The sequence below is a fragment of the Streptomyces sp. NBC_00390 genome, assembly GCF_036057275.1.
GTDB lineage: Bacteria > Actinomycetota > Actinomycetes > Streptomycetales > Streptomycetaceae > Streptomyces.
This window is the reverse complement of sequence record NZ_CP107945.1, coordinates 7434491-7492161: the sequence shown is the minus strand read 5'-3', so window position 1 is coordinate 7492161 and position 57671 is coordinate 7434491. Positions and strand designations below refer to the sequence as shown.

General features: G+C 70.9%; 48 protein-coding genes and 3 pseudogenes (2 of these 51 running past the window's edge). 24 read left to right on the top strand and 27 right to left on the bottom strand.

The annotated features are described in order from the left end of the window. The 7 genes in view from OHS70_RS33315 to OHS70_RS33285 are tightly spaced (at most 41 nt apart) and all read right to left on the bottom strand, a layout consistent with a single transcriptional unit that may run on beyond the window. Positions 1-760, bottom strand: the 5' portion of a protein-coding gene (locus OHS70_RS33315; RefSeq protein ID WP_328403682.1) for an SDR family oxidoreductase. 23 nt of this gene lie to the left of the window's left edge; the window shows 760 of its 783 coding nt (coding positions 1-760); its start codon is at positions 758-760; its stop codon lies off the left edge, out of view. Positions 761-784: 24 nt separating this feature from the next. Next, the gene (locus OHS70_RS33310; RefSeq protein ID WP_328403680.1) at positions 785-1546 is read right to left on the bottom strand and encodes an SDR family oxidoreductase; all 762 of its coding nucleotides are present in this window, start codon (positions 1544-1546) and stop codon (positions 785-787) included. Beyond that, positions 1539-2060, bottom strand: coding sequence for a cupin domain-containing protein (locus OHS70_RS33305; RefSeq protein WP_328403678.1), 522 nt, complete (start codon positions 2058-2060; stop codon positions 1539-1541). Before OHS70_RS33305 ends, OHS70_RS33310 begins: the two co-directional genes overlap by 8 nt. A 26-nt stretch (positions 2061-2086) precedes the next feature. Next, positions 2087-2869 carry an alpha/beta fold hydrolase gene (locus OHS70_RS33300; RefSeq protein ID WP_328403676.1) on the bottom strand — a complete coding sequence of 261 codons (783 nt, stop codon included), beginning with the start codon at positions 2867-2869 and terminating at the stop codon, positions 2087-2089. After that, positions 2866-3663: an aspartate dehydrogenase domain-containing protein gene (locus OHS70_RS33295; protein ID WP_328403674.1), complete on the bottom strand. Its 798-nt coding sequence runs from the start codon at positions 3661-3663 to the stop codon at positions 2866-2868. Before OHS70_RS33295 ends, OHS70_RS33300 begins: the two co-directional genes overlap by 4 nt. After that, positions 3660-4598, bottom strand: a complete 939-nt coding sequence (locus OHS70_RS33290; RefSeq protein WP_328403672.1) for a VOC family protein — start codon at positions 4596-4598, stop codon at positions 3660-3662. Before OHS70_RS33290 ends, OHS70_RS33295 begins: the two co-directional genes overlap by 4 nt. A 41-nt stretch (positions 4599-4639) precedes the next feature. Beyond that, positions 4640-6124, bottom strand: coding sequence for an aldehyde dehydrogenase (locus OHS70_RS33285; protein WP_328403670.1), 1485 nt, complete (start codon positions 6122-6124; stop codon positions 4640-4642). Between the two features lie 238 nt (positions 6125-6362). Here OHS70_RS33285 and OHS70_RS33280 point away from each other — a divergent pair, with 238 nt between their 5' ends. Continuing rightward, complete coding sequence (locus OHS70_RS33280) at positions 6363-7727, top strand: MFS transporter (protein WP_328403668.1); 1365 nt, start codon at positions 6363-6365, stop codon at positions 7725-7727. Positions 7728-7799: 72 nt separating this feature from the next. On the opposite strand, the gene OHS70_RS33275 is transcribed toward OHS70_RS33280, so the two are convergent. Together OHS70_RS33275 and OHS70_RS33270 are read right to left on the bottom strand one after the other, a co-directional pair. Then, the gene (locus OHS70_RS33275) at positions 7800-9092 is read right to left on the bottom strand and encodes a TetR/AcrR family transcriptional regulator (protein WP_328403666.1); all 1293 of its coding nucleotides are present in this window, start codon (positions 9090-9092) and stop codon (positions 7800-7802) included. Between the two features lie 48 nt (positions 9093-9140). After that, complete coding sequence (locus OHS70_RS33270) at positions 9141-10316, bottom strand: XdhC family protein (protein ID WP_328403664.1); 1176 nt, start codon at positions 10314-10316, stop codon at positions 9141-9143. A 75-nt stretch (positions 10317-10391) separates the two neighbouring features. Here OHS70_RS33270 and OHS70_RS33265 point away from each other — a divergent pair, with 75 nt between their 5' ends. From OHS70_RS33265 to OHS70_RS33245, 5 genes and pseudogenes are all read left to right on the top strand, one after another. Beyond that, a complete protein-coding gene (locus OHS70_RS33265; protein ID WP_328403662.1) occupies positions 10392-10724 on the top strand; it encodes a hypothetical protein in 333 nt (110 codons plus the stop codon). Then, positions 10721-11284: a (2Fe-2S)-binding protein gene (locus OHS70_RS33260; protein WP_328403660.1), complete on the top strand. Its 564-nt coding sequence runs from the start codon at positions 10721-10723 to the stop codon at positions 11282-11284. The genes OHS70_RS33265 and OHS70_RS33260 overlap by 4 nt, the downstream gene beginning before the upstream one ends. Before the next feature lie 5 nt (positions 11285-11289). Beyond that, positions 11290-12432: pseudogene (locus OHS70_RS33255) on the top strand (xanthine dehydrogenase family protein molybdopterin-binding subunit); the annotation flags it as partial. Positions 12433-12532: 100 nt separating this feature from the next. Further along, positions 12533-13681, top strand: coding sequence for a xanthine dehydrogenase family protein molybdopterin-binding subunit (locus OHS70_RS33250; protein ID WP_328403658.1), 1149 nt, complete (start codon positions 12533-12535; stop codon positions 13679-13681). 15 nt (positions 13682-13696) lie between these two features. After that, entirely contained in the window at positions 13697-14326 is a 630-nt protein-coding gene (locus tag OHS70_RS33245) for an SRPBCC family protein (RefSeq protein WP_328403656.1), read from the top strand. Between the two features lie 74 nt (positions 14327-14400). Here OHS70_RS33245 and OHS70_RS33240 read toward each other — a convergent pair whose 3' ends face one another. Next, positions 14401-15198 (bottom strand): HAD-IIA family hydrolase, encoded by a 798-nt coding sequence (locus OHS70_RS33240; protein ID WP_328403654.1) that lies wholly within the window; start codon positions 15196-15198, stop codon positions 14401-14403. A 142-nt stretch (positions 15199-15340) separates the two neighbouring features. On the opposite strand from OHS70_RS33240, the gene OHS70_RS33235 reads away from it, so the two are divergent. Beyond that, positions 15341-15712 carry a hypothetical protein gene (locus OHS70_RS33235; RefSeq protein ID WP_328403652.1) on the top strand — a complete coding sequence of 124 codons (372 nt, stop codon included), beginning with the start codon at positions 15341-15343 and terminating at the stop codon, positions 15710-15712. 168 nt (positions 15713-15880) lie between these two features. Continuing rightward, entirely contained in the window at positions 15881-16000 is a 120-nt protein-coding gene (locus OHS70_RS39175; protein WP_443062688.1) for an anti-sigma factor domain-containing protein, read from the top strand. A 24-nt stretch (positions 16001-16024) separates the two neighbouring features. Here the strand turns inward: OHS70_RS39175 and OHS70_RS33230 are convergent, their stop codons facing one another. Continuing rightward, positions 16025-17458 (bottom strand): amidase, encoded by a 1434-nt coding sequence (locus OHS70_RS33230; protein WP_328403650.1) that lies wholly within the window; start codon positions 17456-17458, stop codon positions 16025-16027. Between the two features lie 269 nt (positions 17459-17727). Here OHS70_RS33230 and OHS70_RS33225 point away from each other — a divergent pair, with 269 nt between their 5' ends. After that, positions 17728-19467 (top strand): S8 family peptidase, encoded by a 1740-nt coding sequence (locus tag OHS70_RS33225; protein ID WP_328406084.1) that lies wholly within the window; start codon positions 17728-17730, stop codon positions 19465-19467. Positions 19468-19529: 62 nt separating this feature from the next. On the opposite strand, the gene OHS70_RS33220 is transcribed toward OHS70_RS33225, so the two are convergent. The 6 genes from OHS70_RS33220 to OHS70_RS33195 form a co-directional block, all read right to left on the bottom strand. Further along, a complete protein-coding gene (locus OHS70_RS33220; RefSeq protein WP_328403648.1) occupies positions 19530-20651 on the bottom strand; it encodes a hypothetical protein in 1122 nt (373 codons plus the stop codon). A gap of 98 nt (positions 20652-20749) precedes the next feature. Continuing rightward, the gene (locus OHS70_RS33215) at positions 20750-21934 is read right to left on the bottom strand and encodes a vWA domain-containing protein (RefSeq protein ID WP_328403646.1); all 1185 of its coding nucleotides are present in this window, start codon (positions 21932-21934) and stop codon (positions 20750-20752) included. A gap of 8 nt (positions 21935-21942) precedes the next feature. Then, positions 21943-23139, bottom strand: coding sequence for an AAA family ATPase (locus tag OHS70_RS33210; RefSeq protein ID WP_328403644.1), 1197 nt, complete (start codon positions 23137-23139; stop codon positions 21943-21945). Continuing rightward, positions 23136-24893: an ankyrin repeat domain-containing protein gene (locus OHS70_RS33205; protein ID WP_328403642.1), complete on the bottom strand. Its 1758-nt coding sequence runs from the start codon at positions 24891-24893 to the stop codon at positions 23136-23138. The genes OHS70_RS33210 and OHS70_RS33205 overlap by 4 nt, the downstream gene beginning before the upstream one ends. Continuing rightward, complete coding sequence (locus tag OHS70_RS33200; RefSeq protein WP_328403640.1) at positions 24890-26023, bottom strand: gala protein; 1134 nt, start codon at positions 26021-26023, stop codon at positions 24890-24892. Before OHS70_RS33200 ends, OHS70_RS33205 begins: the two co-directional genes overlap by 4 nt. A gap of 221 nt (positions 26024-26244) precedes the next feature. After that, positions 26245-26496, bottom strand: coding sequence for a hypothetical protein (locus OHS70_RS33195; protein WP_328403638.1), 252 nt, complete (start codon positions 26494-26496; stop codon positions 26245-26247). 311 nt (positions 26497-26807) lie between these two features. On the opposite strand from OHS70_RS33195, the gene OHS70_RS33190 reads away from it, so the two are divergent. Both OHS70_RS33190 and OHS70_RS33185 read left to right on the top strand, forming a co-directional pair. Further along, entirely contained in the window at positions 26808-27206 is a 399-nt protein-coding gene (locus tag OHS70_RS33190; protein ID WP_328403636.1) for a J-domain-containing protein, read from the top strand. A gap of 253 nt (positions 27207-27459) precedes the next feature. Then, positions 27460-28380, top strand: a complete 921-nt coding sequence (locus tag OHS70_RS33185; RefSeq protein WP_328403634.1) for a glutamate ABC transporter substrate-binding protein — start codon at positions 27460-27462, stop codon at positions 28378-28380. A 229-nt stretch (positions 28381-28609) separates the two neighbouring features. On the opposite strand, the gene OHS70_RS33180 is transcribed toward OHS70_RS33185, so the two are convergent. Next, on the bottom strand, positions 28610-30829 hold the full coding sequence (locus tag OHS70_RS33180; RefSeq protein WP_328403632.1) for an NADP-dependent isocitrate dehydrogenase: 2220 nt from the start codon (positions 30827-30829) through the stop codon (positions 28610-28612). Positions 30830-31065: 236 nt separating this feature from the next. Between OHS70_RS33180 and OHS70_RS33175 the strand changes: the two genes are divergently transcribed. Continuing rightward, positions 31066-31578, top strand: coding sequence for a hypothetical protein (locus OHS70_RS33175; protein WP_328403630.1), 513 nt, complete (start codon positions 31066-31068; stop codon positions 31576-31578). Positions 31579-31808: 230 nt separating this feature from the next. After that, positions 31809-32384, top strand: a complete 576-nt coding sequence (locus tag OHS70_RS33170; protein ID WP_328403628.1) for an AMIN-like domain-containing (lipo)protein — start codon at positions 31809-31811, stop codon at positions 32382-32384. Positions 32385-32699: 315 nt separating this feature from the next. Here the strand turns inward: OHS70_RS33170 and rox are convergent, their stop codons facing one another. After that, a complete protein-coding gene (gene rox, locus OHS70_RS33165; RefSeq protein ID WP_328403626.1) occupies positions 32700-34127 on the bottom strand; it encodes a rifampin monooxygenase in 1428 nt (475 codons plus the stop codon). Positions 34128-34670: 543 nt separating this feature from the next. Continuing rightward, positions 34671-35558, bottom strand: a complete 888-nt coding sequence (locus OHS70_RS33160; protein ID WP_328403624.1) for an alpha/beta fold hydrolase — start codon at positions 35556-35558, stop codon at positions 34671-34673. A gap of 133 nt (positions 35559-35691) precedes the next feature. Here OHS70_RS33160 and OHS70_RS33155 point away from each other — a divergent pair, with 133 nt between their 5' ends. From OHS70_RS33155 to OHS70_RS33140, 4 genes are all read left to right on the top strand, one after another. Then, complete coding sequence (locus OHS70_RS33155) at positions 35692-35988, top strand: hypothetical protein (protein ID WP_328403622.1); 297 nt, start codon at positions 35692-35694, stop codon at positions 35986-35988. 235 nt (positions 35989-36223) lie between these two features. Then, entirely contained in the window at positions 36224-36895 is a 672-nt protein-coding gene (locus OHS70_RS33150; RefSeq protein WP_328403620.1) for a hypothetical protein, read from the top strand. A gap of 18 nt (positions 36896-36913) precedes the next feature. Further along, positions 36914-37537 (top strand): DUF6529 family protein, encoded by a 624-nt coding sequence (locus OHS70_RS33145; protein WP_328403618.1) that lies wholly within the window; start codon positions 36914-36916, stop codon positions 37535-37537. Next, a complete protein-coding gene (locus tag OHS70_RS33140; RefSeq protein WP_328403616.1) occupies positions 37534-37998 on the top strand; it encodes a Rieske (2Fe-2S) protein in 465 nt (154 codons plus the stop codon). Before OHS70_RS33145 ends, OHS70_RS33140 begins: the two co-directional genes overlap by 4 nt. Before the next feature lie 22 nt (positions 37999-38020). Here OHS70_RS33140 and OHS70_RS33135 read toward each other — a convergent pair. From OHS70_RS33135 to OHS70_RS33125, 3 genes and pseudogenes are all read right to left on the bottom strand, one after another. Beyond that, positions 38021-38149: pseudogene (locus tag OHS70_RS33135) on the bottom strand (IS5/IS1182 family transposase); the annotation flags it as partial. Continuing rightward, on the bottom strand, positions 38139-42713 hold the full coding sequence (locus tag OHS70_RS33130; protein WP_328403614.1) for a HEAT repeat domain-containing protein: 4575 nt from the start codon (positions 42711-42713) through the stop codon (positions 38139-38141). The pseudogene OHS70_RS33135 and the gene OHS70_RS33130, both read right to left, overlap by 11 nt. Before the next feature lie 88 nt (positions 42714-42801). Beyond that, a pseudogene (locus OHS70_RS33125) lies at positions 42802-42933 on the bottom strand (IS5/IS1182 family transposase); the annotation flags it as partial. Between the two features lie 144 nt (positions 42934-43077). On the opposite strand from OHS70_RS33125, the gene bla reads away from it, so the two are divergent. From bla to OHS70_RS33110, 3 genes are all read left to right on the top strand, one after another. Next, a complete protein-coding gene (gene bla / locus OHS70_RS33120; RefSeq protein ID WP_443062772.1) occupies positions 43078-43971 on the top strand; it encodes a class A beta-lactamase in 894 nt (297 codons plus the stop codon). A 281-nt stretch (positions 43972-44252) separates the two neighbouring features. Further along, the gene (locus OHS70_RS33115) at positions 44253-46316 is read left to right on the top strand and encodes a discoidin domain-containing protein (protein ID WP_443062687.1); all 2064 of its coding nucleotides are present in this window, start codon (positions 44253-44255) and stop codon (positions 46314-46316) included. Positions 46317-46446: 130 nt separating this feature from the next. Further along, the gene (locus tag OHS70_RS33110; protein ID WP_328403612.1) at positions 46447-47046 is read left to right on the top strand and encodes a TetR/AcrR family transcriptional regulator; all 600 of its coding nucleotides are present in this window, start codon (positions 46447-46449) and stop codon (positions 47044-47046) included. Between the two features lie 72 nt (positions 47047-47118). Here OHS70_RS33110 and OHS70_RS33105 read toward each other — a convergent pair whose 3' ends face one another. Further along, complete coding sequence (locus OHS70_RS33105) at positions 47119-48141, bottom strand: asparaginase (protein ID WP_328403610.1); 1023 nt, start codon at positions 48139-48141, stop codon at positions 47119-47121. A 206-nt stretch (positions 48142-48347) separates the two neighbouring features. On the opposite strand from OHS70_RS33105, the gene OHS70_RS33100 reads away from it, so the two are divergent. Further along, positions 48348-48818 carry an Lrp/AsnC family transcriptional regulator gene (locus OHS70_RS33100; protein WP_328403608.1) on the top strand — a complete coding sequence of 157 codons (471 nt, stop codon included), beginning with the start codon at positions 48348-48350 and terminating at the stop codon, positions 48816-48818. Here the strand turns inward: OHS70_RS33100 and OHS70_RS33095 are convergent. The 3 genes from OHS70_RS33095 to OHS70_RS33085 all read right to left on the bottom strand — a co-directional run bounded on the left by OHS70_RS33095 (position 48796) and on the right by OHS70_RS33085 (position 50109). Further along, positions 48796-49254, bottom strand: a complete 459-nt coding sequence (locus OHS70_RS33095) for a hypothetical protein (protein WP_328403606.1) — start codon at positions 49252-49254, stop codon at positions 48796-48798. The two genes, OHS70_RS33100 and OHS70_RS33095, sit on opposite strands and share 23 nt — an antisense overlap. Before the next feature lie 66 nt (positions 49255-49320). Continuing rightward, positions 49321-49878: a hypothetical protein gene (locus OHS70_RS33090; protein ID WP_328403604.1), complete on the bottom strand. Its 558-nt coding sequence runs from the start codon at positions 49876-49878 to the stop codon at positions 49321-49323. Between the two features lie 69 nt (positions 49879-49947). Continuing rightward, entirely contained in the window at positions 49948-50109 is a 162-nt protein-coding gene (locus OHS70_RS33085) for a DUF5670 family protein (RefSeq protein WP_328403602.1), read from the bottom strand. A 1249-nt stretch (positions 50110-51358) separates the two neighbouring features. Between OHS70_RS33085 and OHS70_RS33075 the strand changes: the two genes are divergently transcribed. The 3 genes in view from OHS70_RS33075 to OHS70_RS33065 are tightly spaced (at most 23 nt apart) and all read left to right on the top strand, a layout consistent with a single transcriptional unit that may run on beyond the window. Further along, on the top strand, positions 51359-53953 hold the full coding sequence (locus tag OHS70_RS33075; protein ID WP_328406078.1) for a Pls/PosA family non-ribosomal peptide synthetase: 2595 nt from the start codon (positions 51359-51361) through the stop codon (positions 53951-53953). Next, positions 53925-57176, top strand: coding sequence for a non-ribosomal peptide synthetase (locus tag OHS70_RS33070; protein WP_328403600.1), 3252 nt, complete (start codon positions 53925-53927; stop codon positions 57174-57176). Before OHS70_RS33075 ends, OHS70_RS33070 begins: the two co-directional genes overlap by 29 nt. Before the next feature lie 23 nt (positions 57177-57199). Then, on the top strand, positions 57200-57671 hold the 5' portion of the coding sequence (locus OHS70_RS33065; RefSeq protein WP_328406076.1) for a TauD/TfdA family dioxygenase. Its footprint extends 527 nt past the window's final position; 472 of the gene's 999 nt are visible here — the first part of the coding sequence; the start codon lies at positions 57200-57202; its stop codon lies beyond the right edge, outside the window.

Genomic DNA, 57671 nt, shown 5'->3' with positions numbered 1-57671 from the left:
CGCCGCACACGTCGATGGCCGTGCCGGTGATGTACGAGGCGCGGGGCGAGAGCAGCGACAGAATCGCGTACGCGACCTCCTCGGCCCGCCCGAGGCGGCCGAGCGCGATGCCGCGGTCGGCGGCGAGCTCCGCCTGCCACTCCTCGTAGGTCGTTCCGGAGCCGGCGGCCGCGTGACGGCGGGTCCACTGGCCGGTGTCGATCATCCCGAGACACACGGAGTTGACCCGGATGCCCTCGGGGGCGAGCTCTGCCGACAGGGACTTGGAGAGGTTGAGGATGCCGGCGCGGGCGGCGCCGGTCGTGATGAGGCGGGTCTCTGGCTGCTTGGCGAGCACGGCGTTGACGTTGACGACGCTTGCCGCGTCCGAGGCCTTGAGATGGGGACGGGCCGCGTGCAGCGGATTGAGCACACCGCAGAACTTGAGCTCCAGCTCGTCGCGCCAGTCCTCGGCCGTGGTCTCGTCGAGGCGCTTCATCCGGGACTGGCCGGCGTTGTTGACCAGCCCGTCGATGCCGCCGAACTCGGCGGCCACGCGGTCGGTGAAGCCGCGCACGGCGTGCGCGTCGCGTACGTCGCACACTCCCGTCAGCAGCCGGTCGCTGTCGATGACCGCAGCCGCTTTCGCGAGCCGGTCGGCGTCCCTGCCGCAGGCCGCGACGCGGGCGCCTTCGTCGATCAGGGCGCGGACCGTGGCCAGGCCGACGCCCGAGCTGCCGCCGGTGACCACGATGGTGCGGTCGGCGAGGCCCAGATCCATGGCAGTTGTCTCCTGTCGATCAGGTCAGTGCATGGTGAAGCCGCCGTTGACGGCGATCACCTGTCCGGTCAGATAGCGGGACTCCTCGCCGAGCAGGAAGGCGACGGTGCCGGTGAGGTCGTCGGGCTGCTGGGGGCGGGAGATGGCCCGGTTCATGCGGTAGAGGTCGTGGCGCTCGGCGGGCACGGTCGAGGTCGCCTCGCATTCGGTGAGGCCGGGCGCGACCGCGTTGACTGTGATGCCCTTGTCGCCGAGCTCCCGGGCCAGGGCCCGGGTCAGCGCGATCACCGCGCCCTTGGAAGCGACGTAGTGGGCGAGCCGGGGTGAGCCGTACAGGGCCGCGTCCGACGCTAGGTTGACGATGCGGCCGCCCGCGCCGTGAGCGAGGAGCTGCGGAAGCAGGGCCTTGGACACCAGCCAGGGGCTGCGGGCGTTGACCGCCATCAGCCGGTCCCACACCTTGACGTCGATGTCCTGGAACTCCTTGCCGCCCACGCCGTTGGCGAGGGCCGCGTTGTTGACCAGGCCGTGCAGAGGACCGAACTGCTCCGTGAAGGCGGCGAGTTCGTCCACCGAGGCCGGGTCGGCGACATCGCAGCGCACGAAGTGGGCTGCGATGCCCTCCGCGCGCAGCTGCCGCTCGGCGTCCTTGCCCCGCTGCTGCTCCAGCTCGGCGACGACGACGCGGAAACCGTCCGTGCCGGCCCGGCGGGCCATGGCCAGTCCCAGGCCACGGCCCGCCCCGGTGACGACGACCGTACGGACGTCCCCGCGTGGGTCAGTCACGGGTGACGCCGTGCATCGGCGAGTGCTCGGGGTACGTCGGCACCTGCGGCTTCTGCGTGCCGATGACGACGCAGAACAGGGCGTCGGTGTCGCCCTCGTTCTTCAGGGAACGGGCCACACCCGCCGGGACGACGATCATGTCGCGGTAGCCGAGGGTGCGGTACTCCACCTCGTCCGCGCCGCGGTGGATGCCGACCCGGACCCGGCCCTCGAGGACGAAGAAGGCCTCCTCCACGTCGTGGTGGGTGTGCTCGGGGCCCTCGGCGCCGGGCGGCAGCAGCATGTTGGAGAAGGTGAAGCCGCCGGACGGGATGATCCGGTTGTCACCCTCGTGGTTGCCGGTGGCACCGGAGCCGACGTAGCGGATCTGGGCACGGCGGTACTGGCCGCCGGCCTTGGACTGGAAGGCGAGTGTGTTCCAGTCGGGCTCGCGGGAGTCCTTGGTCGCGATCAGCGAGTCGGTGTATGCCGCGAGGTCGCCGCCGTTGTCGTACGCGGTGGTGGTGAGAGGCATGGTGAGCTCCTGTCCGGGAGGGGTGTTCATTCGGGGATGCGGTCCGCGATGCGGAGGTGGGAGAGCACCCAGGCGTTGAAGTGCGCGGGCTGCTCCTGGTTGGCCAGGTGACCGGCGTCCTTGACGATCACGTAGGCGGTCCGTTGAATGGCGCCGGCGATGGCCTGGGAGGCTTCGGTGCCGGTGATCCGGTCCTGGTCGCCGCACAGGACGAGGGTGGGAGCCGTGATCCGGGCCAGTTCGCCGCGCAGGTCGGCGGCGGCCATCGACTCGGCGGCGTAGGCGTAGCCGGGCAGGCGGACGGAGTCCGCCATGGTGTCGGTCACCCGCCGTACCAGGTCCTCGGATGCGCCTGCGGACACCAGGCGGGGTGCGCGCAGTTCGGCGAACGCCCGGGGACCGGCCTCGGCCAGCTCGGTGGCCCGGGCCCGCATGGCCGCCGCCTTCGCCGGGTCCGTGCCCGAGCCCGGGCTGGAGTCGGCCACGATCAGCGAGGCGACCAGCCCGGGATGGCGGACGGCGAGCCGCAGGGCGATCACCCCGCCCCAGGACACGCCCAGGGCATGGGCGCTCCCCCCGCGCTCGCGGATCAGCGCGGCGGCGGCGTCGGCGAAGTCGTCGAGCGTCAACGGGTCGGCCGGGTCGGCCGACTTGGCGTACCCCGGGGCGTCCCAGGCGACGACGCGTGCGTGGCGTCCCAGCTCGGCGAGCTGCGGCGCGAACGCGGCCGACGAGGAGCCGATCCCGTGCAGGCACAGCAGCAGCGGTCCCTGGTCCCCCGACTCCTCGATGTGCAGGCCGGCCGTCACAGGATCTGTCCCGTCCGCCCGGCCAGTGCCGCGAGACTGCGCAGCACCGCGTACGGCACGACCTGGCTGGTGGCCGGGTTGCCGGCGTCCGGCAGATGCGCGACGTCGAAGCGGTATGTCCCGTGGGCTCCCGACGCCTCGACGACATGCCGCGTGTGGTGGGCGCCGGGGTCGGCGACGACCCGGACCCGCACAGCGTCCAGGTCGCCGACGGCCAGGGCGACCGAGGCCGCGACGTTCGTCGATTTGGGGAACTTCACGGGAACGTCGCGCGCGCTGCCGGACATGACCTCGACCGGACCGGTCGCCGAGCGCATACGGGTCAGCAACTCCTCGTCCATCCAGGGCTGTTCGAGGGTGGCGGGCAGCTTGGTGGTGGTCAGCCGCACGTTGTGGAGCGGACCGAGGGAGCGTACGGCCTGAAGAAGGTCGAGGCCGCCGACGGCACCGCCGGTGAAGTACACCCGTCCCGGTCCGGCCGCGAGCAGCCGCTTGGCGAGGTCCTCGTCCGTCAGCGCGCCGGTCGAGGCGATCAGCAGATCGGTCCCGGCGGCGAGGACGCGCTCGCCCCACTCGCGGACGACGCCCTGCCCCGCCGCCTCGACGACAAGGTCGCAGCGCTCGAGGGCTTCGCCGAAGGTGACCTGCGGCGCGGGCGCGCTGTCACCGATCGGCCGGTTGTCGACGATGCACACCAACTCGGCGCCGGGCACGGACTGTTCGGCCAGCGCCGTGCCGACGACCCGGCCGATGGCGCCCCAGCCGACGACTCCGACCTTGCGGATGCGGGTCATGCCGGGACCTCCTGGGAAAGGGCGGCCGTGGAGAGCGGCCCAGGGTCGGGCGACCCGGCCATGTGGCAGCGGATCTCCTTGGAAGGTGCGCCCGCCGTGCCCCACAGGTCGGACAGTTCGGGGGTACGCCGCCACACCTTGGCGATCCAGCGGTCCTCGACCACCTGCGCGACCTCGGAGGTGTACTCGCAGACCAGGCCGGTCGGGTCGGTGAAGTAGGAGAAGGTGTTGTCGCCGGGTCCGTGCCGGCCCGGGCCCCACTGGGGGCTGACGCCGTGGTGCCGCAGCCGGCCGAGCCCTCGCATGAAGTGGTCGACCGAACTCATCTCGTACGCCACATGGTTGAGGGACGCCCACTCGGCCTGGTTGAAGGCGATGCAGTGGTGGTCGGCGTTGCAGCGCAGGAACGCCATCTGGTGCTCCGACCAGTCGGAGACGCGCAGACCCAGCACGTCGCAGTAGAAGGCGACGGAGGCGTCGATGTCGGTGGTGTTGAGCACGGCGTGGGTGACACCGACCGGCACGGCCTCGTCCCGGTCGCGCGGGGTGACGGCCCAGGTCTCGGCGGACAGCTCGATCAGCCGGCCCTCGTGGTCGGTGAAGCGCAGGCCGTAGCCGCCGCCGACCTGGTCGAGGCGGCCGGGTCCGGCTACGGGCGTGATGCCGCGGGCCAGCAGCCGGCGGGCCGCCTCGTCCACCTCGGCTGGGGTGGCGACGGCGAAGCTGATGCGGCCGAGACCGATGCGGTGCGAGCGGGTCAGCTGGAGCGCGTGGTGCTCCTCGCCGGTGCCGCGGAGCCAGACGGCGTCGTGCTGGGACTCCACGACCGCGAGGCCCCAGGCCTCGGCGTAGAAGTCGGCGGCCTCGCCGAAGGCCGGGGTGAGGAGCTCGACCGAGCGCAGGGCGCGCAGCCGGGCAATGGGGGGATGGGACATGACCGTCTCCAGAGGTACGAGGGGGATGGAGGAACGTCCGGCTATCCGGCCCAGGGCAGGGGCGTGCCGGAGGTGCTCCAGTACAGGGACTTCTGCCGCTGGTAGGCGCGGATCGCGTCCCGGCCCTTCTCGGTGCCGAGGCCGCTGTCCTTCATCCCGCTGAAGGGGGTGGAGATGCTGAACTGCTTGTAGGTGTTGATCCAGACCGTGCCCGCCTCGATGCGCCGCGCCAGCCGCCACGCGGCCCGGTGGTCGCGGGTCCAGATGCCGCAGGCCAGGCCGTACACGGAGTCGTTGGCCTGACGGACCAGGTCGTCCTCGTCGTCGTAGGGCAGTGCGATCAGCACCGGGCCGAAGATCTCTTCCTGGCACACCCGGGCGGTGTTGGGCAGCCCGTCGATGACCGTCGGGAGGTAGTACGCGCCGTGTGCGTACTCCTCTCCCTCGGGTGCGCCGCCGCCGCACAGCACCCGCCCGCCCTCCTCGCGGGCGAGGTCGACATAGGCGGCGACGGTGTCCCGGTGCCGGTGGTGGACGAGGGGACCGACCTGGGTGCCGGGGGCGGTGCCGGGACCGACGCGGAGCCCCCGCACCCGCTCGACCAGTTCGCCGACGAACTCGTCGTAGATCCCGCGTGCCACGAACAGCCGCGACCCGGCGATGCAGGACTGGCCGCTGGAGGAGAAGATCCCGTACATCACGCCCGCCAGGGCCTGCGGAACGTCGGCGTCGGCGCGGACGATCGTCGGGGACTTGCCGCCCAGTTCGAGGGAGGCGGGGATCAGCTTGGCGGCGGCGACGGCGGCGATGGACCTGCCGGTGTCCGTACCACCGGTGAATCCGATCCGGCGGACCAGCGGGTGGGTGACGACGGCGTCGCCGACCAGCCGTCCGCTGCCGGGCAGGACGGACAGCAGCGCCGTGGGCAGGCCGAACTCGGCCAGTGCCCGGGTGATCAACTGCCCCAGGGCGAGGGAGACCAGCGGGGTCCAGGCGGCCGGCTTGAGCAGGATCGCGTTCCCGGCCGCGAGCGCGGGGGCGATCTTCTGTGCGTCGCTGGCGACCGGCGAGTTCCACGGGTTGACGGCCGCGACGACGCCGATCGGCTCGTGCACACTCATCGTGACGTAGTCGCCGCGCGAAGGAGTGATCGTCTCCTCCGCCGTCTCGAGGGCCGCCGCGGTGTAGCGGAAGGTGGCGGCGGCGCTCAGCGCGAGCGCCTTGGTCTCGGCGAGGGTCTTGCCGGTGTCGGCGGTCTGCACGGCCGACAGCTCGTCCGCCGCCTCCTCTACGAGCTCCGCAATGCGGTGGAGCAGCTGGGCGCGCCGGTGGGGCAGCAGGTCCCGCCAGGCCGGGTCGGCCGCTGCCTGCGCTGCCGCGCGGGCGGCCTCGTCGACCTCCTCGACCGATGCGGTGTGGACGGTGGCGAGCACCCGGCCGGTGGCCGGGTCCACGGTCTCGACGGGGGCGCCCGCGCCGCGCCGCCACTGGCCCGCGATCAGGATGTCGGTGGTGAAGCGAGGCATGGCAGAACCTCCAGGCGGGGTGGTGTCTCTGAGCACTAGAAATCTAAGCGCTAAGACATCTCTCACGCAAGACCCTGCATGAGAGGATTCACCGGCAGTCCAGGCTGCATGTGATCAAGAGAGCCCGCCCCGCACCCCGGAGGCACCGATCCGAGATGTCTTTGCCATTAACCATTGACCGCTTAGATAACTGCTCCTACTGTCTCCGCAACTTCTCTGTTCGCGGAAGGAACCACTCATGACGACTGTGGCCGGCCGGCCCGCCGTGGCATCCATAGCCGCACGGCTCGAACGACTGCCTCACTCCCGCTGGCACGTCAAGGTCCGCTTCCTCATCGGCGCGGTCACTTTCTTCGAGGCGTTCGACCAACTGCTCGCCGCCTCCGCACTCCCCGTTCTGATGAAGGAATGGCATCTGACGACCGGTCAGGCCACCTTCGCCGTGACCGCGGGTTCGATCGGCATGCTCGTCGGCGCACTGGTCGCCGGCTGGCTGGGCGACCGGATCGGCCGGGTGCGGACCGTCGCGCTGGGGGTCGCCGTCACCGCGCTCGCGAGCCTCGCCGTCGCCTTCTCCACCGGCATCGAGATGTTCGCGCTCTTCCGCTTCGTACAGGGTCTGGGCATCGGCGGCGTCGTGCCGGTCGCCGCCACGTACATCAACGAGATCGCACGCTCGGACCGCCGCGGCCGCTTCGTGCTGCTCTACGAGATGATCTTCCCGGCCGGTCTGGCCGCGGCAACACTGGTCGCCGTATGGGTGGTTCCCAACCTGGGCTGGCGGGCGATGTTCGTGATCGGCGCGCTGCCCGTCCTGATCGCGGCCGCGCTCCCCAAGCACGTCGTCGAGTCCCCGCGCTGGCTGATGGCGCGCGGCCGGACCGAGGAGGCCGAGCGGGTGATCGCGCAGATCGAGGCGGAGGTCGTCCGTTCCTCGGCCGCGCCGCTGCCGGAGGCCGCCACCGGCACGGCCGAGGAGAGCTCCCAGGGAGGTCTGCGGGAGCTGTTCAGGGGCAGGTACCTGCGGCGTACCGCGGTGGTGTCGGGTCTGTGGTTCGTCGCGTACTACGTCAACCACGGCATCTCGACCTGGCTGCCGTCCCTCTACACCAAGAACTTCGGTCTCGACCTGACGACCGCTCTCACCTACACCCTGCTCAGCAATGTCACCGGACTGCTCGGCACGTTCATCGTCGCGCTCGTGATCGACCGGGTGGGCCGCCGCCCCGCGCTGGTGGCCGCGCTCGGCGGATCCGCACTCGCGCTCGGCACGCTCGCCCTGACCGGAGCCGTCTCCGGCGGCCAGGTGGCGATCTTCGCCTCTTGCACGACGTTCTTCGTCTACGCGATCAACGCCGGGCTCTACCTCTACTCCCCCGAGCTGTATCCGACGCGGAACCGGGCGAAGGGCGCCGCGTTCGGCGGACTGTGGAACCGCCTCGGTGTCATCCTCGGACCGATCACGGTCGGCGCGATCCTCGGGGCGGGCGGCAGCCTCACCCTGGTCTTCGCCCAGCTCGCTTGCGTGGCGGTGGTGGGCGCGGTCATCGCGCTGTTCGCCGTGGAGACGAAGGGCAAGACGCTGGAGGAGCTCAACTCCTGAGCTGCCACCGGCATCCGGCGCGCGCCGCGCGGGTTCCCCGTTCCGCCGCACAGGCGGAACGGGGAACCCGTTTCACTTCTGCGGTCCGGAGGGCTTCGGCGACCGGCCCAGTGCGTCGAGCAGCCCGGCGAGCTGCCGCCGCTCGGTGATGCCGAGCCCGGCGAGCATCTCCCGTTCGCCCGCCTCACGGGCCGCTGCCATCCGGCCGGCCAGGTCGAGGCCCGCCGGGGTGAGGCGCAGATGAACGATCCGCCGGTCCCGGCCGTCGCGCTCCCGCTCGATCAGACCTGATTCCACCAGACGGTCCGCCTGCATCGTGAGACCGCCCTGGCTCACCTGGCCGGCAGCCGCGACCTCGCCCATGGTGCGGCGATACGGAGCGCCCGCCCGGCGGAGCGCGTTGAGCACGTCGAAGGCGGCCGGGCTGATGCCGTACTGCTTCGCAATACGGCCGATCAGCGACTGGTGGTGCTGGAAGCAGCTGCTCAGCCCGTCGAAGACGGCGCCGACAGGCACGGAAGGGGCGGGCACAGGCTCGGTCGCGGACGCACCGGCGGGCTCCGGCGCAGGCCCGGCGGCGGACGCGGGCCTCTCGGCGCCGGAGCCGGCGCCGAACGCGTACGGTTCGGCGTCCGCCCCACTGCGGGATCCGGCCTGCGTCATGGGGACAACGGCTTCGGCGGTCCCGGGCCGGCCTGCCGACCACACACGCCTGCCCGTCATGGCGGTCACGAGGGCATCGGCGAGCGCCGGTTCCAGCGCCGCCTTGGGTACGGAGCGAGCCGGCTCGTGGGCGAACATGTACCGCTCCATGATCACGCCGAACAGGATGCTGCGGACCATGGCGGCCCGGACCTCGGCCTCGGGTGAGTCACCCAGGAGGCGGCGGAGGGGCTCGCCCACCTGCTGGTCCAGGATCGTGCGGAACAGCGCGGCGCTGGGCGCGTGATCGAGTGCCGAGCGGATCAGCGCGGGCCACGGATCATGGGCGGGCAGCCGCTCCCAGCGCTCAAGATACGCGTGGGCGAGGGCCTGCGGGAGCCGTGCCAGGTCGTTCCCGGCGGCTTCCAGCACGTCCGCGGCCAGACCGGTACGGCCGGCGACCGCCTCGTGGAACAGCCCGTCCTTGGTACCGAAGTACGCCATGACCAGGCCGGGGGTCACGCCCGCCTCGGCGGCGATGGCCCGGATGCCGGCCCCCGCGTAGCCCTGCGCGGCGAACAGCCGCCGGGCGGCGTCCAGTACGGCCCGGCGGTTGCCCTCGGGGTCGTGGGCGCGGCCACGACGTGACCGTGAGTCCGTGGCGGCCCCGTCTGCCGGGGCTCTCCCGGCACCTGAGCCAGGTGTCTTGCGTTCGGAATCCACATGGCTCACATTAAACGAGTGTTCAGAAAAACAGTCGTTCAAAAACGCTCACGCACCGTGGACAGGCCCGAGACGGTCGGTGAGCGGCAGGCCGCTGCCGCCACGGCGGGCCGCGATGATCTCCGCGGCGATGGACACCGCGGTCTCCTCCGGCCCCAGCCCGCCGAGATCCAGGCCGATCGGCGAGCGCAGCCTGGTCAGTTCGGCCTCGGTGAGTCCCGCTTCCGCAAGTCGCGCGAGCCGGTCCTCGTGCGTACGCCTGCTGCCCATGGCCCCCACGTATCCTGCCGGGCTGCGCAGGGCCAGTTCCAGCAGCGGTACGTCGAACTTGGCGTCATGGGTGAGCACACAGACCGCCGTGGTCGGGCCGATCAGGTCCAGGTGGGCGGCGAACCACCGGTGCGGCCGGTCGACGACGACCTCATGGGCGTCGGGGAAGCGCTCACGGGTGGCGAACGCGGGTCGGGCGTCGCACAGGGTCACGCGATGACCGAGCAGGGCTCCGACCCGGGTCAGCGGGCGGGCGAACTCGGCCGCGCCGAACACCAGCAGCCGTGGCGGGTCCGCGAACGACTGCACCAGAATCTCGCAGTCGGGGGCACAGCCGCCGCGGGCCGCGTGGGCATCGCCCCCGCGGTCCACGAGCGCCGCGTCACCGCCGTCCACGTGCGTATCGCCCCCGCCGTACAGGGCTCCAGTCCGCACCGTCCCGCTCGCACCCCTGGCCAGCATGGCGTGCGCGGCCCGCGCGGCGGCACGGTCCAGCCCCGCCTCCCCGAGCGTCCCGGTCACCCCATCGGCGCCGACCGCGATGCTCGCTCCCACCCCGGAGCCCGCCCCTGCCACGACCGTCACCAGCGCAACCGGCACACCCGCCGCGAGATCGGCGGACACCCGGCCGAGGGGGGCCTCGGGACCCATCGCGCGAACGAAGACCTCGATCGTTCCGCCGCAGGTCAGCCCGACCGCGAACGCGTCGCCGTCGCCGACGCCGTACTCCTCGCGGACCGGACCGGATCCTGCCAGCACATCCTCCGCGACTGCGCACACGGCCGCTTCGACACAGCCGCCGGACACACTGCCGACCACCTTGCCGTCGTCCGAGACGAGCATCGAGGCGCCGGCCGGGTGCGGGGCGGAGCCCCAGGTCCGAACGACGGTCGCCATCGCGAACGCGGTCGCCGACCGCTGCCATGCTGCGGCCTGGTCCAGCACGTATCTCATGTCACCCACCTCGAATCCGCGTCACCCTCTTGCCAAGAATAAACTTCAGCATAAATCATTTCAGGTGTTAGATAGATGTCGTACCGAAGGGAACTGACCCGCCGGCACGGCGACTTCGCCACCATCGGTGTCGCGCTCGTACTCGACCGTGCGCCCGGCACCAGCACGGTCCGCGGCGCCCGGGTGGTCTTCTGCGGGGCAGGCCCGGTCCCCGTGCGGCTGCGCGCCGCCGAGGACGCGCTGCTCGGCACGGACGCGGGCGAGCCCGCGGTCCGCGCCGCGGCCGAGACCGTCCTCACCCGGCTCACCCCCACCGACGACATCCACGCCACCGCCGTCCACCGGCGTGAAGCCGCCGCCCATCTTCTCGTCCGTGCCTGTACCTCCGCCTGGGAGCGCTGTTCATGACCACCTCAGTCCCCTCCTCCGCTTCTCCCGCTCCAGCGGTCCGCCCCACGGCCGTTCGCACGCCTCCACTGGCCGAACCTTCCGGCTGGCACGAGATACGGCTCACCGTGAACGGCGACCGGATCGCCTGCCAGGTGGAGTCCCGGCTGCTGCTCAGCGACTTCCTGCGGGACCGCCTGGGTCTCACCGGCACCCATGTCGGCTGCGAGCACGGCGTGTGCGGCGCGTGCACGGTCCTGCTGGACGGCGCACCGGTGCGCTCCTGCCTGACTCTCGCCGCCCAGTGCGAGGGCGCCGACATCCGCACCGTCGAGAGCCTTGCCCCCGGCGACGCCCCCCTTACTGCGGTGCAGCGCGCCTTCCACGAGTGCCACGGCATGCAGTGCGGCTTCTGCACACCGGGCTTCGTCATGACGACGACCGCTCTGACCGAGCAGGCCGGACGGCCGGCCGGACCGGAGGTCGCCGACGCCCTCAGCGGCCATCTGTGCCGCTGCACCGGCTACCGCAACATCCGCCGTGCCGTGTGCCAGGCACTCGACGAGCGTTTCGGGGCGTGAGCCACATGTCCCACGACGAGCCCCCCGGCTATGTCGGCCGGTCCGTCCCGCGCGTCGAGGACGAGCGGCTGCTGCGCGGCAACGGCCGTTACGTGGACGACATAGCCCTTCCCGGCTGCGTCGAGGCCGCGTTCCTGCGCAGCCCGCAGGCCCACGCGCGCATCGAGTCGGTGGACGTCGGTGCCGCCCTCGACGCCCCCGGCGTGGTCGCCGTCTGGACAGGCGCCGATGTGGCAGGGCTGGCACCCATGCTCAACAAGGAGGAGCTGCGCACCCCGCCCGGTCTCGCCGCGCTTCTGGACCCTCTGGTCCGGATGACGCCCATGCCCCTGCTCGCCGCCGACAAGGTCAGATACGTCGGCCAGCCCGTCGCCGTCGTGTTCGCCGAGAACCGCTACCTCGCCGAGGACGCCCTCGAACTCATCGACGTCCGCTACTCCGCGCTGCCCGTCACCGTGAACCCGGAACAGGCCCTTTCCCCCGAAGCGGCCCTGGTCCACGAGGAGTTCGGTGACAACGTCGCGGTCGCGGTGGCCACCAGGGTCGGCGATCCGGACGAGGCGTTCGCCACCGCGCATGCCGTGGTGAGCGAGGAGTTCCAGGCACACCGCTATGTCGCGTCGCCGATCGAGACCCGCGCGATCTCGGCCCAAGTCGACCCGTACAGCGGCAGGTTGACCGTCTGGTCCGGTACGCAGACCCCGCACCGGCTGCGCGAGGCGATCGCCCACACGCTCGGCCTGGACGCCGGGACGGTGCGCGTCATCGCCACCGATGTGGGCGGCGGCTTCGGCCAGAAGGGCATCCTGTACGTCGAGGAGCTGCTGGTCCCGTACGCGGCGCGGGTGCTCGGGCGTCCCGTGCTGTGGCGCGAGGACCGGGGCGAGAACCTCACCGCCTCCTCGCACGCCCGTGAGCAGATCCATCGCATCGAGCTCGCCGCGGACGCCGATGGCCGCCTCCTCGGTGTGCGCGACCGGATCATCGTCAACTTCGGCGCGTACAACATGACCGGTCTGGTCGTGCCGTACAACTCGCTGTGTCATCTGCTGGGCCCTTACCGGGTACCGAACGCCGACATCGACGTCGTCGGCGTGCTGACCAACACCACGTTCGCGACTCCGTACCGCGGTGCGGGGCGCCCCGAGGCGGTGTTCGCGATGGAGCGGGCGATGGACCGGCTCGCCGACCGGCTCGCCATGGAACCCCGCGGAGCTACGGGCACGCAACGTGGTGCGGCCCTAGGAGATGCCGTACCGGACGGGCCTGGTGGACCGCTCGGGCAAACCGCAGTCGTACGACTCCGGCGACTTTCCCGAACTGCTCCGCCGGGCCGCCGCCAAGGTGAACGTGCCCGAAGTCCGCGCCCGCCAGCGCGACGGCGCGCGGAACGGCAGGCGTGTGGGTGTCGGGTTCGCCATGTACATCGAGGCGACCGGCCTCGGCCCGTTCGAGACCGCCCGCATCGACATAGCGCCCGACGGCCGCGTCCGACTCGCCATCGGTACGCCGTCTCAGGGCCAAGGCCACCGGACCTCCATGGCGCAGATCGCCGCGGACGCGATCGGAGTGCCGCTCGACATCATCGACGTGGTCGGCGGGGACACCGACGCGACCCCGTTCGGTGTCGGCACCATCGCGAGCCGGGCCCTGGTCAACGCGGGGAACGCCACGCACCGCGCCGGCCGGCTCGTGCGCGAGAAGGCCGTCGACGCCGCCGCCCGCCGGCTCGGCGTGCCGGCGGACAGCCTCGATCTGCACGACGGAGTCATCGCTCCCAGGACGGCCGACGGCCCGTCGCTCACGCTCGCCCAGCTGGCAGGGCAGGCCCCACTGCCGGGAACTCCCGAGCCGACCGACGGCCGGCACGGCACCGAGCTCAGCGAGACGGTCCACTTCCGGCCGCCGGGCTTCGCGGTCGCGAGCGGCGCCCATGCGGCCGTGCTCGAGGTCGACGAGCACACGGGAGAGATCGAGATCCTGCAGTACGCGGTCGTCCACGACGCGGGCGTCATCGTCAACCCGCTGATCGCCGAGGGGCAGGTCACCGGAGGCGTCGCCCAGGGCATCGCCGGAGCGCTGTACGAGGAGATGGTCTACGGCCCCGACGGCCAGCCTCGCACCGCCACCTACATGGACTACCTGGTGCCGACCTCGTCGGAGATCCCGGACCTTGACATGGACGAGCTGTTCACCCCGAGTCCCATGAACGACCTCGGCGTCAAAGGACTCGGCGAAGGCGGCGCGATCGCCCCGCAGGCCGTGCTCGCGGGCGCCCTCGAGGACGCGCTGCGCCCGCTCGGCGTGGTCGTCCGACGCGGCCCTCTCTCGCCGAGCCGGGTGCGCGACCTGATCCGTACGGCTGCCCGGGACCAAGAGCCCGGCTCGCACCCCTGACGATTGGACATCCCCATGCAACTCGACCACTCCTTCACCGTCCCGGCCACGCCCGACGATGCCTGGAAACTCTTCCTCGACCTCCGCCGCGTCGCCCCTTGCATGCCGGGCGCGCTCCTCAACATGCTGGACGGCGACCGGTTCACCGGCCGGATCAAGGTCAAGATCGGTGCGGTGCAGATGAGTTACCGCGGCGAGGGCACCGTGACCCGGGACGAGCCCGGCCGCACCCTCGTCCTCGACCTCAGCGGGAGCGAGGCCAGGGGCGCCGGCACGGCAGCGGCCCGGGTCGTCGCCGCTGTCACGGCCGATCCTGCGGACCCGGCCGGTACCCGCGTCCGGGTGCTCACCGAGCTCGACATCACAGGCAGGCCGGCGCAGTTCGGGCGCGGCATCATGGCGGAGGTCGGCGACCGGATCGTCCGGCAGTTCGCCTCCGGACTGGAGGAGTTGCTGCGCAGTCCGGCGGACGCGTACACCGGCTCAGGCACGCCCCGATCCGGCATCCCGGCGGCGGCCGAACCGGAGGCGGCGGACCTGGGAGCCGCTGTGCTGCCGGTCCTTCTGCGGAAGACGGCCGTCCCCGCAGCCGCCGTGATCGTCGCCGTACTTCTGGTCCGCGCGCTGCGCCGGCGCTCACGCTGACGGCACGCCGGACGGCCGCCTCCCGGACCGTGTGGAGGGTCCGGGAGGCCGCCGCGGAGCGAAGCGGCGCCGGGTCAGCGGCCCAGGCGCTGGAGGAGACCGGGCAGATAGGCGAAGGAGTCCAGTACATGGTCCGGTTCGCCGGGTGCGGCCCGATGGGCCTCGGGCAGGTACTTGCCGGTCCTGACGAGGACGCCGGTGATGCCGTGGCGCTGGGCGCCGAGCACATCGGACTCGATGTCGTCCCCGATCATCAGCGCCTGCGAGGCGCCGGCCCCGAGATGGGCGAGGGCCGTGGCGAAGAACGGTTCCGCGGGCTTGCCGATCACTTCCGCCTCGACGCGCGCCGCTCGCTCGAGGCCCGCCAGGAAGGCGCCCGTGTCGAGCTGCAGACCCGTTGCCGTACGCCAGTACAGGTTGCGGTGCATGGCGACGAGGCGGGCCCCGCGCTGGATGTGGGCGAAGGCCGAGTTGAGGGCCGCGTAGTCGAACTCCGGTCCGGCGCCGCCGACGAGGATCACATCCGGCACCGCGGCCGGGTCGTCGAGATCCACCAGGGTGACGCCGGCGAGGTCCTCCTGGATGTCCCCACTGTTCAGCAGCGCGCACCGGGCCCCCGGACAGTGCTCGGCGAGGTAGGTGGCCGCCACTACGGGAGCGGTGAAGATGTCGCCCTCGGTGACGGGGAACCCGGCGTCGGCCAGGGCTGCCGCGATGGACGCCCTCGTGCGCGAGGTGGTGTTGGTCAGCAGCGCGAGGGGGATGTCCGCCTCACGCAGGCGCTCCATGGCTTCGACGGCACCCGGCAGTGGTTTCCAGGACACCGTGAGCACACCGTCGATATCGATCAGGACAGCGGCGACCCGTTGCATGGGGTGACCGTACCCGGGGATCCAGGCCGGACCAAGTAGCCAGATTTGCACTTTTTCTCCCCTGGCAACCATCCGGATCGGCGCCGGCTGCGAATCGCTTGTGTCATACCGCCCACACAGGAATTTGGAGGAGGTGGGGAACATGACAGCTCCCGTCCGGATCAAGCGCCTGGTCGCCGGCTTCGCCGCGACCGGACTGCTGGCCGGTGGTGCCGCTCTCGGCGCCGCCGCTCCCGCTGCCGCCGCCCCGGCGCCCACGGCCGCGACCGTCTCGAGCGTCCTCGACAGCCGGTGCACCTGGGAGAAGGGCCACTGGGAAAAGAGGTGGCACATGGCCTTCAAGGCACACCACAAGGTCTGGCACAAGGGTTACTTCGAGCGGCCCGGCGACTGGCACCAGGGTTTCGTGATCCACGAGGGCCGGCACCACACGGGCCACCCGTTCTGGGAGAAGACCCACGGGCACTTCGAGATGAAGTGGGTCAAGGGCCACTGGGACTGCAACAGCCGCTGACCCCTGACCGGCCGGCTTCCCCCCGGCCGGACGGTGAGGGCCCTGCGACGCGGGACCTCACCCCTGTTTCCTCCGCCGTTCTTCACGATCAAGCCCCCACGACCAAGCCCTCCGCGACCACGTCCTCTGCGTCCGGCCGCCCTGCCGGCCGGCACCGGCGAGCAGCAGATGCGTGTCCTTCGCGGCCCGGTCGGCAGTGCAACGGCCATCGGCATCACCGTCGAGCCCGAGGGCGGCTCACCGCAGCCCACGGGCAAGCCCCTCGGCACGATCCCCATCCCGGCCTGACCCGGCCGCGCCGCCTCTCGGCCGTCACCAGACGGAGGGACGGCGGTGTGCCCAGGGCCTGGCGGCCTCCAACTGGGCGGAGAGGGAAATGAGGGTGGAGTCGTCGCCGTAGCGGCCGCCCAGCATCACTCCGATCGGCAGGCCCTCCTCCGTCCAGTGCAGGGGAACGCTGACAGCCGGCTGCCCGGTGACGTTGTACAGGGGGGTGAACGGTGTGAACGCCGCCAGCCCTTCGAACTCGGCCGACGGGTCGCTGTCGTCCCGCAGGCCGCCCACCAGGGCGGGCGGCTGCGCCAGCGTCGGCGTGAGAATGACGTCGTACGCCGACAGCAGGGCGTCCGCGACCAGCTGCCCGAAAGCACGGAAGGTGTACAGGGCCTGCGCGAAGTCGGTGCCGCTCACCTGCCGTCCGGCCGCCCGCAGATGCCGGGTGAGCGGCATGAGCAGCTCTTCCCGCTCCGGCGGAACGGGGTTGACGGTGGCCATCACCGTCCAGATGTGCCCGAAGGCCTCCCGCAACTGGTCCCCCACCGGCAGTTCGATCTCCTCCACCTGGTGGCCCAGATCGCGCAGCAGCCCGGCGGCCCCGTCGTAGGCCGCCCGGCAGTCGGGATGCAGTTCCACGCCGTCCAGCGGCGGGGCGGCCAGGGCGATCACCTTCAACGGCCCCGGCTCGCGTCCCGCGGCGGACAGGAAGGTTTCGCCGGGCGGCAGCGACGGTGCGCCGTACGGATCGCCGGGCATCGGGCCGGAGAGCACGTCGAGCAGCGCGGCCGCGTCGGCCACGGTGCGGGCGAGCGGGCCGGAGGTACTCAGGCCGCTCACATCGTGCAGCGTCGGTCCCGCGCTCACCCGGCCACGGCTCGGCTTGACGCCGAAGAGTCCGCACACGGATGCCGGGATACGGATGGAACCGCCTCCGTCGGAAGCGTGCGCCAGCGGTGCGAGACCGGCGGCCACGGCCGCGGCCGCGCCGCCCGACGAGCCTCCGGCCGAACGCTGCGGATCCCACGGAGTACGGGCGGGCGCAGCGAGGCGGTTCTCGGTGTAGCAGGGCAGTCCGAACTCCGGGGTGTTGGTCTTGCCGAGCATCACCGTCCCGGCGTTGCGCAACAGGGTGACCACGTGGTCGTCCACGTCCGGCGTGAAGTCGGCGAACGCCTGCGATCCGCGCGTACAGCGCACACCGGCGACGAAGTTCAGGTCCTTCACCGGTACGGCCACCCCGTGCAGCGGGCCCAGCCGAACGTCCTCACGCCGCGCGGTCAGGGCCGCGGCCTCGGCCTCGGCCGCCTGCTTGCGGGCGAGTTCGGGGGTGACGGTGAGGAAGGCCCCGAGGGTTTCGTCGAGTTGGTCGATCCGCTCGAGATAGTGCTCGGTGAGTTCGGTCGGCGACACGGTGCCCGAGCGCACCGCGTCCGCCTGTTCCAGCGCTGTCAGATCGTGCAGCTCGGCCATGGCCCGCCGCCCCTTCCCCTCGCCCGGCAACCGGTGCCGATCCTTGCACTACTGCGCGGTAACCGCCAGGCGTCGGGCGGGACCGGAACCGGTCGCGCCTGTGGCTGCCGGACGAACAGTCGGGCAGGGCAAGACACTTCCCTTGACGGGCGGGTGTCTGAGATCTTGCCTCGACCACTTTTTGACATGACCCGGCCGGTGCCACGAGCGCCGCCGGGTTTTCGGAGGACGCATTGCTTCCCTTCATATCCAGCCGGCTGAGACGCTCCATGGCGGCCGCCGCGCTCGGAACGGCTGTCGCGCTCATGGCCCCCACGGGTCTCGCCGAGGCCGCTCCCTCCTCACCGTCGTCTTCGTCATCGTCGTCGTCCTGGGCCGCAGGCACCCGTGCCTATCTGGTCATCACCGCGCCGGGTGACACCTCGGCCGTGCGGACGGCGGTCACGAACAACGGGGGCACCGTATTCGCGCACCACGACGCAATCGGCGTGATCGTGGCCCACTCGGCGTCCACGTCCTTCGCCGGCACCATGCGGGGGGTCAGTGGTGTGCAGCAGGTCGGCGCGACCCGGACCTCGGACGTGCCCGCCGACGCTTATGACCCGGCTCTGCCGGCGAGCCCGGCACAGACTCCCACCACGCTGACGGAGTCCAACCGCTGGGACATGACGCGTATCAAGGCCGACCAGGCCTGGGCCGTGACGACCGGTTCGTCCACCGTGAAGGTGGGCGTGCTCGACACCGGGGTGGACGACCAGCACCAGGACATCGCGCCGAACTTCAACGCGGCCGACTCCGTCTCGTGCGCCTACGGCAAGGCGGACACCCGTGCCGGTGCCTGGCGCGACGTCGGCGAGCACGGCACGCATGTCGCGGGGACGATCGCGGCCGCCAAGAACGGCAAGGGCGTCATCGGCGTCGCGCCGGGCGTGAAGATCTCCTCCGTCCGCATCGCCGAGCCGGACACCAGCATGTTCTTCGCCGAGAACACCATCTGCGGATTCATGTGGGCCGGTGACCACGGCTTCAAGGTCACCAACAACAGCTACTACACCGATCCGTGGATGTTCAACTGCCCGGACAACGTGGACCAGGCGGCCATCATCGAGGGCGTCAAGCGCGCCCAGGCGTACGCCGAGGGCAAGGGCTCCCTGCAGGTGGCCGCCGCCGGCAACTCGAACTACAACCTGGCGAACAAGACGACCGACTCCTCGAGTCCCAACGACTCGACCCCGGTCACCCGCACCATCACCAACGCCTGCATCGACATCCCGACCGAGCTGCCCGGCGTCGTCACCGTCGCCTCGATGGGCAACGGCAACGTGAAGGCGTCGTACTCCAACTTCGGCAACAGCGTCATCGACGTCGCGGCGCCCGGCGGCGACGGGGCATCGGGGGTGTACTCGACGCTTCCCGGCGGCAAGTACGGCAACATGAACGGCACTTCGATGGCGTCACCGCACGTCGCCGGAGTGGCCGCGTTGCTGGCGAGCGTCAATCCGGCGTACACGCCGGCGGACATCCGGGCCAAGCTGGGCGAGCAGGCCACGGACATCGCCTGCCCGTCCGACAGCCGGTGCACGGGCACCACGGCCAGGAACGCCTTCTTCGGCGAGGGCCAGGTCGACGCGCTGAAGGCGGTCGAGGGCAGCACTCCGCCGCCCGGGAAGTACTTCGAGAACCTCGCCGACGTGACCATCGCGGACAACGCCACCGTGGACAGCCCGATTCCGGTCACCGGCGTCACCGGCAACGCCCCGGTCGCCCTCAAGGTCGGCGTGAACATCAAGCACACGTACCGCGGTGACCTCGTGGTCTCTCTCGTGGCCCCCGACGGCACGGTGTACCCGCTGGAGGACTTCCCGAACAGCGACAGCGCCGACGACGTGAACAAGACCTACACGGTCAACGCCTCGTCCGAGGCGGCGAACGGCACCTGGAAGCTGCGCGTACGCGACATCGCCTCCCAGGACGTCGGCAGGATCGACGCCTGGAACCTCACCTTCTAGGAACGACGGATCGACGGCCGGACCATCGCCCGGCGCCGCACGGCGCCGGGCGATGGTCCCTGTCACCAGTCCCCGTCCGCCACCGGCTTTCCGGGCGCCGGCGCGTCACCGAGCGGATGGATCTGGTGAGTTCCCGGCGCCTGCCACGGCATGTCGTCGTCGCCGAGCCAGTCGCCCACGGGCTTGACCCCGCCCAGGGCGCCGGCCGGCGCGAGATCGGTGCCGTCCTCGTCGTAGTAGTCGAACCACGGCAGTCCGGCCTGTGTGTAGGCGGCACGGTCGACCGGTGACGGCGGTGCCGCCTCACCCGTGATACGGCGCCATTCCGGCGGGGTCACCAGGTGCACGAACACCCGGCCGGAGGGCGCCTCGGCCCAGTCGGACAGGCGCCGGTCGTCCTGGTAGACCTCCTGGCGCATCGTGCCGCCCGCTCCGAGCCCCATCGCGGCGGCCTGCCGGGGCGGCCCCGCCGCCGCAGCGGGCGCGGCGGGCATGACGCCCGGCGCAGGCGGGGCCATGGCGGGCGGAGCCGCGGCCATGCCGGCTGCGAAGGCTCCTCCGTAGCCGCCGGGCGCGGTGACGGACGGGTTCTGCGGAGCTGCCCCGGGCCACGGGGGCGGGACCGCGGCGCGTGCCCGGGCCTCCTGCTCCTCGCGCCAGGCTGTCAGTGCCTGCCCGGCCAGCGAGAACGCCTGCAACTGGACGCCGCCCGTGGTCTCCTCGCCGGTGATCTGTCCCTCCACCGTGGCCCCGAGGCCCAGGGGCACCGCGACAAACTGACGTACCGTGCCCTTGCCCGAGTTGATGCCGTCCAGCCACGGCTGCCGGGGCAGCACCGCATAGTTCTGCGGCGTGCGCCCCAGCCGGCCGCTCCACCGCTCACCGGAGACGGCGCACACCTTGCCGACGCCGACCTGGAGCGCGGCGGGCTCATGGGTGCCCGCGAAGCTCAGCCACATCGCCTCCCGCAGATACACGGGCAGCATCACTCCGCCTCGCGCCAGCCACTCGGGCGGGACGGTGCCGGGGTGGTCCTCGACGCGCCGCACGGGGAACTCGCCCAGTCCCGGCGGCAGCGGATGCGTCCCGGATTCCGGCAGGCGCAGCGTCCGGATGAACCGGATCCGTACGCTGCCCCCCAGCAGCAGGCTGTTCCCGTCGATCCGTACGGCGCCGGCGGCCATGGCGGTCTCCCCTCTCCTCGCCTTTGCTCACGGAGCTACCACGATGTGGGCGCCCGGGACGGTTCCGTTCCGGGTAGCCCACAGCGGGGCGCAGCCCGTCACACGGTGACGCGTACCGTCTCCACCCAGGCAGGAGGAGTGGGTGCCGCGTCACCGACGAGGGCGGCGATGAGCCGGCAGGACGGCACTTCGTCCGGCCAGGGCGTGAAGCCGTCGGTGAGGACGATGACGATGTTCGGCCGGTCGGCCGTCGCCAGCGCGGCGCCGATACCGACGCGCATGTCGGTACCACCGCCACCGGCCAGCGTGATCTGCTCGGCTGCGGTGACCCGGGACACGGCGTGCACATCGGCGTCGCAGGCCAGCACGGTGACACGGTTGCCCCGTACGCCCACCTCACGCAGGACCCCCGTCACCTCCGCCAGAGCCGCTGCGATTTCGGCATCGCCCATGGAACCCGAGGTGTCGATGACAACGGCCACACGGGGCAGCGGGCGGCGCAGACTCGGCAACACGACTCCGCGCAGCGCGGGTGTCCGGCGCGAGGAGCGGCTGTAGGTGTAGTCGACGGCTCCCCCGGCCCACGCTGCCGCTTCCCGGACTGCTCCGGACAGGGCCCGGCGCCAGTCCACCGTGGGCTCGAGGAGCTCGTCGGCCCAGCGCTGCCAGCCCGCGGGGAGGGTGCCGCGGCTGCGGCGATGGGCGCGCATCGCCTCGGCGGTGTGGCGCCGCAGTGCCTCGGCCTCGACCGGTCCGAGGCATGCGGGACCGGCGGACTCGTCGAGTTCCCAGGGTGACGGGCGGCCGTGGGCGCCCGAGCCGCAGTCGTGCGATCGCGGGAGCGGCGGCAGGCCGGCCAGGTACGTCTCGAACAACTGGCCCTCGGGCAGGCCGAATCGGGCCGGTTCCACCCGGTCGGCGGGCAGTCGCAGTCCGTCGGCGAGGAGATCGTCGTTGATCTCGCAGTCCTGGGCGACGTTGACCCGGTGCCGGTCGCGCTGGTCGGCGGCGGGCAGCCGGTCGGCGCGACCGTGGTGGTCGCGCAGCAGATGCGCGACCTCGTGCACCCAGACGCCGGCGAGTTCCGCGACGGGCGTGGCATCGACGAACGCGGGAGACACATAACAGCGCCAGCGCCGGTCCACCCCCATCGTCGGTACCTCGGCAGACGCCACAACGGTCAGGGCGTAGAGCGCGGAGGCGAGATAGGGCCGGTCGCCGGCCGCCCGGAAGCGGGCGGCCAGCAGCTTGGTCATGTCCAGTGCGGCACCGCTGCGCGCCATGCCCGCCCTCAGCCGCTGCCGGGCAGGGCGCCCGACAGCTGGAGCAGCTCCAGGAACCCGTCGATGCCCTGGGGCACGGGCCAGTCGGTGTCGCGCATCGCGGCGAGGTCGACGGCGGCCCGGGCCGCGACGTCGGGCACGCCCGCATCGACAGCCTTCGCCAGCACGGCCCAACCCGCCTCCCAGCGCTTGCGGGTGAGGTCGCCCTGGATCGCGGCGACCACCGCGATGAGAAACGCCAGCTGCCGGTCGCCGCGGTCGGGCAGGGCAAAGGAGTCCGGATCGGCGAGTACCCGGTCGGGGTCCGGGAGGTCGAGATGCTCCAGATAGGACAGCAGCTCGATACCCGCCCCGTCGCCGACGGCGCCGGTGAGCGCCGCTGCCACCGCCTCGCGGCCGGCACCGGTCGCGTGTCCGGCCGCGAGCAGCCGCAGCGCCATCTCCCAGGTACGCGGTGAGGGCCACGCCCGGCCCCGGCTCTGGGCATCGGCGGGTATGTGGTGCACCAGCCCGGGTCTCGCGGTGAGGAACCCGGAGATCGCGCCACGGCTCCGGGCGACGGCGCCCGGCACTCTGGCCGGATCGACGACCGGGACGGCCGTCTTCGGCCATGTACCGGCCATGCCGCGTGCGACCGTCCGGGGATCGTGGGTCCAGTCGAGGTGGACGAAGCGATTGGCCAGCGGCGGCGTGAGGTGCCAGCCGTCGGCGGCGCTGGAGGGCGGGTTGGCGGCGGCGACGATCCGCACCGGCTCCGGCAGGACCAGGCTGCCCACCCGGCGTTCGAGCACCACGCGCAGCAGGGCCGCCTGGACGGCCGGTGGCGCGGAGGACAGCTCGTCGAAGAAGAGCAGGCCGCCTCCGGCCCGGGCGAGCCGCACCGCCCAGTCGGGCGGTGCCATCGGGACGCCGGTGGTCGCCGGGTCGTCGCCGACGATCGGCAGGCCGGCGAAGTCGGAGGGCTCGTGCACGCTGGCGATGACCGTCTCCAGCGGCAGACCCAGCCCGGCGGCGAGCTGCTCCATGCCGGCCGACTTGCCGATGCCGGGCTCGCCCCACAGCAGGACGGGCTGGTTGGCAGTCACGGCCAGTGCCAGCGCCTCCAGTTGGGCATGGCCGGAGGGCTCCGTGCGGACTGCGCTCAGCCGGCGGTTGAGGTCGTCCGCGGCAGCCAGGGGGCTTCGCAGACCACGGTCCGCGCTCACCGGTCCTCCTCCTCGTCCTCATGCCATTCGTTCCACCAGTCGGCGCCGATGCCCGGGTGCTCCGCCCGCACCCGGTCATGGAGGAACCTCAGGTCGGCCCGGCGGTACTTGCGGACCACCTGGGCCAGTGACAGCTCCGTCTGGTCGACCGCGTCGATCCTGGCCCCGGCCTCGATCAGCGCCTCCACGAGAGCCTTCGAGCCGGCGTCGTTGACCGCCACGAACAGCGGGGTGCGATCACGGTGGTCCGTGGCCTCGAGATCGAGTCCCGCCGACAGCAGCCGGGACAGGAGCGGCTCGTGGTCGAGCAGGTGCAGCACATGGAGCAGGGTGCGTCCGCCACCGTCCCGCACCCGGGGGTCGACACCCGCGTCCAGGAGCTCCAGAACTCCCGGGGTGTCGCCGTGCTGGGCCCGCAGGAACAGCTCACGCCGCTGCGCCCGCAGCGCTTTCGGCAGCCGGCCGGTTCCCGAGGTTGCGGCGTGCTGCACGGCGAAGCATCCGGCGACGGCCCCTCCGAAGGCGTGCAGCGCGCGTTCACGCTGCTGCTCCTCCTCGCTGTGCGGCATGTCGAGACGACCGCCGCGGAAGGCCACCTCGTGCCACTCGCCACGGCACCTGACGGGGACCGGTGCCGGGCTCCCGGGCCCGGGCGGGCCGGCAGGACCGGCGGGGACGAGGTCGGGGAACAGCGCCGCAGCGACCAGCGGGTGCAGGCCCTGCGGTGCGATCGCGCCGGTCCGCAGCAGGTCGAGGTCGGGCAGCCGACGCCACAGGGCCTCGGGCAGTACAGCGACGTCCTGGGCGTCGTTGCGCTCGACGACCCTCACCTTCAGCCTGCCGAGCGGGCCACGATCCGTCAGCTCGAACAGGGCGGAGCTTCGCCAGCCGTCGGTGATCTGGAAGCGGTCACCGACGCCCGCGTCCGCGAGACGGCGGACCGCGGGCTCCAGGCGGGTGAGATCGAGCGCGAGGTTCCGCAGAACGGCCTCCGGGTCGACCCGGTACCAGCGCGACGCGGCCGGCGCCGTCAGGTCGAGCTCGATGCCCGCGGCGGCGAACGCCTCGGCGAGCGTGCCGTTCTGCTGAATCAGTGCGACCCACTCGGCGCGTGCGGCCGGGTCGCCGGCGCCGGGTTCGGCGGTGGGCAGTTCGTGCGTCTCGAGCAGACCGCCGTCGGTGCGGAAGAACGGTGCTCTGTCTCCTCCGCCGTACCTTTGGCGCAGCTCGGCGGTGCGACGTGTGTCCCACAGATGCCGCGCCGTCGTCCAGTCGTCGGTGCGGCGGCCGAAGACACCGGGTGCTTGGGCGCTCACGACCGCCTGGAACCTCAGGCTGATCCGTTGCGGTCCGTCGATCATGGCGGGCGTGGTGACGTGGAGGTACGGCGCGCCCGGGCTGCCGCCGTCCCGGGCCGGCGGTCCGTAGCCGGCGAGGACGACGGTGCGATCCGTGGCGAGTGTCGTCCGTCCGCCCAGCCACCGGGGCAGGTGCCAGCGCAGCAGGTCCGGAGCGAGGTGGCGCAGATCGTCCTCGAGAGCCGCGGCGACCGGCTCGCCGTACTCGCGGGCGACTTCGGAGGGATCGAACGCGATGTCGACGCCGGCTGCCGCGCACGCGCCCGGCCAGTCGCCGGCGAGGCGGCGCTCGGTGGCGCGCTCGATCATCCACCGGGGCACCGCGTAACGGCGGATCCGCTCCCAGCTCGACGCCTCGTCCCGAGGGAAGCAGTACGGCTCGGCTCGGTGGCTCACCGGTAGACACTTCCTATCGCGCGCAGATCGGGGTGCGTCCGGCCGGCCGGACGCAGCCGAAGTGTCATGGACCGCTTCACCCGGCGGGGCAGTCCGGGCCCCAGACCCACGTACTCCAGACGCGAATTGTCGGTGACGGCCGCCAGCAGGGTCTTCGCTCCTCGCCCGGTCAGACCGGTGTGGCACAGCTCCAGCCGGCGCAGCGGGCTGCCCGGCAACGCGGCGGCCAGTGCGGTGGCTCCGGCGTCGCCGGTGAGGTTGGCGCTGGCTCCGAGGCTCCGCTCCGACGGCGGCCGGCCCAGATCGAGCGCCTCGATCCCGCCGAGCGCGTCGGCCAGCGCCTGGGCACCGGCGGGGCCGATGCCGTTGCCGCCCAGTCCGAGGCGGACCGGGTGGGCCGGGTCGGCGGCGGCAGCGAGTGCCGCAGCGCCCTCGTCGCCCAGATGGTTGGCCGGCAGGTACAGCTCGCGGACGCCCGCCTCGCGGATCAGGGCGGCCAGCAGCGGCGCGGCGTCGGCGGCCAGGCCGTTGCCGCCGAGGAAGAGGCGTTCCACCGGCTGGGGGCGTGCGCTGAGAGCGGCGAGCAGCGCGCCGAGGCCGTCGGGGGTGATCCCGCTGTTGACCAGGTCGAGTGTCCGCAGGGCGGTGTTGGAGCGGAACATGCGCGCGAGGGCACGGACACCGTCGTCGCCGACCGGATTGCGCTTGAGCCACAGGGCGCGGACGGTGTCGTCCGACGACAGTGCGCCGGCGAGGGCGGCGGCGCCGTCGGGGCCGATGCGATTGCATCCGAGATACAGGGTCCGCAGACCGTGCCCCGCCCCGAGCTCGCCGGCGACGGTCCGGGCACCTTCGTCACCGATGGCGTTGGTGCCGAGCAGCACATGCACGGCGTGCGGCGAGGCGGCGGCTGCCGGCATGAGCCGCGCCGCGCCGCGGGATCCGAGCCCCTGCTTGCACAGGTCGACGCGCCCGTCCGCGCGCAGCGTGCCGAGCTCGAACGCCTCGTCGGCCTCGACGGGACGCGTGGACACCAGCCGGCCGAGCAGCGGGCCGAGGCCCGCCGGGTCGGCGAGCGCAATGTCCGGGTGCTCGATCGCGGGGCAGCGTACGGGTGTCGGCTGCGTCATCACCACTCCACCGGTCCATCGCCGGTGCCCGGTTCGACGAGGACGGCAGTGCCCTCAGTCCGCCCGGGACGAACCGACGCCATCGACTCTCCATCCACGACAAGAAGTGGCAAGGCCGGTCGGATTCGAACCGACGTCCTCCAGCTTGAAGCTAGGGCGCGACGACCTCTGCGCTACAGCCTTGCCACGCGTGATCATAGCGAGCGCCCGGGAGCGCTCGATCACCGGTGGCCCCTCACGGGAGGCGGCAGCTGCGGGACACGGCCATCGCGCTCCAACGCCTGGGCACCGGGCTCGAGTTCGGTGCGGGCTCCGGCGCCGGCCGGGAGGCGCACGGACAGCGGTCCGCAACTGCCGCCCGGGGCCGCGCCGATGTCGAGCCCGTCCTCGACGGGGAGTTGCGCCTGTTCGGGACCGGCTCGGCGGTCCCGGCCGGCCGGTGAGGCCTTCCACTGCGGCTCGTTGCTGAACACGAACCGGTTCCCTGGAGTCGCTCTGTCCGCTCGTTCGCCCCTCACATGACCCGCCTGACGGGAGAAGAGCCTGGATGCGCGCCTGCCGCACCCGTCGAGCGGCGGGCCGTGGACCCTCGATGCACCGGTACCTGCCGGAACCCGCCGACGTGATCGGACGCCGTGCGGGGCGCCTCCGGTCCGGTCGGCGGCCCGTCGCAGGCCCGGTTGCGCAGGTGACGCTCACGGCACCGCGTGGCACGGCACCGTCAGCGGGTTCAGAAGGGCCGTCCCGGCCCATCCCCGGTGACCGGACACCTAGGCTGGAACGTATGACCGAGCGCAAGCCGAAAGGCGTCAGTTTCGAGTCCTGGGTCGATCACCAGATCCGCACGGCCACGGAGCGTGGCGCGTTCAGGGATCTGCCGGGGATGGGCAAGCCTCTGCCGGACAGCGGGGAGCCGTACGACGAGCTGTGGTGGGTCAAGAGCAAGTTGCACCGCGAGGGCTTCGCGGCGCTGCCACCCGCTCTCGCTCTGCGCAAGGAGGCGGAGGACGCGTTGGAGAAGGCGGCCGCCGCACCCTCGGAGCAGGCCGTGCGGCGCATCGTCGCGGAGATCAACAAGAAGATCTCGGCGATGATGCTGCGCCCGCCTCCGGGCCCTGCGCCGGGGCTCAAGCCGTACGACGTCGAGGCGGTCGTCGAACAGTGGCGCCGCGGACGCGCCTGACGGCATCGGCCCAGGTGATCACCGTGTGGGCCGAGTGATCACCGTATCCGGAATGTGATGCTCAATTTCACCTCAGATCTGGTGACGGTGAGGGGGCTTCGTCCGTAGTGTCCTTCCATTCGAGGGGGCGGAGCCCGGAGCCGATGACGGGCATGTCGGCGGCCGCCCGAGCGCCGTCCCTGCTGCGGGCGACCCGGCTCGACGGTGCCTCCCGTACCGCCGGGTGATCACTTGAGATGAAGGATGCTCCACCATGAAGCCGCGTAAGTCTGCCGCGTCCGCGGCGATCGCCCTTGTGGTCGCCCTCACCGCAACCGCCTGTGGCGGCAGCTCCGACGGGGCCACGGACGAGCAGAGCAGCAGCCCGAGCAGCCTGGACCGGCCCGAGCTGCCCACGTACGTGGTCGCCAAGAACGTCACGTTGGACTCGCCGACCCTGGAGCGTGCCCAGCGCAAGGGCAAGCTCGTCATCGGTGTCAAGAACGATCAGCCGTACCTCGGCTTCGAGGAGAAGGACGGTACGCGGTCCGGCTTCGACATCGAGATCGCCAAGATGGTCGCCGCGGATCTCGGCTTCTCACCCGAGAAGATCGAGTTCCGGACCCTCGTCACCAGCGAGCGCGAGGCCGCCATATCGGGTGGTGCCATCGACCTGTACGTCGGCACCTACACGATGAACGAGGAGCGCAAGAAGGTCGTCGGATTCGCCGGCCCCTACTTCATGGCGGGCGCCGACCTGCTCGTCCGCAAGGACGACCGGACCATCAGCGGGCCCTTCTCGCTCCAGGGCAAGACGGTCTGCTCCGTCAAGGGCGCGACCGCGCTCCGGGAGATCCAGAAGCCCGACTACAACACCACGACCGTCGCGACGCTCAAGTACTCCGAGTGCGTCCAGCAGCTGCTCGAGCGCAAGGTCGACGCGGTCACGACGGACGACGCCATCCTCATGGGCTACGCCGCCCAGCGTCCGGACGACCTGAGGGTCGTCGGCAACCGGTTCACCGAGGAGCCCTACGGCATCGGCATGGCCAAGGACGACAAGGCGCTGCGTGAAGCGGTCGCGGACGCCATCGAGGCGCACGACCAGAGCGGCGACCACGAGAAGGCGTACGAGGCGACGCTGGGTCTTTCGGGCTCCAGGTTCGCCGGCACACCGCTGGTGCAGCGCTACTGACATCCACGGCAGGCGGCACGACGGCTCTGGAGCGACAGGGGCCGTCGTGCCGCCTGTCGTCATTCGGTCATGCTGTTGTGTGCTCACGCCGTCACTGACGCGGCGGGCAGCGAGGGCTGCCGGGCCTGTGTCCGGAGAACCGAAGGCCTGACGAAGACACGTCCGCCCCGGCCTGCGAATGCGGGCCGGGGCGGAACAGGTGCCGCCGGGGAGCGCCCCCGGATGCGGGTCAGGCGAGGGTCGCGAGCGCCTGGTTGAGGGTCGCCGACGGACGCATGACGGCGGAGGCGTTGGCGACGTCGGGCCGGTAGTAGCCGCCGATCTCGGCCGGCGAGCCCTGTACCGCGATCAGCTCGTCGACGATGGTCCGCTCCTGCGCGGCGAGCGTCTCCGCCAGCGCGGCGAACGCCTTGGCGAGCTCGGCGTCGTCGGTCTGCTTCGCCAGCTCCTGTGCCCAGTACAGGGCCAGGTAGAAGTGGCTGCCGCGGTTGTCGATGCCGCCCAGCTTGCGGCTCGGCGACTTGTCCTCGTTGAGGAAGGTGCCGGTCGCGCGGTCGAGCGTGTCGGCCAGGACCTGGGCACGTGCGTTGCCCGTGGTCTGCGCGAGGTGCTCGAAGCTGACCGCGAGCGCGAGGAACTCACCGAGGCTGTCCCAGCGGAGGTAGTTCTCCTTGACGAGCTGCTGGACGTGCTTGGGCGCGGAACCGCCGGCGCCGGTCTCGAACAGGCCGCCACCGTTCATCAGCGGGACGACGGAGAGCATCTTCGCGCTGGTGCCGAGCTCGAGGATGGGGAAGAGGTCGGTCAGGTAGTCACGCAGCACGTTGCCGGTGACCGAGATCGTGTCCTCGCCGCGGCGGATCCGCTCCAGGGAGAACGTGATCGCGTCGACCGGCGACATGATCTCGATCTGCAGACCGTCGGTGTCGTGCTCGGTCAGGTACGCCTTGACCTTCTCGATCAGCTGCGCGTCGTGCGCACGACCCTCGTCGAGCCAGAAGACGGCCGGGTCGCCGGTCGCGCGGGCGCGGGTGACGGCGAGCTTGACCCAGTCCTTGATCGGCAGGTCCTTGGTCTGGCACATGCGGAAGATGTCGCCGGCGCTGACGGTCTGCTCGATCACGGCGTTGCCGTCGGCGTCGAGGACCCGCACGGTGCCGGTGGTGGCGATCTCGAAGGTCTTGTCGTGGCTGCCGTACTCCTCGGCCTTCTGTGCCATCAGACCGACGTTCGGCACCGAGCCCATCGTCGACGGGTCGTACGCGCCGTTCGCGCGGCAGTCCTCGATGACCGCCTGGTAGATACCGGCGTAGCTGCTGTCAGGGATGACGGCGAGCGTGTCGGCCTCCTGCCCGTCCGGGCCCCACATGTGGCCGGACGTGCGGATCATGGCGGGCATCGAGGCGTCGACGATGACGTCGCTCGGCACGTGCAGGTTGGTGATGCCGCGGTCGGAGTCGACCATCGCGAGGGCGGGGCCCTCGGCGAGCTCGGCCTCGAAGGACGCCTTGATGGCCGCGCCCTCGGGCAGGGACTCCACGCCCTTGAGGATGCCGCCGAGGCCGTCGTTCGGGGTCAGACCGGCCGCGGCGAGCGTCTCGCCGTGCTCGGCGAACGTCTTCGGGAAGAAGGCGCGCACCACGTGACCGAAGATGATCGGGTCGGAGACCTTCATCATCGTGGCCTTGAGGTGCACGGAGAACAGCACGCCCTCCGCCTTGGCGCGGGCCACCTGCGCGGCGAGGAACTCACGGAGCACCGCGACCCGCATGACGGAGGCATCGACGACCTCGCCCGCGAGTACCGGTACCGACTCACGCAGGACGGTGGTGGTGCCGTCGTCGCCCGCCAGCTCGATGCGCAGCGAGCCGGCCGCGGGGACGACCACGGACTTCTCGGTGGAGCGGAAGTCGTCGGCCGTCATGTGGGCGACGTTCGTCTTCGACTCGGGCGTCCAGGCGCCCATCCGGTGCGGGTGCGCCTTGGCGTAGTTCTTGACCGAGGCGGGGGCGCGGCGGTCGGAGTTGCCCTCGCGCAGGACCGGGTTGACGGCGCTGCCCTTGACCTTGTCGTAGCGGGCGCGGATGTCGCGCTCCTCGTCGGTCTTCGGGTCGTCCGGGTAGTCGGGCAGCGCGTAGCCCTGCTGCTGCAGCTCGGCGACGGCGGCCTTCAGCTGCGGGATCGAGGCCGAGATGTTCGGCAGCTTGATGATGTTCGCCCCGGGAGTCTTGGCCAGCTCACCGAGCTCGGCGAGTGCGTCATCGATGCGCTGCCCGTCCTCGAGACGCTCGGGGAAGCTGGCGATGATCCGCCCCGCCAGGGAGATGTCACGGGTCTCCACACTGACGCCGGCCGTCGAGGCGTACGCCTGGACGACGGGCAAGAACGAATACGTCGCCAGGGCCGGGGCCTCGTCAGTGTGCGTATAGATGATGGTCGAGTCAGTCACCGGTGCTCCGCTCCACGTCTGCAACATTGCTCGACATCAAGATATCTCGTGATCGACCCCCTCTCGACAGGGCCCTGCCCCGCCGGCGGCCGGATGCGCCCGGGTCTCACTTCCGGCCCCACGTCGGACGGACGCGTTCCCGCGTCGCCGCAGGCTGTGCGCGCCTCGCATACCACCGAAGAGGGAACACCTCATGGATTCCGTGACTCAGCTCCCATTCGAGGAATGATGCATCAATGCATCACAAATCCTTGCAGATCTATCTGAACGATCACTTGGCAGGCGCCACCGCCGGAGTCGAGCTGTCCCGGCGCATTGCCCGGGCCCACCAGTCGTCGGCGCGTGCCGGGGAGCTGCAGCGCCTCGCCGACGACATCGCCGAGGACCGGGAGAGTCTTCTCGACCTGATGGAACTCCTCGATGTCCGCCCTCACCGCTACAAGGTCTACGGGGGCTGGGCCGGCGAGAAGGTGGCCCGGCTCAAGCCGAACGGCCGGCTCTACCACCGCTCGGGCCTGAGCACGCTGATCGAGCTGGAGACCCTTCGGCTGGGCATCCAGGGGAAGCAGCAGCTGTGGCAGGCGCTGACTGGACCGGCCTCCGCGTCCGGCCGCTTCGAGGCATCACGGCTCGACACGCTCAAGGACCGGGCGAAGGACCAGATGACCACGGTGGACGCACTGCACCGGACTGCTGCATCCAGAGTTCTTGTCCTTCACGACGACCGGGGCCCGGAAGGCGGGGCGTAGCGGCACCGGTCCGTCCCGGCAGCGGAACAGGAAGGCGGGCGTCCTTCAGATCCGCGCGGGGCGCCGGGGTGCCGGCGAGCTGATTGCCGCCAGACCAACTTGCTAGTACTCATACTCGATTTGAGTACTAACGCGGATGGGGGCCGGCCCGGGCTGACGAAAGAGTGAAGATCACGTACGGGGCAATCCCGCCCCGTACGGATCTTCATTCGACTTCTCCGAGGTATGTCATGCGTAAGTTAGGAACCACGGCCGCAGCGCTCTTGCTGGCGGGTGCCGGGCTGGTCGGCACGGCCGGGACGGCCGGCGCCACGACCGGTCACACGAACAAGGGCGCCTCGGCCGAGGCCTGTTCGACCGCCTGGGGCAGCGGTGTCAAGTCGGCCACGGACACGGACTCCAAGCCGCTGAGGAACATCACGACCAGCTCAAACACCTGCTACGACCGCATGGTCTTCGACGTGAAAGGCGTGAGCGGCAAGATCGGCTACCACGTCGGTTACGTGCCCGCCTTCCACCAGGACGGTTCCGGAGAGCAGATCCCGGTCAAGGGCGGTGCGATTCTGGAGATCTTCGTGTCGGCGCCGAGTTACGACCCGGCGACGAGCAAGCCGACGTACTCCGGGAAGGCTGCGCAGCCGCTGCCGGGCGTGAAGATCACCGGCTACAAGACGTTCAAGGACACCAAGTTCGGGGCGAGCTTCGAAGGGCAGACCCAGGTCGGCCTGGGCGTACGGGCCAAGCTTCCGTTCCGCGTGCTGCAGTCCGGCGACAAGCTCATGGTGGACGTCGCGCACACCTGGTGACCCAGACTAGTCACTGAGGGCCGCCCCGGCCGCGCAGGTGCGATCGGGCGGCCCTCTCCACGCTCAACACGTCTTGCCTTGTTACGAGTTCTGAGCCGGGAGGTTCAAAGCCGGTCACGTCGCCCCTGGCGACGAAGACCTCGTATCCCGGTCGAGCCGTCCGTTGCGGTTGGTCATGATGTCCGCCGCCGGAGGAGCCGACCGCGACGCCGAACCACCACCACCGCCGGTGGCCCCGGTCCCGGCGGGATACGGCGCCGGACCGCGCCGAACCCGGCGGAGACAGGTCCGCCCCGTCGGGGCACAGCTGCGCGCTCAGCTGACGGCGGCGCCGAACCACTTGGGCAGCCGGCTGACCAGATCCTGCTGATCCTCACCGGCCCACGCCACGTGGCCGTCCGGCCTCAGCAGCACTGCGGGCACGGCCAGTTCCTCGCTGACGTCGACCACGTGGTCGACCCGGTCCGCCCAGCCCGCCACCGAGAGCCGGCCGGTCTGGTCGAGCAGCAGTCCGCGCCCGCCGCGCATCAGTTCGTAGAGACGCCCCTTCTTCAGCCCCACGTCCCGCAGCCGCCTGCCGAGCAGTTCATCCCCCTCGCCGAAGTCGTAGCGGACCCCGATCGCGGTGATCTTCTCGATCAGGTACCGGTTCACCTCCTCGAAGTCCACCAGTTCCGACATCAGCCGGCGCACTGCCCGGGGACCGGGCTCGACGGACATCAGCTGCATCTGTGCGCGGGTGTTGTCCAGCACGTCGGCGGCCACCGGGTGCCGTTCGGCGTGGTAGCTGTCCAGCAGGCCCTCCGGCGCCCAGCCGTTGACCTCGGCGGCCAGTTTCCAGCCGAGGTTGAACGCGTCCTGGATGCCGAGGTTGAGCCCCTGCCCGCCGGTCGGCGGGTGGATGTGCGCCGCGTCGCCGGCCAGCAGCACCCGGCCGGTCCGGTAGCGCTCGGCCAGCCGGGTGGCGTCGCCGAAGCGGGAGAGCCAGCGTGCTGAGTGCACGCCGAAGTCGGTGCCGGAGAACACCCGCAGCTGCTGCTTGAACTCCTCGAGGGTCGGTGGGACCGAGCGGTCCTCGGCCACCCCTTCGGCGGGCACGACAACGCGGTACACCCCGCCCCCGAAGGGTCCGACGCCGAACCGAAGCTGGGTCTTGCGGACTTCGGCCACCACGGCGGCCACCGTCTCCGGCGGCACGGCCACCTCCATCTCGCCCAGCAGCGTCTCGACCCTGCTGGGCTCGCCGGGGAAGCCGACGCCGAGCAGCTTGCGCACCGTGCTGCGGCCGCCGTCACACCCGACGAGATAGCGCGAGCGCAGCTGAGTGCCGTCGGCCAGCTCGGCGGTCACCCCGTGTTCGTCCTGGCTCAGCCCGACCAGTTCGCAGCCGCGCCGGATCTCGGCGCCGAGCTCGGTGGCGTGCTCGGCCAGCAGACGATCAGTGACGGTCTGCGGGATGCCGAGGACGTACGAATGTGCGCTGTCCAGCCGGTCAGGCCACGACTTGCCGAGGCCGGCGAAGAAGCCGCCGACCGTGAACTGCTTGCCGTGCTCGAGGAACCGCTCCAGCAGGCCGCGCTGGTCCATCACTTCGATGCTGCGTACGTGCAGGCCGAGCGCGCGGACGTACGCGGTCGGCTCCGCCTCCTTCTCCAGCACGAGCGCGTGCACGCCGTGCAGCCGCAGCTCGGCGGCCAGCATCAGGCCGCTCGGTCCGCCGCCGACCACGATCACGTCAATCATGAAAACCCCCATTTGACGATGTTGAATTTCGGCCGCCCGCTCCGCGCAGTCCGGCGGCGCGCACACCCGCACCTCCGAGCCGAGTGCCCGCGACGCACCGCAAGTCCCGCCGGCGGTTCGACGTCCCCACGTGCCCCATACACAGACAACAGAACACGTACTTCGCGAATCTCTGATTTGCGCAGGTCCTGGCCTCGGCCGACGATTCTGCGGCACGACCCCGGTCTTGCCGCAAGCCCTCCGGTGCGCTATACGTTGAGAGTGGCAAGGAGTGGGTGACCTCCTTGCCTTTGCCATGTGCCCTCCGCTGTGGACGGCACAAGCTCCTCCCGAAGCGGTGACGCGCCGCGTACGGCCATGCCGGCGGTGAGTGCGAGCAGGTGAGTGTTCTTCAGGCGGGCCTGGCGGGCATGGGCCAGGGCCGTGGCCGGGAAGAGTTCCAGTCGTCCGGTGCGCTGCGAGATCTGCGGCGAGGGACCGGGGCGGGGCGGCGCCGTGGAGGCGTGCCTCCGGAGACGTGCCTCGCGCGCGGTCGGACGACGGTCACGTCCACTGGTCAGACGCACAGGCGAGGCGGTCCGCGACGGTCTTCGCCGTTGTTCCCATGAGGATCGTGTAGTGGTTGCAGTCCGGGATCGGCTCGGCGGTCAGCAGTGGCACCTGTGCCGTCCAGTGTGCGACCAGCGCGGCCGGGAGCATGCCCGGTTCCGTGCCCATCAGGCCACGCGGCGCGTACAGCAACCGCACGGGCACGGTCAGGCCCGTCAGGTCCTCCGCGAACGACGCCGCCGAGGTGAGGAGCTCGCGGCCGTCGTGGCGGACGGGGCCCTCCTGGGCGCGGGAGTGGCGGGCGCCCGCGGGGCCCGTGAGGTCGTAGCGGACGTAGGCCTCGATGTCCTCGTTCCACTCCGGGCCGAGGGCGGGATGGGCGCGGAAGAGGTCGAGGTACGCCTCGTCGCTCTCGTATGTGCGGGACAGCCGGGCGATGACGGGGCCCAGGGTCGCGTCGAGGACCGCGTCGGGGTCGGTGTCCGGCAGTACCGGGAGCGGCAGACCGCCGTCGACGAGCAGCAGGCGGTCGAAGAGCTCCGGGCGCCGGGCGGCTGCGCGCAGGGCGACGCAGGCGCCCATGGACTGGCCGGTGATGGCGACGGGCGCGCCGCCGCCCCACCGCTCCGCGACCGCACACAGATCGGCGGCATGGGTGTCGAGGCCGTACGGGCCCGGGGCCGACGCGCTGTGGCCCCGGCCCCGCAGGTCGAGGGCGAACAGGGACCAGTCCGGCGGCAGATGGCGGGCGACGGCCCGGAAGGACATCCCGGACGCGGTGATTCCGTGCGCCGCGACGGCGGTGCGAGGTCCCTCGCCGAAGCGCAGGACGCGCAGCGTCCCGCCGCCCACCTGGAGATCGAGTGCGGCCGGAGTGGTCATCTGACGTTCCTTCACATGAGGTGTGCAGGGCGACGACCAGTTTGCATGCGGCGCCCTGCGCGCAGGCCCTCGGGGTGCGGCAACCTGATCATCCCGTCGGTCAAGGCGCCGTCTTGCCGGAACAGCAAGCAACGTGGAGTCCGACGCGAACGGGTTCACGGGTGTTGTGGGGGTGTGGGTGGCGGGCAATGTCAGCGACCTCATGGCCGGCGTCGCGGTGGCCGCGGCTTCCGGGGTGCAGGCAGCCACGGCGGTCAACGCCGACCTCGTGGCCGCCGATACCGCGGCGGCGCTGGCCCGCCGCAGAGCGCCGCGCCCGCAGGAAGCGTTCAGCCCGGCCGCGGAGGCCGCCGCCTGCGAGCGGGTCCTCGGCGAACGCCGGCACGGCATCGAGACCGTACTGAGCCCCGGGCGCCGCTCCGGCGGCTGACGCGGGGAGCCGCCGCCTGGCCGGTCAGGCGGCGGCGGAGCCCCGGGCGCCGCTCGGGCGGCTGACACGGGGAGCCGCCCGGCGGTCAGACGAGCGGACGACGTGCCGAAAAGAGTGCCGCCCACCCCCGGCTGTGCCGCCACCCGGACCACTACGGATTGTCGACCGGTGGACACATGGCGTCACGTCCGTTTGCATGGAGTTCTCACTGCCCGCATCCCTGCGGAAGGCGCCGATGAAGCACCCAGGACCACTGCTCACGCTGTTCGCCGGACTGGTGCTCGGCCTGTTCATACTGTCGCTCAATGCCACGACCGGTGAGCCTGCGCCCTCGTCGCGCAAGCGCCCGCCCACAAGCGCGACGCCGAGCCCAAGGCCGAGCACGCCCTCACCCCCGTCCCCGGCGCGGACCTCGCCCCCGGCCACTACGGCGAGTGCGGGGCCGCAGACCGAGTACGCGGGCCGTACGACCGACGGCACCGCCTCCGTCGCCATCTCGCTCCGCGGCAACAAGGCCATCGCGTACGTCTGTGACGGCCGCACCCGGGAGGCCTGGATGCGCGGCCCCGTTGAGGAGGACGGCGACATGCACCTGACCAGCGCCGAAACCAACGCGAAGCTGGACGGCATCCTGAGCGGGGGCAAGGTCACCGGAACGGCCGACATCGGCGACCGCAACTGGGCCTTCACCGCCGACAAGGCGGTCAAGCCGTCCGGGCTCTACCGCGCCGCCGCCCAGGTGCGCGGAGCCCAGCTCAAGGGCGGCTGGATCGTCCTGCAGGACGGCAGCCAGGTCGGCATCGTCAGCCGCGACGGCAAGCCGGCCGCCGCTCCCCCGATCGACCCGGCCACCGGTGCCGTCACCGTCGACGGCACTCGGCTGACCGCCCGCCCCGTCGTCCCCTGAGCGTTCCCGAGGTGCGTCATGAACGTGGACCCGAACACGCGGAGCGGCGACTCCCCTCCGCCCCCACCCCCGCCCCCGCCCCCGTCCACGCCCCCGCAGGAGGTTGCCGGCTCCGGGGCGGCGCGCTTCCTCGTCCCGGCCCTGGTCGGCGTGGCCGTCGCGGTCGGCCTCGGGGTGTACGGGAAGCTCCACAGTCCGTCCGCCACCGCCTTCAATCTGGCCGGCTTCAGCAGCCCGAGTGCGGTAAAGGCCTGGCTGGCCACCGCTGCGCTCGTCCTTGCACTCGTGCAGCTCGTCTCCGCGCTGACGATGTACGGGCAGATGCCGGGAGTGCGGGCCGCGTCCTGGACTCCCGCACTTCATCGCTGGTCGGGCCGGGTGGCATTCCTGCTGACCGTGCCCGTGGCCGTGCACTGCCTGTACGCGCTCGGCTATCAGACCTCCACCCCGCGGGCGCTGTGGCACTCGTTCTTCGCCTGCTTCTTTTTCGGGGCATTCAGCGCAAAGATGTTGCTGTTGCGCATGGAGCGGCTGCCGGGGTGGCTGCTGCCGATCGTCGGCGGGCTGGTTTTCGCCACGCTCACGATGGCGTGGCTGACCTCCGCGCTCTGGTTCTTCCGCACGTTCGGAGTGACGACATGAGTGACCGCGTAAGCAGAGAAGGCACCACCCGCCGCACGCTTCTGGTGACCGGCGCCGCCGTTGTGGCGGCAGCGGGCTGCACCAGATACGGGGAGGAGAGTGACGGCGGTGAGTCGTTCGTCCCCGCACCCACCTCGCCGGCCGAGAAGAGTGGCAGCGCCCAGCCGCCCGCGGGCGAACCGCTGGGCACCACCTCCGAGATCCCGGAGGGCGGCGGAAAGGTGTTCGAGGCCAAGAAGGTCGTGGTGACCCAGCCGGCCCGGGGTGACTTCAAGGCCTTTTCGGCGATCTGCACCCACCAGGGCTGCACGGTCGACAAGGTCGCGGACGGCACCATCGACTGCCCGTGCCACGGGAGCAAGTTCCGTATCGAGGACGGTTCGGTGGCGAAGGGCCCCGCACAGCGGCCGCTGGAAGCGAAGCAGATCAGCGTCTCCGGGAATCAGATCCGTCTCACATAGCCACCAGGTCCTGTCCGGCACGTCATGAGAGGCGCCACAGACGTACGGCAGCAACGGTCACGGTGCCGTGGAGGACATGCGCTCGCTTGTCGAAGCGGGTGGCCAGGGCCCGGAAGCCCCTGAGGGCATCGACCGTTCGCTCAACCGAGTTCGATCCGGTCGAGGACGTCCGTGTACAGCCGCCGTCTGTCGGGGCGTGCGCGGGCGGCCGCGCGGGTGAGCGTGGGGACGGCGGCCTCCCCGAGAGACACGAGTCCCTCGGCCGCCGCCCTGCGGACCACGGGATGCGCGTGGTCGAGCAGCGCGGTCACCGCGGGCACCGCGGGAGCCCACCTGGCGCGGCACAGGACACGGATCGCCATGCGCTTCACGTCCGCCTGCGGGTCGTCCAGCAGCAGCGACGTGTGGTGCAGATGGGTCTCCCGGTCCAACAAGGTCCGCGAGATCCGGTGCGCGTGCAGCCGGACCCGACGCTCGCGGTGGCCCAGCAACTGCCTGATGACATCCGTCAGTTCCTGACCACCCTCACCGGTCGTGGCGTCGTCGGCCTCCGCCAGCCGCGTCAGCGCACGGCGTATCTGCTCCGGGGTGCCGTTGCGGGCGAGGTCGAACAGTTCCCGCCGCGACGCGTCCCGGCGGGCGACCCGCACCGGAGCCCGTTCCCGCAGCGCCGAAAGCGCCGCCGCGTCCTCTCGTGCAGCGTCCGGGCCACGCAACGGGCCGTCGACCAGGAGCAGTCCGTCCGCCGCCTCGTCATGTCCCTCGGCGCGCAGCCGCGCGATCACCCGCGTCAGTGCGGGGGTGCGCAGCAGCGGAGCCGGCAGCAGGTCCAGTACGCCCCAGGCGCCCGCGCCCAGACGCTCACCCAGCGCGTCGGCCAGCACGTCGGCGGGCACCCTGCGCAGAGCGAGCGCGGCGTCCCGCCGTACGGCGGACGGACCCTGCTCCCACCACTCCAGCAACACCGGGATCAGCGGTACGAGTTCCCAGGCGCCGAGCTCCCGGGCGATGAGCAGGACCCTGTCCGGCAGGATGTCCCTGCTCCGCAGCTCCGGTCCGGCCGGCAGGCCCAGGTCGCGCAGACCCAGGACGGGAACGGTGACACGGCCGCGGAGAAAGGCCCGCAGCACCGGCATCCGCGCATGGGGATCCGGCCATGCGAGCAGCCGCCGGGCCGCCTCGTCACGGCGGTCCGGATCGCTGCCGGAGAGCATGGCCGTCAGCCGCCCGAACAGCGCGGACGACCGGGGCTGGTCGAGGTCGTCGGCGCGTACGGACCGTGCGGGCGGCGGTGCCGCGGCAGCCGTCTCGGTCAGGGTCCACTCGGGTGCGTCCAGGGGCTGAAGCCGCGTCATCCGGTGGAGGAGAGCGTCCCGGACGCCGGGCGCGGCCGTCGGCCAGGCGTCGATCAGTGCGCTCAGCACCTCTCGCGACCCGGGGGCATCCGCGCGCTCGCCCCAGAAGGTCTCCAGTGCGTCCGGTGTGCGCAGTGCGGCTCCCAGGGCCGCATGCCACGCACCGGCGGGGGCTGTCCCGGAAGGCAGTTCCACGGCGAACGCCTCCCGCAGGACGGCCACCGCGGCGCGGTCAGGATCGGCCGCGACACCGGCCGCGGCGAGGTCGCGGTCGACGTCGGCCCGGCCCACCACCGCCCCGGAGGCGCGCAGCAGAGGCAGTGTGCACCTGGCCCCGGGCAGCTCCCCGGCCGGCATCCGCACCGCGGCGGCGGCGAACTGCCGCCGGGCCGGGGGCAGATCGGGGACGACGGTCTCGAGGATCGCCACGAGAGCGTCGCGTTCCTCGCCCGACGAGCCTGGCAGCGCATCGATGAAGACACCCGCGTGACGGACGAGAACCGCCCGCTCGTCGTCCGGCCACGGCGCCGGGCACAGCCGCAGAACGAGCCCCAGCAGCTGTCTGCGCGTCGCCGGCACGGTCTCGGCGAGATGGAGCCAGTCCGCGAGCAGCGGGCGCAACTCCCGCAGTCGTGCCGGCCCCGGCCGCTCGGCCCGTCCGGCGAGGCGCAGCGCGACCGCGGTGTTCCACCCGTCCGACACGAGCAGCACGGCGTCCGCGTCCGCCGCGTCGTGCACACCGGACCCGAGGGAGGCCGGCCCGTCGACGCCGTGCGCGGCGAAAAGAGCGGCCAGGTCGGCGGGTGTTCCCGAGGACAGCGCGACACGGCCGGAAGCCACCAGCGCCAGCAGAGCGGGCACGATCACGGACCCCTGACGGCCGAGCGCGACGAGTGACCGGGCGGAGAGCAGGCCGTCGAGAGCCGACAGCAACAGCGTCCGGGCGGAGGTGTCCTCCGTGCCCTCCGCGGCTGCGAGCAGTGTCGCCGCGTACGCGTCGCCCAGGACGGCGCGCAGCGCTTCGACGAGCGTGTCCCGCAGTCCCGGATTGTCCGAACGCCCCAGCCGGTGCAGCAGGGCGGGCACCGCCTCCGGTGCACCCGCCCGGACGAGTGCCGCGGCGGCGGTCTTCCTGATGTTCATGGCCGGATGGCCGAGGCACGCGGCAATCGCACCGCAGGCCCAGCGGGCGCGGGCCTGGCCCAGAGCCGTCAGCGCCTGCCGTACGGTCTGCACGTCGGGTGCGGCAGTGAGCGAGATCAGCGACGCCGACAGCGCCAGGGCGCCGTCACCCGCCGCGTCCTGCGTGAGCAGGGCGACCACATGCTTGCGCACATGCCGGTCACGGTGGCGCAGCAGGCGGTGCACACGCGGGCGGGTGCCCCTGTACGGGCAGCGCCTCAACAGCTCCAGAAGCACGGCCTGTTCGCCGTCGGACAGGCCGGGCCGGTCCAGCAGGTCCAGCACCGTGCCGGCCACGAACGCGTGCCCCGCCTCCTCGGCGCCGTGCGCGTCCAGCAGACAAGCCGGCCGGATCTTCGCCCGCCCGTACAGCCTGCGGCCCGTCGCACGCAGTGCGTCGGCCACCACCTCGGGCACGAAAGGCTCGGCGGCATGCTCCTCGGAACCTCCCGGCTCGTGGGCGGCGGCCAGTTCACCCACGACGCGCAGCAGCAGGTCCGCGAGGGCGGGAACCGTGGCCGCGCCGCCGTGGGCGGCCAGCCGGCACAGCGCGGCGACGGGGTCGGACGGATCCACGTGCGCGCGCAGAACGGCGAGTTCGTCCGCGTCGGGCGCGCCGAGATCGGCCGCGACACGAGCCGGAAGATCCGCCGGATCGAGTCGGCGGAGCAGGCTGCGGCGCCGTCGCGGGTCCCGGTTCAGGTGCCACAGGAGCTCCAGCGCCCGATGGCGTACCGCACGAAGATGCGGCGCGACCACGTGCACGGAAGGGTCGTCCGGATCCGCGGGCAGCCCGAGCCCCTCGGCCAGTACCTGGACCGTGCGTTCCCCTCCGATGGCCTCCAGAGTTTCCAGCGCCATCGCGGGGGCGTCCCTCAGTACGGCGATCACCGTCTCCTCGGCGTCCGTGTAGCGCAGCGCGCGGATCGCCTCCAGGAACGGCGCCGGTCGGTGCGTCACCGAGAGCATCGCGGTGGCCACCTCGCCGATCGGCCGCGCGTCGACCCCCTGGCGGGCCAGCGCGGTGAGCAACTCCAGCCGCCGTGGCCAGGACGGGTCGTCCATGGGAGCGTCCGCCAGGAGTCGCACCGTTTCGGTCCGGCACGTGTACAGCACGGTGGCGACGTCGTCCGCCGGGACGGAGACGTCGGCCAGCGCGAGGCCGACGACCGGCGGCACGTCCGCGCCGGCGGGGAAGTGGCCGCGACGGTGGAGCGCGCGCAGGCATGCCGTCGCCGCGTTGCCGAACAGCAGCGGATCCCGCAGGGCGACGGCCGTCAGCTCGCCTATGTCACCGCGCTCGGCTCGTTCACCGAGCAGCTCCATCGCGCGCTGCCGCAGCCGCGGTGCCCGGTCCGGGTCGGTGACGACCGCCCGGAGCAGTTCGTCGTGCCCGTGGTGTGCCGCGGCGGCGAGCGCCGCCCCGGCCGCACGGTGCGCCGCACCGTCCTGCCCGGCGGCGAGGAACGAGGCGAACGTCCGTGCGGGCAGCGGATCCAGTGCGGCCCACGGCTCGGTGAGTTCGCGCAGGATGTCGCCGGCGGTGCTGCCGGTTCCCTCGGCCTCCAGCAGTACGGCCAGCTGCTCACGCGCCTCGGACGGTGCCAGCACGCCCGCATGCAGCCCTTGCCGCACCAGGCGCAGCGTCTCGGCACGCAGCACCGGATCGGCGCGGCGCGCCAGCTCCCGCACGAGCTCCTCGGGCCGGTGGGCGTCGCGGGCGTCGGTCGAGTGCACCGCCTGGTGGAGCAGTTCGCCGGGCGCCTCACGCCCGGCGAGGGCAGGCTCGTTCAGCAACTCGGCGCGCAGCCAGGCGACACGCACCCCTTCCGGGAGGCCCGCGTCGCGCCACGCCGGCCAGGGGCGCCCACCGAGGTACGGTCCCAGCCGTTCGTACAGCCTCGCGGCGGCGAGCGCGCTCTCCGGGTGCCCAGGATGCGGACCGGGCACCAGGTCCAGGAGATCCGCTTGCTCCGCCGCTTCACCGCTGCTGTCGGCGCAGGCGCGCTCGGCCAGCAGGGTCAGCCCCAGGTCCCGCAGAGCCTCGCTCTCGTGGGCGAGCAGACACCGCAGCTGCTCCAACGGGCAGGTTGCCGCATCGACATGGCGGGACAGCCACCCCGCGTCGGCACGCGCGACGGCACGCTGGAAGGGCTGATCCGGTGTCCTGGTGTTCACCGTCGGATCCTAGGCAGCGAGGGCACCCGTCCACCAACACGATTCGGGGGCGCCCCGGGCGCCGACAGCGCCGGACTTGTCCGGTCGATCATGTTCGTAGCCGGATGACGAGGGCTGCGGCGGTCGCGGTCCCGGGGAAGACATAGCCGCGCTTTTCGTAGTGAGTGGCGACCGCGCGGTACTGCTTCAAACGGTTGACAGCCCGTTCGACGGGGCATCGTGCTCACCTCGCGCTGGGCGCGTTCGCCGTCCGATCACGCCCGGCGCGCGCCAGGTGGAACCCGAGCCCCTCCCACACCGTCTGCAACAGCAGGGGGACCTGTCGGGAGGAAGCAGAATCGTGGAGCCGAACGAGGCGGCGCGGATGTCCCGGCGCGCCATCCTGGTCTGCGGGGTCGGGGCAGCGGTGGCCGGCATGCCCAAGCCGGCTGCGGCGTACGCGGCTTCGCCGCGGAACGACGCGGTCTCCAGGCAGCTGTGCAACCTCGAGCGGGAGCACGGTGCCCGGCTCGGGGTGTTCGCCCGCAACATGAGGACCGGCAGGACCTTTCTCCACCGCGGGCACGAACGCTTTCCGATGTGTTCGGTGTTCAAGACGGTCGCCGCTGCCGCTGTCATGAGAGACCTCGACAAGAACGGTGACCATCTCTCACAGCGGATCCGGTACACAAAGAGCGACGTCGTGAAGTCCGGCTACGCTCCGATCACCGGACTGGAGCAGAACCTCGCCCATGGCATGAAGGTCGAGGAGCTGTGTGCCGCGGCCATCTCCTACAGCGACAACGCTGCGGCGAATCTCCTGCTCGGTGAGCTCGGCGGACCGACGTCGATCACCCGCTTCTGCCGCTCCGTCGGGGACGGCGTGACCAGGCTCGACCGGTGGGAGCCCGAGCTGAACTCGGCGGAACCGGGGCGCCTGACCGACACCACCAGCCCTCACGCCATCGGCAGGACCTACGCGCGGCTCACTCTCGGAGACTCTCTCGAGCCGCGGCACCGCGACCGTCTGACCGGATGGCTGCTGGACAACACGACCGGCGCCGAGCGCCTGCGAGCAGGCCTTCCCGAAGGCTGGACGGCCGCCGAGAAGACCGGAACCGGAAGCTACGGCACAACGAACGACGTGGGTATCACCTGGCCGTCCGGCCGGGAACCGATCGTGATGGCCGTCCTCTCGACCAAGCCGCAGGCCGACGCACCGGCGGACGAGGCGTTGATCAGCAAGACGGCCGCGCTTCTGGCCGCAGCTCTCACCTGACCGTCGAGCAGGCGCACCGGCCCCACGTCCCGGTGGGCCCGGTCCCCTCGCATCCCACCGGAACCGGACGGCGGTTCACGCCGACGATCCCGTCGCGCGCCCGGTGGGCGCGATTGCCCACCGAGCCATCAGGTCACCTGTCCCGGACTATTGACTCTTTGTGTGATAGTCGCGATTCTCGTCCCACTATTTGCTCGGGTCATGACAACCTCTTGGGGGCGCGTGACCCCGGACGGCCTCGGCTCATCGACCGGACCATCCGCTCACCGAAGGCATGAGTGATGACGATGACTCGACACTCGCACCGCACCCGCAGGCCCATCGCGGTTCTGTCGTTGCTTCTCACCGTGGTGGCCATGGTCCTCGGCACAGCGCCCAGTTACTCGGCCGAGTCGGACTGGTGGACCCCGGCGGCACGGCCGGCGCCCGACTCCCAGATCAATGTCACGGGCGAACCGTTCAAGGGGACGGACTCCCAGGGACAGGTACGGGGCTTCGTCGACGCACACAACCACCTGATGTCCAACGAGGCCTTCGGCGGCCGGCTCATCTGCGGCCAGACCTTCTCCGAGCGGGGGATCGCCGATGCGCTCAAGGACTGTCCCGAGCACTACCCCGACGGCTCGCTCGCGGTCTTCGACTTCATCACCAAGGGGGGCGACGGCAGGCACGACCCCGACGGATGGCCGACGTTCAATGACTGGCCCGCCCATGACTCGCTGACCCACCAGCAGAACTACTACGCCTGGGTCGAACGGGCATGGCGCGGCGGCCAGCGGGTGATGGTCAACGACCTCGTCACCAACGGCGTCATCTGCTCGGTCTACTTCTTCAAGGACCGCAGCTGCGACGAGATGACCTCCATCCGCCTGCAGGCGCAGAAGACGTACGACATGCAGGCCTACATCGACAGGATGTACGGAGGCCCGGGCAAGGGCTGGTTCCGGATCGTCACCGACAGCGCGCAGGCCCGCGAGGTCATCCAGCAGGGCAAACTGGCCGTCATCCTGGGGGTCGAGACCTCCGAGCCGTTCGGCTGCAAGCAGATCCTGGACATCGCGCAGTGCGGCAAGGACGACATCGACCGCGGCCTGGACGAGCTGCACAAGCTGGGCGTCCGCAGCATGTTCCTCTGCCACAAGTTCGACAACGCCCTGTGCGGGGTCCGGTTCGACTCGGGCACCCTCGGCACGGCGATCAATGTGGGCCAGTTCCTGTCGACCGGCACCTTCTGGAAGACGGAGAAGTGCACCGGGCCGCAGCACGACAACCCCATCGGCATCGCCCCGGCGGCCGCGGCGGAGAAGAGGCTGCCGGAGGGCGTGGAGGTCCCCTCGTACGCAGCGGACGCGCAGTGCAACACCCGCGGCCTCACGGCGCTCGGCGAGTACGCAGTGCGCGGCATGATGAAACGCAAGATGATGCTGGAGATCGACCATATGAGCGTCAAGGCCGCAGGCCGGGCCTTCGACATCCTCGAGTCCGAGTCGTACCCCGGTGTGATCTCCTCGCACGGCTGGATGGACTCCAGCTGGACGGAGCGCGTCTACCGGCTCGGCGGCTTCATCACCCAGTACATGAACGGCGCCGAGGGGTTCAGCGCGGAGGCGAAGCGCACGGACGCGCTGCGCGACAAGTACAACGTCGGCTACGGCTACGGCACCGACATGAACGGCGTCGGCGGCTGGCCGGGCCCCCGTGGCGCGGACACCCCGAACCCGGTGCGGTATCCCTTCCGCAGTGCCGACGGCGGCTCCGTCATCGACAGGCAGACCACCGGTGAGCGCACCTGGGACCTCAACACCGACGGCGCCGCGCACTACGGTCTGGTCCCGGACTGGCTGGAGGACATACGGATCGTCGGCGGCCAGGGTGTCGTGGACGACCTCTTCCGGGGCGCCGAGTCCTACCTCGACACCTGGGCGGCCTCCGAGAACCACAAGGCCGGGGTGAACCTCGCCGCAGGCGCGTCCGCATCGGCCAGTTCGTCGGAGTGGAGCCTGTTCACGAGTTACGCACCCGACAGGGCCGTGGACGGCAACGCGGGCACCCGCTGGGCGAGCGACTGGAGCAACGACCAGTGGCTGCGGATCGACCTCAAAGCCCCCAGCCTGATCAAGCGTGTCACCCTCAACTGGGAGCGCGCCTACGGGAAGGCGTACCGCATCGAGGTCTCCGCCGACGGGACGAACTGGCTGTCCGTGTGGTCCACCAGCGCCGGGGACGGCGGCCTGGACACGGCGCGGTTCTCCGGAACACCGGCCCGCTACGTGCGCGTCCACGGGTTGGAGCGCGGCACCAATTGGGGCTACTCCCTTCACGAGGTCGGCGTCTACAGCAGCTGACGCCACGACCCGGTGCCCATGGGCCGGGGCCGGCCGGATCAGCTCTCCTGATCCGGCCGGCCCCGGCCGCGTGACGCGGCACAGCACGGCAGAGCACAGCACGGCACAGCACCAGCGCGAAGGGAACCACATGGCACGCATGCCATCGGCCGAGCGTCGCCGTCAGCTGATCGAGGCAGCGCTCCGTGCGATGACCCGCGACGGTGTCTCCCGGACGACCACTCGGTCCATCGCCGCCGAGGCAGGCGTCTCACTGAGTGTCTTCCATTACTGCTTCGACTCCAAGCAGGCCCTGCTGGAGTCGGTCATCACGGCGATCACCGATCACTACCTCACGGTGGTGAAGGAGGCCATCCGGCCGAAGGCCACCCTCCAGGAGACCATCCGGGCGGGATTCCAGGCCTATTGGGACCATGTGTCCGCCAATCCGGGGGAACACATGCTCACGTACGAACTCACGCAGTACGCCCTGCGCGAGCCGGGATTCGAGCATCTGGCACGACGGCAGTACGAGTTGTACTCCGACACCTACACCGAACTCATCGAACAGCTCCGTCACAGCATGAAGTTCGAACTCCGCGTGCCAGTCCCCGTACTGGCCCGCTATCTGGCGGTCATGACCGACGGACTGACCCTGAACTTTCTCGTTCTCGGCGATGACAGTGCGGCGGCGCACATCCTCGACACGATCGCCGACCAGGTCGTCAGCCTCGTGCGCGACGACGTCTGAACGACGCGCAGGCGACGGGCGGTGACCAGGTCCGGGTGCGCTGGATCGGGCCGCCCGGCCTCGGACCGGCCCCTATGCCTCGACGAGCTCTACGGCCGGGTCCGCGCCGGTGGGCAGGGCCTCACCGAGCGCGTGCCGCAGTACCCGGTCCCGTTCCTGCAGGTCGGTCGCGGCGAGCAGGGCGGTGAGCACGGCGATCCGGGCCTGACCGGCGCGCAGCGTGCCCGTCGGCACGGCTCCCGCGGCCACGAGGTCGACCGCACCGCCGTAGGTGTAGATCTCGGCGACCGGTCCGGACGGGACCCGGGTCGTCAGGGCGACGAGCACACCGCGGGCGGTCGCGGAGGCGACGGCCTCGGCGATCTCGGGCGTCGCGTTGCCCGAGCCGGTGGCCACCAGGACGATTCCCCGGGCCCCGGCGTCCACGGCCGCGTTCAGCAGCAGCGGGTCGGCGTCGGCGTGGTGCATGACCATGTCGACACGGGGCAGGGTGCCGGGCATCCCCGGCAGCGCCAGCCCGGCGGGGCGCTGGGGATGCCGCAGGACGGAGACCCGGCCGAATCCGACGTTCCCGATACGGGCGCCGGACGGGTCGCCGAAGGCGTCGGGGGCAAGGGTCTGCGTCTTGATGGTGCCGCGGGCCTGGTGCACCTTGCCGTCGAAGGCGACGAGTACGCCGAGACCGCGCGTCGTGGCGGCGGTCAGCAGCGCGTCGTGAAGGTTGCCCGGCCCGTCGCCGTCGGCCGCGTCGAGCGGAAGCTGGGCGCCGGTGAAGACCACCGGGCGGGGGTCGTCATGGTGCAGGTCGACCAGGAACGCAGACTCCTCCAGGGTGTCGGTGCCGTGGGTGACGACGATGCCGTCCACGCCCGGGTCGGTGAGCACCTCGTGCACCGTGTGCAGCAGGGTGAGCTGATGGGCGGTGGTGAGGCGGGGGCTGTTCACGCTGAACAGGTCGACGACCTCGATGGTGACGCCCTCGGGCACCGCGGCGGTCGCCATGACCTCCTGGCCGCGCGCGTCAGCGGCAAAGCCCGCCCCCTGCCAGCGGCTGGCTATCGTCCCGCCGGTGCTGATGACGACGATCCGTCCCACAGTGCCCACTCCTCGTCGTTGTCGCCGGTGATGCGGCACGTTCGACGGGCACGCGGCCCGGCCCCGCTCGTGGCACCGGCCCGGCTGCGCCCCCATGTCTGATCCGGGGATGACCGGAACAGTTCTGGCAATGATAGGAGCCTTGTCCCGCAATTTGATCGCCAATTTCACCCCGATCACCCACCGGTGTGGTGGATGATTGCGTCATGGATGAGATTGACCGAGAAATCTTGCGCGAGCTCCAGAACGACGGGCGGCTGAGCAATCAGGAACTCGCCCAGCGAGTGGGCCTGACCCCCTCACCGTGCATGCGCCGCGTCCGGCAACTGGAGCAGGACGGCGTGATCCAGGGCTATCGGGCGGTCATCGACCCGGAGGCGGTCGAGAGGAGCTTCGAGGTGCTCGTCTCCATCGAGGTCAAGCGCGACCGTGAGGTGGTCGAGGCCTTCGAGGCGGCCCTCCAGGAGATCCCCGACATCATCGAGGCGTACCGGCTCTTCGGGAGCCCGGGATGCCTGCTGCGCATCGCGGTGGCGGACCTGAGCGCCTACGAGCGGCTGTGGATCGAGAAGCTGACCGCACTGACCGGTGTCACCGAGGTCAACTCCCAGATCATCATGAAGCGGATCAAGGAGCCGCGCGGTCTGCCGGTGTTCAGCTCGACAGCAAGCGGTTGAAGAACGACCGGTACTTGCGCAGTGCCATGCGCAGGTCCTCGGTGTCCGCCTCCTCGCCCCGGTTCCACTGGCCCTCGAGGTCCTTCTTGTGCTGGGAGAACGTCGCGGCCAGCGTCTGCATCACGTCCGCGACGAGACCGTCGGCCGCATGGACCGCCTCACGCGGGTCGTCCACGAACCGGCTCTGAATCTCCTGCCAGCGTGCGTGGAAACCTTCCTCGTCCTCCGGCGCCAGCAGCTGCGGGGGTTCGTCGTCCGCAGGAAGGGCCCCCGCTTCCGCCGGCGCGCGTTCCGGAGCCGCCTCGGTGGACTCACCGGGATACGCAGGGGCCTGCGACGGCTCTTCGGACTCTTGACGGGTGTCCTGTTCACGCGGCGCGGCAAGGTCGGCGGTGGACAGGCCGCCCTCGGTGCCGGGTGTGCGTTCGCGTTCCATCTCTCCTCCATTCGACCTGATCTCCCGCGGTCGGAAATCGCCGGAAATCCCGGTACATGGAAATGTTCAGGCCCGAGCGTGACGACGCCGGCCCCCGTCGGAGAGCAGTTCGTCGAACAAGGCGCGATAATGCACCATCGCACCTCGCAATTGCTCGGTCGTGGCCTCATGCTTCAAGCTGCGCTGATTGACGTCGTGAGCAACGCGATAGTGTTCGACCGTGCGCCCGTGCTCGACCGAAAGATCCGCGAGCTTCTGGGCAAGATTGTCGGTCGGATAGCCGCGTTCACGCATCAGCGAGGTCACCAAGAGGTCCGCGTCCTGCACGGCGCCCTCAGGGCGATCCACGAATTCACCCTGCACGCTCTGCCAGTCCCGCGCGTACCGGTCCCGGACATCGGGCTGCAGCGGCCGGATGTCCAGCGAGTCATGGCGCTTCTCGCGCTCGCTCAACTCATGCTCGGCCTCGCGCCGGCTGCCGGCGTCCTCGACCGTGCGCTCGTACTCCGGACCGAAACGCTCGCGCAGACGTCGGCGACGCACGACGTACGAGGCCGCCACGGCGAGCAGGCCGACCACCACGACGATGGGAATGATGATCGCCAGAAGGGTTCCAACAGACATCGAACCAACCCTCACAACGCTTTCGAGAAATTACGGAGAGCCCCGTGACTTCCGTCAGTCATCGGCGACCTACCAGCGATACCAGCGGCCCCCGCCGGCCGACGGCCTGACGAAGAACCCGATCACCCACACGACCAACAGAATGATGGCGATCCACCACAATGCGTCGAGGGCGAAACCCGCACCGAAAAGAATCAGCACGAGAAGCAGAACCAGTAGCAGAGGAACCATGGGAATCAACCTCCGTGCTGCGACTTCCCCGATTGAGTTCCGCCACACACGTGTCGGACGAATTTGTTCCCGGTCCTGGGCCGACCACCTGTGTGCCCATTGAGGCGCGGGGCAGACCCGCCGCATGACCCTGGTGGAGCCAGTGGGCTCCGGATACACCTGCAGAGCACGCAGGACCTGGGCCTGACCAGATGAGCACGCCAGTGGCTGCCCACCCTGCAGGCGCTCGCCGTCAACTCATCGTTCAGCGGGGGCCGGGGCGACACGGACGATGACGCCGAGGACGGGTGGTCACGACGTGCTGCCGTGACGCACACAGTGTGAAGCCCCGTCCTTCCCGGCTCGTCCGGGCCGGACGAGCCGCTGTGCGAGCACCGGGACGTGCGGGTGGACACGGCACGGCGGAGCAGCACCGGGTGCCGCCTACCGCGCGCGGGGCGTGACAGCCGGTCTCAGACCGCTTGCACAGACGGAGAGTTCACGCTGATCCGGACCGGATCCCGGTGTATGAACGCGTCGATGACGAGGTGTCACGCGACGGGGGCGGAGAGTACGCCCCGGCGGTGGGGGCAGGGCGCGCTTCCGCGCCATAAGGGCGCGGCGCCTCCCGGCTGCAGGACAACGCCGGAAGAGCAGGGCACGCCCTGAAGCGGCGAAGCGGCCGGCAGCGGCTGATCACCTTCCGTCGCCGGGCATGGACGCCCTGTGCTCGCACAGCCGGTCGGCCCTCGCGGACCTGCCGGAGCGGCTCATGGCACGCGCGGCCGATCACGACTGTGCCACTTTCCGTACGCGCACGCCACCCGCAGCGACGCCGTGTTCCCCACCCCGATGCACATGGCCGTGCACACCCGGTTCCGCCCCACCCTCGCCCACCGCCCCGACCAGCGGACGGCTGCCGAGAACGGACGGATCCGGGCGGCACGTCGGCGGAGGTCACCGGCGGTTCGCCGACATCCACGCGGCCGCCACCGCGGCGGATCGTGGACCGCCATGCCGTCCACTGCTTTTACAGCGCAGCTGCTTCTACTGCACAGCGGATTCGGCGTCAGATCCCACTCGAGGACGTAATCGCCTTCGAGTGGCAACCCGACGGTGGACGGCGGAGACTGGAGTCAGAAATTTGTGGCCGGACAAGAGCTCACGACCTCGTGACTTCCGGATTACCCGCTCCGGCCACCGACGAGCGCGAGGACAGGACGCCGGCCGCGGCGGCCGGTGGTGGTCGATATTTCCTCAGGGAGCTCGCATGGAGGAAAATTCCGTCGAAGTCTTGACGCCCGGGCCGGATGAATCTGCAATCACCAAACGCAGATACACCGGCCCGAAGACCGGCATCGAAAGAGAATTCGCCGATGTGCTGGCTGATGTCGTGTGCATCGAGCAGGTGCCGGTCGACGGCCACTTCTTCGATGACCTCGGCGCCAACTCGCTGGTGATGGCCCAATTCTGTGCACGGGTCAGGAAGCGGGGGGACCTGCCGTCGGTGTCGATGAAGGACATCTACCGGAACCCGACGATCCGTAGCCTGGCAACGGCCTTCGAGGATGCCGCGCCCACCCCCGTCGAGACGCCGGTCCCGCTGTCGACCGAGGCAGTGGCACCGGCAAGCACACTGCGGTACGCCCTCTGCGGAACACTGCAGTTGCTGATTTTCGTCGGATACTGCTACCTCTCCGGAATTGTCGTCGCCCGAGGCTACGAGTGGGTCTCCGCCGGCTCAGGTGTCACCGACATCTACCTCCGCTCCGTCGTCTTCGGCGGCATCGGCTTCGTCGGCCTGTGCACGTTTCCGATCGTGGCCAAATGGATCCTCATCGGCCGGTGGAAGCCCCGCGACTTCCCGGTCTGGGGTCTGACCTATCTGCGCTTCTGGACCGTCAAGGCACTGGTCCACGCCAACCCGATGATCTTCTTCGTCGGAAATCCGCTGTACGTGCTGTACCTGCGGGCACTCGGCGCGCGGATCGGCAAGGGGGTCACGATCCTCTCCCGAACCATTCCGGTCTGCACCGACCTGCTCACGATCGGCGCCGGTACCGTGATCCGTAAGGAAGCGTTCCTTCTCTGTTACCGGGCGCACGCCGGGCGTATCCAGACCGGCCCGGTCACCCTCGGCAGGGACGTGTTCATCGGCGAGAAGACCGTGCTCGACATCGACACGTCGATGGGCGACGGAGCGCAGCTCGGCCACGCGTCGTCGCTGCACAGCGGCCAGGTGGTCCCCGACGGCCAGCACTGGCACGGATCCCCGGCGCAGAGCACGGAGGTCGACTACGTGAGGGTCGCGCCGGCGCGCTGCGGCACGCTGCGCCGGGCCGGCTACGGCCTCGTCACCGTGCTCCAGGTGCTCCTGCTGTACGTGCCCCTGACCGTCGGCGGCCTGTACATGCTGCTGGCCGTGTTCCCTGCTCTGGTCAACGTGCCGGGCCTCGACGCGATGGGGATCACCACGCCGCAGCTCTTCACCGACGCGCTGGTCCTTTCCCTCGCGCTCTTCCTCGGCTTCGGCATCGTGGGCCTCGCCGTACTGCTCACCGTTCCCCGCCTGCTGAACCTGCTGATCAAGCCGGACAAGGCCTATCCGCTGTACGGCTTTCACTACTCCGTGCACCGGGCGATCGCACGCATGACGAACATCAAGTTCTTCAAATGGCTCTTCGGCGACAGCTCCTACATCGTCCACTATCTGCGCGGCCTCGGTTACGACCTGTCCCAGGTCGAGCAGACCGGGTCCAACTTCGGCACGGAAGTGCAGCACGAGACGCCGTACCTGAGCCATGTCGGCAGCGGAACGATGATCGCCGACGGGCTCTCGATCATCAACGCCGACTTCTCGAGCACATCCTTTTGCGTGTCCCAGGCATCGATCGGGCCGCGCAACTTCCTCGGGAACAACATCGCCTATCCTTCGCGGGCCAAGACGGGTGACAACTGCCTCCTCGCGACCAAGGTGATGGTTCCGCTGGACGGCGAGGTCCGCGAGGGGGTGGGCCTGCTCGGCTCGCCCTGCTTCGAGATTCCCCGGTCGGTGGAGCGCGACAGCCGGTTCGACCATCTGCGGGGCGGGGCCACCCTGCGCGACCACCTCGCCGCGAAGAACCGCTACAACATCCGCACGATGGGTGCGTTCCTGTTCGTGCGGTGGCTGCACCTGTTCGTGCTCACGCTCCTCGGCCTCGCGGCCGTCGAGCTGTACGGCGCTCTCGGACAGATGATGATCGCCGCGTCCCTGGCCCTCGCCCTCGTGTTCACCGCGCTCTACTACGTACTGGTGGAACGCGTCATCACGGCATTCCGTGCACTGCGACCGCAGTTGTGTTCCATCTACGACCCGAACTTCTGGTTGCACGAGCGCCTTTGGAAGGTGCCCGTCGAGTACTTCAACGTCTTCAACGGCACCCCCTTCAAGAACATGATCTGGCGGTTGCTGGGTGTCCGGCTCGGCAGCAGGGTCTTCGACGACGGCTGCATGCTGACCGAGCGGACGCTCATCGCCATCGCGGACGGCTGCACGCTCAATGCGGGGAGCAAGATCCAGTGCCACTCGCAGGAGGACGGCACCTTCAAGTCCGACCACACCACGCTCGGCAGCGGCTGCACCCTCGGTGTCGGCGCTCACGTCCACTACGGCGTGACGATGGGCGACGGCGCCGTGCTCGCGCCTGACTCCTTCCTCATGAAGGGCGAGGAGATTCCCCCGCACGCGTCGTGGGGAGGAAACCCGGCCTCGGAGCTGCGACAAGCCCTCGGTCACCCCGTGACGCCGGTGCGCGAACAGCACTGTGGAGCCCGTGAGCAGAGGGGAGGATCCGATGGAAACGCACATGGACTCCGGCCGTGACTTCTGGCGCGGTGTGCTCCTCGCCGGCGGTTTCACCCCGATCCCCCGGTGGACGCTCCGTCCGGCGCCGGGCGTCTGCGAGCACGAGGCGGCGGTCCCGGACGAGGTGGTGGAAGCGCTGCGCCGGCTGACGGACGAGGCAGCGGTGCCGCTCAGTTCGATTCTGCTGGCCGCGCACGCGAAGGTGCTTGGCGCGCTGTCCGGCGAGACGGAGGTCGTGACCGGCTACGTTCCGCCGGAGGGCGGCCGGCCGTTGCCGTGCCGGCTGACGACGGATCCGGGCTCGTGGCGGACGCTGCTGCTGAGCGCGCACCAGGTCGAGTCGGAGCTGCTGTCGCACAAGGACTTCCCGATCGGTGATCTCCGACGCGAGCTGGGGCTGACCGGCCCGCTCTTCGAGACCGTGCTCGATCCGGCCGGTGCCGGCGGTGAGCCGGCCGAGGACACGGCTCTGTGGGTGGGGTTCGCGCACCACGGCGGCCGGCTCGGGCTGCGGCTGCGCTACCGCACCGAGGTGCTCGACGCCGACTGCGCGGCCCGTATCGCCGGCTACCACCTTGCCGCGCTGGGGCTGATCGCCGCCGACCCCGATGCCGGGCACGGGCGGCAGAGTCTGCTGTCCGCCGAGGAGTTGCGGTTCCAGCTCGACGGGCTGGCGGGCCCGTGCCGGGAGTTGCCGGACCTTCGGGTGCACGAGTTGTTCGAGCAGCGTGTGCGGGCGCATCCGGGCGCTGTCGCGGCGGTGCACGGCGGCCGGCAGTGGACGTACCAGGAGCTCAACGCCCGTGCCAATCGGGTGGCACGCGCGTTGCTGGCCCGGGGCCTGCGCCGCGAAGGGGTCGTCGCAGTGGTGACCGAGCGCAACCTGGACTGGCTGGCCGCGGTCCTGGCGGTCTTCAAGGCCGGTGGAGTGTATCTGCCCATCGAGCCGCATTTCCCGGCCGGGCGCATCGCGACCACGCTCTCCCGCGCCGAGTGCGCCCTCGTACTGACCGAACGAGGCAGCACCACCACCCTCGATCGGGCCCTCGACGCACTGCCCACGGTCCGGACACTCTTCGTCGACACGGCCTACGAGGAGGAGCACGGCGACGGTGATCCCGGCGTCGGCGTGGCGCCGGACCAACTGGCCTACATCTACTTCACCTCCGGCTCCACCGGTGAGCCCAAGGGTGCGATGTGCGAGCACGCGGGCCTGCTCAACCATCTCTACGCAAAGATCGACGACCTGGGGATCGGCGAGGGGCAGGTGGTGGCCCAGACCGCACCACAGTGCTTCGACATCTCGCTGTGGCAGCTGCTGTCGGCGCTGCTGGTCGGTGGGCGGACCCTGCTGGTCGAGCAGGAAGTGATCCTGGACGTCGAACGCTTCATCGACAAGATCACCGACGGCCGGGTGGCCGTGCTCCAGGTGGTGCCGTCGTACCTCGATGTCGTGCTCTCCTGTCTGGAGCAGCGCCCCCGCGAGCTGCCGGACCTGCGGTGTGTGTCGGTCACCGGCGAGGCGTTGAAGAAGGAGCTCATCCAGCGCTGGTTCACGGCCGAGCCCAGGATCCAGCTGGTCAACGCCTACGGGCTGACCGAGACCTCGGACGACACGAACCACGAAGTGATGGACCGGGTGCCGGACGGGGACCGGGTCCCGCTCGGGCGCCCCGTCAACAACGTGCATGTCTATGTGGTCGACGAGCACCTGTCCCCCGTTCCGCTGGGCGCCCCGGGAGCGATCGTCTTCTCCGGAGTCTGCGTCGGGCGCGGATATGTCAACGACCCCGAACGCACCCGGCTGGCCTATCTGGACGATCCGCACCGCGCGGGCCGGCGGCTCTACCGGGGCGGCGACTACGGCCGCTGGCAGCCGGAGGGGAAGCTGGAGTTCCTCGGCCGCCGGGACACCCAGGTCAAGATCCGTGGCTTCCGCGTCGAGATCGGCGAGATCGAGAACACCCTGCTGCGGGTGCCCGGTGTCCGCGACGGCGCAGTGGTGATCGCCGAGCGGGCCGGCCAAGGCAAACACCTGGTGGCCTTCTACTGCGCACCCGAGCCCCTGGAGGTCGACGTCCTCCGGGACGGACTGGGTGCCTCGCTGCCCGAGTACATGGTCCCGTCCGCCTTCCACTGGCGGGAAGACCTGCCGCTGACCGCCAACAGCAAGATCGACAGGAAGACACTGAGCGCGCTCGCCGGAGAACTCGACGTCGTCGAGGCCGACCACCACGCGCCGAGCACGCCGGCCGAACAGCGGATCGCGGACGCCTGGGAGCAGGTGCTCGGCATTCCGCAGCACCTGATCGGACGGCGGGACCACTTCTTCGACCGCGGCGGCACGTCGCTGACGGCAGTGAAGCTGGCCATTGCCCTGGACCGTGCGGTGACCCTCAAGGACGTCACCCGTCACCCGGTCCTCGCCGATCTGGCCGCAGTGGTCGACGGCAGGTCCGAGCGGTCCGGGCTGCTGCAGTCACTGTCGGGACCGGACCGGGCGCAGTCCGGTGCCCTGCTGTGCTTTCCCTGTGCCGGCGGCAACGCCGTGAACTTCCGGCCGATGGCCAGGGCTCTGCCGACCGGCGGCATATCGGTCTACGCCGTAGAGCTGCCCGGTCACGATGTGGCCCGCGAGAGCGAGCCGTTCGTGCCGATGGCACAGGTGGCCGAGCAGATCGTCACCGAGATCACCCGGCGTGGTCTGACCAGGCTCCTGCTGTGGGGTCACTCCTCGGGCACCGCACTGGCCGTGGAGACGGCCAGGCAGCTCCAGGAGCGCGGCGTAGAGGTCCAGCGGGTGTTCCTGGGAGCGCAGCTGCTCGGTGACGCCGGCGACCGGCGCGCCGCCATCGCCGAGCTGGCCGAGCGGAGCAACACGGAGATCGCCGCACGGCTGGCCGTGGACAGCGGGTACGCCGAGCTCGGTGAGCTGGATGCGCACCACGCCGAGCAGGTCGGCGCCGCCTTCCGGCACGACTGCGTGTCCGCACACCGCTATTTCGCCGACGCGCTGGATACCCCACCGACAGTGCGGCTGTCCGCGCCGGTCACCGTGGTCGTTGCCGCGGACGACCCGAGCACGGCGGAATTCCCGCGCCGGTACCGCGACTGGCAGCTCCTGGCCGAGCACGTCGACCTGCACGAGCTCGCCGACGGCGGCCACTACTTCCTGCGCACCCGTCCGACCGAGGCGGCCAAGGCAGTGCTGCGCGCCGCCGACTGGCCGGGCTCTTCCTGAGCCGCGACTGAAAGGAACACATGATGCCGTCCTCACTGCCGACATCACTGCTCGATGTGGAGTCACAACCCGGCAAACCTCCCATGCTGCGGGTCGAGGCCACGGCCGACGCGGCAACCTGGGTGGGCGAGCAGCGTGAAGCCCTGCGCGCCGTCGTCGCCGGGCGCGGCTCGGTCCTGGTCCGTGGCCTGGAGCTGCGCGACGCGGCCGAGTTCGGTGCCGTTCTTCAGCGGCTGGCCACCGCTCCGATGGCCGAGAAGGAGGCCTTCGCCCCCCGTAAGGCCTACTCCGACGGCGTGTACTCCTCGTCGACGTGGCCGCCGAACCAGCCGATGTGCATGCATCACGAACTGAGCTACCGGCTCGAGTTCCCCGGCCTGATGCTGTTCGCGTGCCTCAGTGCGCCCACCGAGGGCGGAGCCACCGCGGTGGCCGACTCACCGACCGTACTCGAGGCGCTGCCCGACGAGTTGACCAAGCGGTTCGCGCGGGAGG

Excerpts from the sequence above, each read along its gene's own strand:
- OHS70_RS33305 (WP_328403678.1), bottom strand. The coding sequence starts at position 2,060 with ATGCCTCTCACCACCACCGCGTACGACAACGGCGGCGACCTCGCGGCA.
- OHS70_RS33295 (WP_328403674.1), bottom strand. The coding sequence starts at position 3,663 with ATGACCCGCATCCGCAAGGTCGGAGTCGTCGGCTGGGGCGCCATCGGC.
- OHS70_RS33290 (WP_328403672.1), bottom strand. The coding sequence starts at position 4,598 with ATGTCCCATCCCCCCATTGCCCGGCTGCGCGCCCTGCGCTCGGTCGAG.
- OHS70_RS33285 (WP_328403670.1), bottom strand. The coding sequence starts at position 6,124 with ATGCCTCGCTTCACCACCGACATCCTGATCGCGGGCCAGTGGCGGCGC.
- OHS70_RS33280 (WP_328403668.1), top strand. The coding sequence starts at position 6,363 with ATGACGACTGTGGCCGGCCGGCCCGCCGTGGCATCCATAGCCGCACGG.
- OHS70_RS33270 (WP_328403664.1), bottom strand. The coding sequence starts at position 10,316 with ATGAGATACGTGCTGGACCAGGCCGCAGCATGGCAGCGGTCGGCGACC.
- OHS70_RS33265 (WP_328403662.1), top strand. The coding sequence starts at position 10,392 with ATGTCGTACCGAAGGGAACTGACCCGCCGGCACGGCGACTTCGCCACC.
- OHS70_RS33260 (WP_328403660.1), top strand. The coding sequence starts at position 10,721 with ATGACCACCTCAGTCCCCTCCTCCGCTTCTCCCGCTCCAGCGGTCCGC.
- OHS70_RS33250 (WP_328403658.1), top strand. The coding sequence starts at position 12,533 with ATGCCGTACCGGACGGGCCTGGTGGACCGCTCGGGCAAACCGCAGTCG.
- OHS70_RS33245 (WP_328403656.1), top strand. The coding sequence starts at position 13,697 with ATGCAACTCGACCACTCCTTCACCGTCCCGGCCACGCCCGACGATGCC.
- OHS70_RS33240 (WP_328403654.1), bottom strand. The coding sequence starts at position 15,198 with ATGCAACGGGTCGCCGCTGTCCTGATCGATATCGACGGTGTGCTCACG.
- OHS70_RS33235 (WP_328403652.1), top strand. The coding sequence starts at position 15,341 with ATGACAGCTCCCGTCCGGATCAAGCGCCTGGTCGCCGGCTTCGCCGCG.
- OHS70_RS39175 (WP_443062688.1), top strand. The coding sequence starts at position 15,881 with ATGCGTGTCCTTCGCGGCCCGGTCGGCAGTGCAACGGCCATCGGCATC.
- OHS70_RS33230 (WP_328403650.1), bottom strand. The coding sequence starts at position 17,458 with ATGGCCGAGCTGCACGATCTGACAGCGCTGGAACAGGCGGACGCGGTG.
- OHS70_RS33225 (WP_328406084.1), top strand. The coding sequence starts at position 17,728 with ATGGCGGCCGCCGCGCTCGGAACGGCTGTCGCGCTCATGGCCCCCACG.
- OHS70_RS33220 (WP_328403648.1), bottom strand. The coding sequence starts at position 20,651 with ATGGCCGCCGGCGCCGTACGGATCGACGGGAACAGCCTGCTGCTGGGG.
- OHS70_RS33215 (WP_328403646.1), bottom strand. The coding sequence starts at position 21,934 with ATGGCGCGCAGCGGTGCCGCACTGGACATGACCAAGCTGCTGGCCGCC.
- OHS70_RS33200 (WP_328403640.1), bottom strand. The coding sequence starts at position 26,023 with ATGACGCAGCCGACACCCGTACGCTGCCCCGCGATCGAGCACCCGGAC.
- OHS70_RS33190 (WP_328403636.1), top strand. The coding sequence starts at position 26,808 with ATGACCGAGCGCAAGCCGAAAGGCGTCAGTTTCGAGTCCTGGGTCGAT.
- OHS70_RS33185 (WP_328403634.1), top strand. The coding sequence starts at position 27,460 with ATGAAGCCGCGTAAGTCTGCCGCGTCCGCGGCGATCGCCCTTGTGGTC.
- OHS70_RS33175 (WP_328403630.1), top strand. The coding sequence starts at position 31,066 with ATGCATCACAAATCCTTGCAGATCTATCTGAACGATCACTTGGCAGGC.
- OHS70_RS33170 (WP_328403628.1), top strand. The coding sequence starts at position 31,809 with ATGCGTAAGTTAGGAACCACGGCCGCAGCGCTCTTGCTGGCGGGTGCC.
- rox (WP_328403626.1), bottom strand. The coding sequence starts at position 34,127 with ATGATTGACGTGATCGTGGTCGGCGGCGGACCGAGCGGCCTGATGCTG.
- OHS70_RS33160 (WP_328403624.1), bottom strand. The coding sequence starts at position 35,558 with ATGACCACTCCGGCCGCACTCGATCTCCAGGTGGGCGGCGGGACGCTG.
- OHS70_RS33150 (WP_328403620.1), top strand. The coding sequence starts at position 36,224 with ATGAAGCACCCAGGACCACTGCTCACGCTGTTCGCCGGACTGGTGCTC.
- OHS70_RS33145 (WP_328403618.1), top strand. The coding sequence starts at position 36,914 with ATGAACGTGGACCCGAACACGCGGAGCGGCGACTCCCCTCCGCCCCCA.
- OHS70_RS33140 (WP_328403616.1), top strand. The coding sequence starts at position 37,534 with ATGAGTGACCGCGTAAGCAGAGAAGGCACCACCCGCCGCACGCTTCTG.
- bla (WP_443062772.1), top strand. The coding sequence starts at position 43,078 with ATGTCCCGGCGCGCCATCCTGGTCTGCGGGGTCGGGGCAGCGGTGGCC.
- OHS70_RS33115 (WP_443062687.1), top strand. The coding sequence starts at position 44,253 with ATGACGATGACTCGACACTCGCACCGCACCCGCAGGCCCATCGCGGTT.
- OHS70_RS33110 (WP_328403612.1), top strand. The coding sequence starts at position 46,447 with ATGGCACGCATGCCATCGGCCGAGCGTCGCCGTCAGCTGATCGAGGCA.
- OHS70_RS33100 (WP_328403608.1), top strand. The coding sequence starts at position 48,348 with ATGGATGAGATTGACCGAGAAATCTTGCGCGAGCTCCAGAACGACGGG.
- OHS70_RS33095 (WP_328403606.1), bottom strand. The coding sequence starts at position 49,254 with ATGGAACGCGAACGCACACCCGGCACCGAGGGCGGCCTGTCCACCGCC.
- OHS70_RS33090 (WP_328403604.1), bottom strand. The coding sequence starts at position 49,878 with ATGTCTGTTGGAACCCTTCTGGCGATCATCATTCCCATCGTCGTGGTG.
- OHS70_RS33085 (WP_328403602.1), bottom strand. The coding sequence starts at position 50,109 with ATGGTTCCTCTGCTACTGGTTCTGCTTCTCGTGCTGATTCTTTTCGGT.
- OHS70_RS33075 (WP_328406078.1), top strand. The coding sequence starts at position 51,359 with ATGGAGGAAAATTCCGTCGAAGTCTTGACGCCCGGGCCGGATGAATCT.
- OHS70_RS33070 (WP_328403600.1), top strand. The coding sequence starts at position 53,925 with ATGGAAACGCACATGGACTCCGGCCGTGACTTCTGGCGCGGTGTGCTC.